The following is a 56,971-nucleotide window of genomic DNA, read 5'->3' as shown; positions in this document are numbered from 1 at the left end:
AAGCAGCGCGGTGAGCGCTCTCACCAAACAGACGCGCTGTACGTGTGAAGTTGGGAGACATCCATGGCCGAACGTTCTCTGCGAGGTACCAACCTCAGCACCCTCTCTCTCGAGACGGACGAGGGCATCGCCTTCAGCGAGCGTCAGATGGTCAGCTACCGTTGCGAGCAGGGGCACGTCGTGGAACTGCCCTTCTCCGTCGAGGCCGACGTGCCGGCGCTCTGGGAGTGCCGTTGCGGCCTCGAGGCCAAGCTCATCGACGGCCCCGAGCCGGAGCGCAAGCCCGTCAAGCCGGCCCGTACGCACTGGGACATGCTCCTCGAGCGTCGTTCCGTTCCCGAGCTGGAGGAACTGCTCGACGAGCGTCTGACGCTCTTGCGCGAGTCGCGTGGCGAGAAGCCGCGCAAGAAGAAGTCCTGACGAGCCGCGCTCGTCCACCACGAAGGCCGGTCACCCCGAGAGGGTGACCGGCCTTCGTGTGTGGCGCGTGAGCGCGTCAGTCGATGATCTCGCCCTCGACGACGTCGTCGGACGCAGATCGAGTGCGCCGACGCGACGAGGTGTGCGTCGAGGAGGTCGACCCGTAACCGCCGAAGCTGTCCGAGGTGGGGTATGGCCGGCTCAGCGGATCTGGCCCGCCGAACCCGCGGGTGGCAGAGAAGCCGCCGGGGCCGAAGCTCGCCACCTGGACCGAGCCGAGGAGCTTGGCGGCCACGACCTTCTCGAGCAGCTTGCGCGTGAACGGACGCGTGAACGGCAGGAGGAAGAACAGGCCGAGGAAGTCGGTGAAGAAACCCGGTGCGAGCAGCAGCGTGCCGCCGACGAGGATGAGGGCAGCGTCCGAGAGTTCTCGCGCAGGCATCCGTCCGGAACCGAACGCCTGGCGCAGCGCCCCTAAGGCACGACCCGACTCACGCTTGACGATCCACGCACCCAGCGCGGACCACAGGACGAGGAGGCCGAACGTCGGCCATCCGCCGATCGTCTGCCCCATCTTGATGATGATGAACACCTCGATGACGGGGATGACGAGCAGCGCCAGCATCAGCCAACGCGCCCAGCCCTTGCGGCGAGGACGACTCGAGTAGGTAGTCACATCAGGTTCAACGAACGACGGCGCGCGAAGATTTCCGCCCGCGGCGCAGATTCAGCGCGAACGCGATGACGCAGGCCGCCGTCGCCACGATCTCGGGCGCGCGGCCGAGACGCTGAGCGAGCGTGGCTTGCGAGCGCAGTGGCAACTCCCCCGTCAGCACCGCCTGGGTGAACAGCGACGTGCGTTCGTGCGTCACGCCGTCCGGGGTGATGAGCGCGCTCACACCGACGGTGGAGACGTGCGCGATCGAGCGGCCGTACTCGAGCGCGCGCAGGCGCGAGATGGCGAGTTGCTGCGTCGACTCGGCGGTGTAGCCGAACGTCGCGTTGTTCGTCTGAACGAGGAAGAGCTGCGCGCCACGGTTCGCCGGCTTGCGCAGGAGGTCGTCGTAGGCCACCTCGAAGCAGATGATCGGTGCCGCCTTCACTGCGCCGGACTTCGTGGGCACGGAGAACACCCCGACCTTCTGTCCCTGGGTGAAGTCCGCGCGCACGAGATCGACCTGCTTGGAGAACGTGCGGAAGAACGAGCGGTACGGGATGTACTCGCCGAACGGCACCGGGTGCTGTTTGACGTAGGTGTCGCTCAGGCCCTTGCCCGGAAGGTAGAGCATCGAGGCGTTCGAGACCTTCGGCATCGGCTCGGACAGGACCGCTCCGACGACGAGCGGCGCGTCCAGTCGGCGCAGCGCGCCCGCGATCTCGTCACGGGTGTCGGCGTTGCGCTTGGGGTCGATGTCGGAGGCGTTCTCGGGCCACACGACGATGTCAGGTTTGGGTGTGGCGCCGGCCGCGACGGCGTCGGCGAGCTTCTCGCTGGCTCGCACGTGGTTGTCGAGCACGGCGCGGCGCTGAGCGTTGAAGTCGAGACCCGCGGTCGGCACGTTGCCCTGGATGCCGGCGATGTCGATGGTGCGCCCCTCCGTCGGGGGTGTGATGACGGAGCCCGCGAGAAGGGCCACGGCCCCGACAGCCACTGCGCCGACGGCGGAAGCGCTGGAAAAGCGGCTACCCGCATCGGCCTGTGTCGTCTCGCGGGAGGAGACGCCCCGCCATGAGGTGAACGCCCACACGCCCAGCCCGGCGAGTGCGCCACCGGCGAGGGCGAGCACGAACGTCAGGCCTGGTGAGCTCACCCACGCGACGAGGGGCGCCCACGGGGCGTCGGCCTGCGAGAAGGCGAGGCGGGCCCAGGGGAAGCCGCCGAACGGCGTGGTGCCGCGCAACCACTCCTGTGTCACCCACGCTGCCGCGCCCAGCACAGGCGCGAGGCGTCGACGCTGAAAGGACGCGATGAGCGCGCCCATGCCGGCGAAGTACAACGACTGCAGGACGGCGAGCGCCATCCACGGGAACGTGCCGACGTACACACCCGACCACGAGAGCACCGGCGCGAAGAACGCCATGCCGAAGACGAAACCGAGCAGAGCTCCCCAGCGGGCACGGACGTGCAGGACGCTGACGGCGAAGAGTGCCAGGGCGATCGGGACCGTCCACCACAGCCCGTGATCGGGAAATGCGAGCCACAGCGCGAGGCCGGCCACCATTGCGGCGGCCAGGCGAAGGAAGCGACGAGGGAGCACCGCACAAGCATAAGTCAGCGGGGAAAGTGTGACGGACGGGCTCACACCGTTGGGGCCGACCAGCCGGAGCCGGAAGTTTTCTACTAGGTGTGAGACCCGTCCATAGTCGCACGCGATCGCGTCACGTGCTTCAAGCAAAGATAGCCACGCACGGGCGGGCCTTCAACGTGATCGTCAGGATCGGATTCGGGCCCCTTGGGTCGGCGCTTCGGCCCTGCCGCAGAAACTCCCGAGAAGTGCGGCGTGTCGTCTTTCGGGGCGACTTCGAACTGCGCTATAGACAGTGATCATGGCGTCTCGAAACGTGAACACCGGCCCGACCACCCCCGCGACGCGCGCGCTCGACGCGGCAGGTGTCTCGTACGAAGGGCTGCCGTACGAGCACGATCCGTCGGTGACCTCCTACGGTGACGAAGCCGCGCAAGCTCTCGGTCTCGACCCCAGCCACGTGTTCAAAACCCTTGTCGTGTCGCTGGATTCGGGATCCTTCGGCGTCGCCGTCGTCCCGGTCTCGACGACGGCCGACCTCAAGGCCGTGGCCGCAGGGCTCGGCGCCAAGAAGTGTCGCCTCGCCGAACCGCGTGACGTGGAACGTCTCACCGGGTACGTGCTCGGAGGCGTCTCCCCCGTCGGCACGCGCACCGCCCTCGCCACGGTTGTCGACGCGAGCGCGGAAGCCCTGGCGACGGTGTACGTCTCGGGTGGGCGGCGCGGATTCGACATCGGGTTGGCGCCGGCCGACCTCGTTGAGAACGTTCACGGACGCTTCGCCCCGATCGCGCGCTGAGGCTCGACGCCTCGAGCGCTGTGGCACGATGACGCTCATGACGCCGCGTCGACTCATGCTGCTGGATTCCGCGAGCCTGTACTTCCGGGCCTTCTACGGTGTGCCCGAGCGGGAGGCACCGGATGGCACCCCCAACAACGCGCTGCGCGGCTTCACCGACATGATCGCGACGCTCGTCAGCACCTACGAGCCCACCGACCTCGTGGCGTGTTGGGACAACGACTGGCGCCCCGCGTTCCGCGTCGAGGCCATCCCGTCGTACAAGTCGCACCGCGTGCTCGAGGGCACCGACGGCTCCGAGGAGTCACCGGAGAAACTCACGCCGCAGGTGCCGCTCATCCGCGAGATGCTCGAGCTCGTCGGCATCACCCGCCTCGGCGTCGACGGCTACGAGGCGGACGACGTCATCGGCACGCTGACACACCGCTTCACCGGCCAGGGCCCGGTCGACGTGGTCACCGGCGATCGTGACCTCTTCCAACTCGTCGACGACGCCATGAGCGTTCGCGTGCTCTACACGGCCAAGGGCGGCGTGCGTGCCCCCGACCTCGTCGACGAGAGCTTCCTCATGACGAAGTACGGCGTGCCCGGCGGGCGCGCGTACGCCGATCTTGCCGTCATGCGCGGCGACACGAGCGACGGACTGCCTGGTGTCGCGGGCATCGGCGAGAAGACCGCGGCCGGGCTGCTCGCCGAGTTCGGCACCCTCGCCGCGATCCGTGGGGCCGTGGCGAACGGCGATCCCCGCATCAAGGGAGCGCGCCGAACGCGGCTGGAAGCCGCTCATGACTATCTCGATGTGGCGCCGAAGGTCGTCGATGTGGCGCTGGACGTCGAGGTGCCCGGCGACCTCGTCACGGCCCTGCCCGACGGCGTTGCACAGCCTGACAGGTTCGCCGACTTCGCAGCCCGCTACGACCTCGGTGGCAGCGCGGAGCGACTCTCCGCCGCGCTCACGCGCTGACGCAAGCTCCACCCGACGGGTTCAGTCGAGACGGTCGGCCGCCACGACGCCGCGTTGAATGCCGGCGATGGCAGCCTTGGCCGTCTTCGTCAAGCCCTCGTGGTGGGCGGCACCCGCGATCTGATCGAGCAGGTCGACGAGCTGACGGCAGCGTCGCACGAAGTCGCCCGCGGTGAGTTCCTCGTCGCGCAGAACGGCCTCGAGCCCCTGGCCCGCCGTCCAGCGGTGAACCGCCCACGCGAGGCCCGCGTCCGGAGCCGCCATTTCGGTGAGGCGGTGCTGCACGAGCGCGTCGTCGATGACCGACCACAGGTTGTGCGTCTCCTCGAGGGCGTCCGCGACGTCCCGGTTGGGCATGCGTGGCGCCTCCCCCACGACGTCGCGCCGCGACTCGTGCACGAGCGCCGAGACGGCGGCAGCCAACGAGGGGGCGTCGAGCTTCTCCCAGATGCCGGCGCGCAGGCACTCGGCCGTGAGCAGATCCTTGTCCGAGTACAGGCGCATGAGCGACGTTCCGCGCTCGGTGAGCGCGAGCCCGCCGTGCTTGGTGTCGTTCGGCTCGAGGTAGTCGAACTCGACGAGCACGTCGCAGATGCGGTCGAACTGCTTGGCGACGGTGTGCGTGCGGTTGTTGATCTTGGAGACGAGCGTGTCGGTCTCGCGGCGCAGTTTCCACCAGCGCTCGGCCCAGCGCGCGTGGTCCTCGCGGTACTCGCACGTGTGGCACGGGTGCGCCCGCAGGCGGCGCTGCAACTCCTCGATCTCGGCCGTGATCGCACGGTCGGGCTCGATGGCCGTGCGACGCATCGGCTTCGGCGGGTCGTGCGGCACCTTGGCCCGCAGTGTTGCGGCCAGGTCGCGGCGCGACTTGGGCGAGCGCGTCGTGAAGCCCTTGGGGATCTGCAGTCGCGCGAGCGGGTCGAGCGGAGCGTCGATGTCGCTCGACGTCACCTGGCGCAGCTGTCCGTCGGCCGTGATGACGCTCGGCGACGGCCCCTCGCGCTTGCCGCCACGGTTGGCCTTGACAACGATGGCGAGGCCCTCACGTCGACCGCTCGGGATGCGCACGACGTCGCCGGGGGCGAGTTCGCCGAGGGAGCGATCCGCGGCTGCCCGAACGGCGGCAGCGCGCTTCTTCGCGGCGTTCTTCTCCAGCTCGCTGATGCGCCGGCGCATGCCCGCGTACTCGGTGAAGTCACCGAGGTGGCACTGCATGGCCTCCGCGTAGCCCTCGAGGCCCTCCTCGTTCTGACGCAGCTTGCGCGACAGTCCCACGACGCTGCGGTCCGCCTGGAACTGCGCGAACGACGACTCCAGCACTTCGCGGGCACGTTCGCGCCCGACGGTGTGGACGAGGTTGACGGCCATGTTGAACGTCGGGCGGAAACTGGAGCGCAGCGGGTAGGTGCGCCGTGACGCGAGCCCGGCTACGGCCTCTGCTTCGACACCGCGGTTGTAGAGCACGACGGCGTGGCCCTCCACGTCGATGCCGCGACGGCCCGCACGTCCGGTGAGCTGCGTGAACTCGGCCGGCGTGATGTCGACGTGCGACTCGCCGTTGTACTTGACGAGGCGTTCGAGCACGACGCTGCGCGCCGGCATGTTGATGCCGAGGGCCAGCGTCTCCGTCGCGAAGACGGCCTTGATCCGACCCGTGACGAACAGCTCCTCGACGATCTCGCGGAACGTCGGCAGCATGCCGGCGTGATGGGCTGCGAAGCCGCGTGTGAGGCCCTCGACGAAGTCGTGGTAGCCGATGACGGCGAGATCCTGCGTCGGGATGTTCGCGACGCGCTCGGCGACGTACGCGCGGATCGACTCCCCCTCCTCGGGTGAGACGAGCTGCGTGCCGTACCCGAGGAGTTGGGCGACGGCCGCCTCACAGCCGTTGCGGCTGAAGATGAACGTGATGGCCGGGAGCAACCCGGCGCGATCGAGGGAGTCGATGACGTCGGCGCGGTGCGCGGGGCGGAATGACTCCCCCGGCTTGCTCTGCGGTGCCGGACGCCGACCGCGCCCGCGGCGACCGGACGGAGCCCCCGCGTCGAAGCGGCGTCCACCGCGCGATCCGCGTGTGATGAGACTGATGCGTTCCAGAAGCCGCGGGTTCACCTTGAGGCGCTTCTCGTCGTCCTGGACGAGCAGGTCGTACATCGAGTGCCCGACCATCATGTGTTGGTAGAGCGGCACCGGCCGGTGCTCGGTGATGACGACGTCGGTGTCGCCGCGCACCTGCTGCATCCAGTCGCCGAACTCCTCGGCGTTGCTCACCGTGGCCGACAGGGCGACGACCTGCACCGACTCGGGCAGGTGAATGAGCACTTCCTCCCAGACGGCGCCGCGGAAACGGTCGGCGAGGTAGTGCACCTCGTCCATGACGACGAAGCCGAGACCGGCGAGCGTCGAGGAGCCGGCGTACAGCATGTTGCGCAGCACCTCGGTCGTCATGACGACGATGGGTGCCTCACCGTTGTGCGAGGTGTCACCGGTGAGCAGGCCGACGTTCTTCTCGCCGTGCTGTTCGACGAGGTCGGCGTACTTCTGGTTGCTCAGGGCCTTGATCGGCGTCGTGTAGAACGCCTTGCGCCCGGTGTGGACGGCGAGGTAGCAGGCGAACTCTCCGACGACGCTCTTGCCCGCACCCGTGGGGGCCGCGACGAGGACGCTGTGCCCCTCCTGGACCGACTGTGCAGCCGCTCGCTGGAACTCGTCCAGCGGGTAGGGCAGCTGCTCGATGAAGTGGCCGAGGTGACTCGAGTCAAACTTCCGGCGTGACGCGGCCTGGGCGAACTTCTCGGCGGGAGACGACATGGTCACCAGGCTATGACACAGGCGGTCCACCGCTCGGTAGCCCGCCTGTGTCGAGTGTTCGTGCCGCGCCCGATCAGAGTGCGGAGGCCTTGTCGTCGCTGATCTCCATCCACTCCGGACGGGACTTCGCCTCCCGTCGGCCTCGAATCTTGTCGAGGACGAGGGCGAGTCCGGCAGAGCCGTAGAAGAGGACGAGCAGCGGTGCCGACAGCAGGAACATCGTCCACACGTCCGGGGTGGGCGTCATGATGGCCGCGAAGGTGGCGATGACGATGATGGCGAAGCGCCAACCCTTGAGCATCATGCGGCCCGAGAGGATGCCGAGCACGTTGAGTGCCATGAGGAGGATCGGCAGCATGAACGACAGCCCGAACGCGAGAATGAAACGCGTGACGAACGAGAAGTACTCGGTCGCGCTGGGCAGGTTCGAGGCGTTGTCCGGTGTGGCTCCCAGCAGCAACTCGACCGCGTTCGTGAACGTCTGAGTGCCCATGTAGACACCGCCGGCGAACAGGACGAGGGCGGCACCGATGAAGATGCGCCCCAGGCGCTTTTCCTTCTTCGTGAGGCCGGGCACGAGGAACGCCCAGATCTGCCAGAGCCAGACGGGGCTCGCCACGATGAAGCCGATCCACATCGACACCTTCAACTTGAGGTTGAAGGGGGCCGTGACGCCGTTGAAGTTGACGTCGATGTTCGAACCGGGGTGAAGTGCGGCGATGTCGGTGATCGGCTGCTTCAGGAAGTCGTAGACGTCCTGGTAGACAATCCAACCGACCACGCAGCCGACGAGGATCGCGATGACGGAGACGATCGCGCGGTTGCGAAACTCACGCAGATGCCCCCCGAGGGACATCCGCGCTTCGGGATTGTCTTTGCGTCGACCGAATCGAGCCACGATGTGCGTGCGGTGCCCGTGCTCAGTAGTCGCGGCGCTCGTCGGCGCGGGTGGCGCCGTCGTGCGGAGCGTTGTCGCGCGGAGCTGCGGCGTCGCGACGCGTGGCCTCGCCCTCGACGGTCTCCGAGGAAGCCTTCGACTGCTTCTCGGACTTCATCTCGTCGATCTCGCTCTTGAGGATGCGGGAGCTACGGCCGAGGCTGCGTGCCATGTCGGGCAGACGCTTCCAGCCGAGCAGCACAACGATCAGCACGATGAGTACGAGCAGGATCACGGGGTTGTCGAAGAGAGAGCGAAACATGAGCGTCCTTACGAAGAGTGCCACAGCGGCGCGGGGCCACCCGGTCTGATGGTCAGTCTAGAGGACGACGCCAACTGGCCCACACCTGCGTGTGGTCGTCGAGGCGCTCCTCCTTGCGCCGCTTACGGGCTCTGCGCAGTTGGTCGCGCCAATGGGAGGCGGGCTTGTCCCACGCCAATTCGTCGGCCCCGGAACGAACCACGAGCTCACCGCTCCCCCGTGTGACCACCGCGGCGCGAGCCTTGTCCGCCTCGTCGCGGGCGGTTTGGGTGCGATCCAGCGCGTCACTCACGGTGCGACCGAAGTCACGTGCGTGGGGCCACACCTTCCACACGCGTCTCGCGAGGTAGGCGAAGGCCACGGCCCAGAAGATCACCCAGAAGATGATCCACGACCACCAAGTCACAGCGCCCGCGCCGTCTGGGACGGGTCGACACCGTAGGCCTCGAGCGCGCGGCGAGCCTCGTCGGCGACGTCGTCCGTGAGCGAGGCGGGACGCAGCACGCGGGCGGCACCGCCGAGCTGCAGCAGCAGGCGGCGCAGCCATCGGCCGTCACCCACGTACAGCGTGACGTCGAGATACTCGCCGGAGCGCTCGACGTCGTGGCACGGGTAGTAGTCGGCCACCCAGGCCGCTTCGGGCGCGAGCCTGATGCGAGCGCTCGGGTCGGAGTCGTTGGGGGCGAAGAATCCACGCGAGAGGTCCGTCGTGGCGGCGTCGGTGGGCACCGTTGCGGCAGCGTCGAGCACCTCGACCGACTCCACCCGGTCGAGACGGAACATGCGAACGTCCTGCGCGCGGTGGCACCAGCCCTCGAGGTACCAATGACCCTCGGTGTTGAGCAGCCGCATCGGGTCGACGTCGCGCTCGGTCATCTCGTCACGGGACGGTACGACGTAGCGCAGGTGCACGCGTCGGGAGGCGTCGAGCGCCTCGCGCAGCAGGCGCAGCACCTCGTCGCCGTCGCGTTCGAGGCTGACGCGCACCCGGTTGCTCGGATCGCCGCTCTCCCCCGTCGCCTCGACGAGTTTGGCGAGTGCACGGTCCACGGCGTCGCGTTCGGTGAGGCCGGGAACATCGAGCAACGTGCGCAGACCGACGGTGAGAGCGAGTGCCTCGTCGCGCGTGAAGCGCAGCGGTTTGGCGATCGTGTCGGCGTTGCGCACGTAGACGTAGCCCTCCTCCCATTCGGCCTCGATGAGGTCGTCGGGCATGTGGCCCGGTGTGCCGCACACGAAGAGGAGGGCGAGGTCGGCCTCGATCTGCTTGCGGCTCACGCCGAGGGTGCGTGCCGCCTGCTCGATGTCGATGCCCTGACGGCCCATGAGCCACGGCACCATGGTCAGCAGGCGCGCGAGACGGGTGGTCGCGGCCTCGCCGGAGATCGGCATGGGGGTGGTGGACTCGCTCATACCCGCTCCTCCTGGTGATCCGCAGCGGCGAATGTTGCCTCGCTCGACGTCGCGTCGCTCGTCATCGCCTGCAGCGCGCCCGTCAGGCGGCGGATCACGGCGTCGCGCAGCTCGAGTGGCTGCTCGACGAGCACGTCAGCGCCGAAGGAAGCCACCTCGTCGGCCAGCACACCGAGGTCGGCGTACTCGATGTCGACGAGCTGCCACTCGTCGTCGACGACGCCGACGGTGCGGGCGCGACGCACGAGCGAGTGACCGCGTTCGATGCGCACCCGCAGCACGGCGGGCGCCCAGTCGGCCACGCGCTCGGTGCCGGCGATCATCGAGTGCGCGTCGTGATCGGTGGGCACCTCGTAGCTACCGGGCTTGCCGACCTTGCGCACGGCGCCGTCGATCCGGGAGAGCCGGAAGACGCGGGGTGCGTCACGTTCGGTGTCGAAACCCGTGACGTACCAGTGGCCCCTGCGGTTGGTGACGGTCCAGGGCTGCAGCGAGCGGCGCGTCGACTCTCCCCCACCCTTGCGGTAGTCGAAGGTGATGGCGCACCGCTCCATGACGGCGTCCTTGACGGCCTCGAAGGCGGGCTCGGCCGTGCGGATGCGCGGCTCCAGCCCGACCACGGAAGCGGCGTCGTGCTCGATGTCGAGCGCTTCGAGCTTGCGCAGGGCCGCCGCGGCGGGGCCGGCGAGGCTCGCCTGCTGCCACGCGCGTGAGGCGAGACCGAGGACGGCGAGCTCGTCGGCGTCGAAGTGCAGGTCGGGCAGTTCGTACTCGCGCCGATCGATGCGGTAGCCCGTCTCGTCCTCGAAGAACGTGTCGATGTGCTCGGTGCGCAGCGGGATGCCGAGATCGCGCAACTCGTCCTTGTCGCGCTCGAACATGCGGTCGAAGGCCTCGTCGTTGGGCGCGTCGGCGTACTGACGCACCGCCTGCCGGATGGCCGATTTCGTCAGCGCGCGGCGCGTGTAGAGCAACGCGATGACGAGGTTGAGCAGGCGTTCGGTCTTGGCTTCGGGCGTCGAGCGTGAGGCCACCGCGTGCCACCTTTCTGCCGAGGTCTCGTGACGGCTGCAGGCGCGTCACACCGAGTGAGGATACTCGTTCTTTCGCACACATGTGCGACGAGGCCCCGTTTCCGCGCGTGGCGGAAACGGGGCCTCGTCATGAGTGCTTCGCTCAGCGAATGCCGAACGAGCGACCGGCGCCCGGCTTGTTCGTCGAGACGAGGTCGACGACGAAGATGAGCGTCTCGTTGGGCTTGATCGCGGCGCCCGCGCCGCGCTCGCCGTAACCGAGGTGCGGCGGGATTGTGATCTTGCGGCGACCGCCGACCTTCATGCCGAGCAGGCCCTGGTCCCAGCCCTGGATGACCTGGCCGACGCCGACCTGGAACTCGAGCGGCTCACCGCGGTTCCACGAGGCGTCGAACTCCTCGCCCGTGGACCACGAGACGCCGACGTAGTGTGCCTTGATGATGTTGCCGGGCTCTGCGGTGGCGCCGTCGCCCTCCCAGATGTCCTCGAGGACGAGCTCGCTCGGCGGGTTGTCACCCGGGAAGTCGATCTCCGGCTTTTCGGTGTTCGGGTCGAAGCCCATGTGAATCTCCTTGAGTCCGTTCGTGATGATGCGTCAGTTGGCCGCGAGGATGTCGACGACGAAGACGAGGGTGTCGGTGGGCTGGATGCCCGCCTGCGGGTTGCCCTGAGCGCCGTAGCCGTCGGCCGGCGGCACGACCACGAGCACTCGACTGCCGACCTTCTTGCCGACCAGGGCCTTGTCCCAGCCCGTGATGACCTGCTTCTTGCCGATGACGAAGACCGACGGGTTGGGCGCGTCGGGGTGCTTGGCCGTGGCGTCGAAGACGGTGTTCTTGCCCCAGATCTGGCCCGTGTAGGTGACCGCGATGGAGTCGCCCGACTTGACGGTGTCACCCTCACCTTCGACAAGCGTCGAGGTCTTGAGTGACGTGGGTGCCTTGGCGCCCTTCGGCATCGTGATGGCCGCCTGCTTGCCCGCACCGGCGGGAACCTTGACGGTCGGCATCCCGGATTCTGCGGGCTTGCTCGTGCCCTTGGCCTCGGTCAGGGGCGTGTCGACACCCTTGATGTCCATGTAGAGCACGAGGTTGTCGTTGGAACCGATGCCGAGGTTCTGGTTACCGGCCTTGCCGAACGCCTGCCCGGACGGCAGGGAGATGACGACCTTCGAGCCTTCCTTCTTCCCCTTCAGCTGGGTGAGGAGGCCCGGGAGGTTGTTGTTGTCGGCCATGTTGAAGCTCGGCACCGTCTCCCCGAACGTCGAACCGAGCGTCTTGCCGGTGGTGCCGTTGACCATGACGAAGTCGGCCTTGACGAGGTCCTTGTCTCCGATGGCCTTGCCCTTGCCCTCGGAGAGCACCTTGGTCGTCGCGGACTTCGTGCCGAAGGGCAACTTGTCCTCCGCAATGGAGACGGTGGGCTTCTTGGCGTTCTTCGTGTCGACCTTGACGTCGGAGACGTTGCCCTTCGTCGCGGGCGAGGCGAGGCCGGACGACGAGGAGGACGAGGGCGACGACGATGCCGACGAGCTACCGGAGCCCGAACCCGACGAGGAAGCCTTGGACGAGTCGTCGCCGCAACCTGCGAGGAAGACGACCGGGAGGACGGCGAGGGCGAACAGACGCTTGGGGGAAGACACGCAGAAAAGTCCTAGCAGTGGGAAGTGAGTCCGGCCCACGATAACGCGTGGACCTCGGGACGACCTGTGCGTGGGCCGTCACAGAGGCGTGGAGAGGCTGTCGATGAGGCGCTCGACGCGGGCGTCCTCGGCGAGGAACGGGTCCTTGCACATGATGGTGCGCCCGGCCTGGTCGTTGAGCTTGAGGTGCACCCAGTCGACGGTGAAGTCGCGCCCGGCCGCACGGGCCTCGCGCACGAAGTCGCCGCGCAGCTTGGCGCGCGTCGTCTGGGGCGGCGTCGTCACGGCGGCGGCGATGCGCTCGTCATCGACGAGGCGACGCGCGCGCCCGGCCTTCTCGAGCATGCCGAACAGGCCGCGGCCCCGACGGATGTCGTGGAAGGTGAGGTCGAGTTGGGCCATGCGCGGGTCGTCGAGTTCGAGGCCGTGGCGCGTGGCGTAGTCGGTGAGCAGCCGACGCTTGATGACCCACTCGATCTCGGTCTCTACGCTCGAGAAGTCCTGGCTCTCAACGGCGTCGAGAGCGCGCTCCCACAGGTCGAGCACGAGCTCGACGGACGGGTCAGGGTCGCCTTCGCGCTCGACGAACGCCTTGGAGCGTTCGAGGAACAGCCGCTGCATCGCGAGCGCCGTCATCGAGGTGCCGCCTTGGAGGTCGATGAGGGCCTGGCCGGTCGGGTCGGCCGAGACGTCACGGATGGCCTTGACCTGGTTGGCCAGGTGCATGCGCGGGAACGACTCCCCTGCCTCGATGAGGCGCAGGACGAGGTGCGCGGCGCCGACCTTGAGCAGCGTCGTCGTCTCGCTCATCGTCGAGTCGCCGACGATGACGTGGAGGCGGCGGAAGCGTGCCGAGTCGGCGTGCGGTTCGTCGCGGCTGTTGATGATGGGCCGTGATCGGGTCGTGGCGCTCGAGAAGCCGTCCCAGATGTGTTCGGCGCGTTGGGTGAGGTTGAAGACGGTGCGTCCGTCGCGCTGCAGGAGCTTGCCCGCGCCGGTGATGAGCTGGCGCGAGACGAGGAACGCGACGAGCACCTCCGAGATGCGGTTCATGTCGGTGCTGCGCTCGAGCAGGAGGTTCTCGTGGCAGCCGTAGGAGTTGCCCGCGGAGTCGGTGTTGTTCTTGAAGACGTAGATCGAGCCCTCGACGCCGTCCTCGGCGAGGCGCTCCTGCGCCTCACTCGTCATGTCGTCGAGGATGCGCTCACCCGCGCGGTCGTGGGCGACGAGGTCGAGCAGCGTGTCGCACTCGGCCGTCGCGTACTCGGGGTGGGCACCGACATCGAGGTAGAGGCGTGAGCCGTTGTCGAGGAAGACGTTGCTCGAACGCCCCCAGGCCACGACCTTGCGGAACAGGGCGCGGCTCACTTCGTCAGGGGTGAGCCGAAGCTGGCCGTTCGTGGTCGCGGTGACCCCGAACTCGGTCTCGAGGCCGTAGATGCGGCGTTCCATGGGTGCTCCCGGGGTGCGTGCGAGGTGGAGGTGAGGGGGCTCAGCGAGCCGTCACTCGCCGCCCTTCTGGACGAAGCCGGAGACGAACTCGCTCGCGTTCGACTCGAGGACGCCGTCGATCTCGTCGAGCATCGAGTCGATGTCGCTCGTGTTCGACTCCCGTGTCACCTGGGCCTGACCGGCCTCCCCGGCGCCGTCGAAGTCGTCGCCGCTGCCGCCGCGCTTGCCGAACTGCTGCTGGTCGCTCATCGTGTACTCCTTCGTCGCCGGCCGCGCTCACGCCGTGTGGCCGTGGCGCGCCTGTGGTCGCTTCGCCACCACCCTAGTTCGCCGCAGGGGCGCGGGCAGGGGTATCCCTCAGCGCACCACCTTGTCGTCGCCGACCCGCTCGAGCAGCTCGGCGACGCCCCCGTCGAACCAACCGTCGGTCGAGCCCGCGTCACCGGCGAAGGGCTCGGGCATCGTGACGCGGGTGTAGCTCGACGGCTGCGCGGTGCGGTAGACCATCGCGTCCCAGGACGCCGACGCGACGTCGTCACCAAAGGCCTCGATGCTCTTGCCGCGCAACCACGCTCGCGTGTCGCGGGGCGGTTCGACGACGGCCTGGGCGAGTTCGTCGTCGGAGAACAGGCGGGTGAAACGCCCGCCGCGTTCGAGGGTGTGGAACACGCCCTTGTCGGCGCGAACGTCGGACCACTGGATATCGAGAGCGCGCAGGCGCGGATCGTCCCAGCCTGTGCCGTGGCGCGCGATGAAGCCCTCCATGACGCTCCTCTTGGCGACCCAGTCGAGATCCTTCGTGAGCGTCATCGGGTCGGCGCGCAGGGCGTCGAGCACGCGCGTCCAGTGCTCGAAGACCTCGCTCGTGGCGTCGGCGATCGGGTCGTTGCCGCGGCGGGTCCACCATGCGTGGGTTGCGTCGCGGTACATCTCGAGCAGGTCGAGGGCCGTGACCGTGCGCCCGTCGACGAGTTCGTACTCCTGCGCGAGCGACACGTCGTGGCTGACGGCGCGCAGGGTCGCCACCGGCTGTTTGACGATGACGCCCGGCAGCGCCTCGTCCTCTAGGGCGCCGATGACGAGGCTCGTCATGCCCATCTTGAGCAGGTTCGCGACGTCGGCGTGGTTGGCGTCGCCGACGATGACGTGCAAGCGCCGGTACTTCGTGTGGTCGGCGTGCGGTTCGTCGCGCGAGTTGACGATCGGGCGGCGCAGCGTGGTCTCGAGGGCGACCTCGGTCTCGAAGTAGTCGGCGCGCTGCGTCAACTGGAAACCGGCACGCTCCGACTCCTGGCCGATACCGACACGACCGCTTCCGGTGATCACCTGCCGGGCAATGAAGAACGGCGTCATGCCGGCGACGACGCGCGCCCACGGCACCTCGCGGCGCAGGAGGTAGTTCTCGTGGGTGCCGTACGAGGCGCCTTGGCCGTCGACGTTGTTCTTGTAGAGCTGCGTTGCGCCGTCCGGGTGCTCCGCGAGGAGTTCGGCCGCGCGACGCATGACGAGTTCGCCCGCTCGGTCGTAGCGCACGGCGTCACGCGGGTTCGAGACCTCCGGCGAGCTGTACTCGGGGTGCGCGTGGTCGACGTAGAGCCGGGCGCCGTTGGCGAGCACGACGTTGGCGAAGCTGGGGTCGGCCTCGTCGGTCAGCTGGCTCTCGTGCGCCACCTCGCGGGCGATGTCGTAGCCGCGCTGGTCGCGCAGCGGCGACTCGTCGCTGTAGTCCCAGCGGCTCTGCGCGGCGTTGAGCCCGACGGCGTCGGCGTAGGCACGCACGACCTGCCCGGACAGCACCATCGGCGTCGTGCGCGTGTCCCCCGGACGCAGGACGCCGTACTCGGTTTCGATGCCCATGATGCGCTGAACGGTCATGGGATCAACCCTAGTGCCGGCCCCATCTCGCGGCGGGGGCCGGCGTGAAACGTCAGGCAGGCGCGTTGACGTTCAGGCGGTGGCTACTCGCGAGCTCGAGTTCGATGTCCTGAGGCTGTGTCAGGACGGTGAGGCCACGCGCCGCCGACTCCCCTCGCTCCTCGCAGAGCGCGGTGACGACGTATCGACCGCTCGGCGGCAGCGACATCTCGAAACGGCCTTCGGCGTCAGTGCGCGTGGCCGCCTGATACTCGCCCGAGTGCTTGAGCAGCGTCACGGGCAGGTCGGCGGTCGGCCCGCCGCTGGAGACGACGGTGCCCGTGAGCAGCAGTGGCCGCGACAGCGTGAACTGCGGCAGCTCCGGTCCCGTGACGTCGACGAACTGCGAGCGCGTGGCCCACCCGTCGGCCGACGCCACGAGGACGTAGTGACCGGCCCCCGGGAGGGCGAGTCGGTAGCGGCCGTCCTCGTCGACGCGGCCCCAGTCGAGGTGGGCGCCGTCGGGGGCGAGGGCTGTGACGACGCCGCGACGCAGGGGACGCCCGCCCAGGTCGGTGAGCACGCCGGAGGCGACGACGTCGCGGTTGTCGCCCGCACGGACATCGCTGCTCGTGGCGCGCGTGGGCGCCTCGGCGCTCGCGGCCCCCTCCTCGCGCGCGGGCACGGCCCGCGGCGCAACGGCTGCCTTGGGCACGAAGCCGGCCACGAGCGCCGACGCCAGCGAGGCGAGTGCAGCCATGACGAAGACCGTCTTGAAGCCGTCGAGTTTCGGCACCTCGTGGCCGGCCAGCGAGAACGACATGCTCGTGAGCACCGCGGCAACGGCGGCCGACGACGTCGAGGTGCCGATCGAGCGCAGCAGCGTGTTGAGACCGTTCGCGGCGGCCGTCTCGGTGATCGGCACCGAGCGCATGATGAGCGTCGGCATCGCCGCATAGGCGATGGCGGTGGCGGCGCTGCACAGCGTCGCACCGAGCACGATCTGCCACACGGAGCCGGTGAGGAACACGCGCATGCCGTAGGCGAGCGCCAGCGTCGTGGCACCGACGATGAGCGTCGTCCGGGCCCCGAAGCGCTTCGTGATGCCGGCGCTCACGGGCGACAGGAAGACCATGGCGAGACCGCCCGGCAGCATCGCGATGCCCGCGGCGATGAGTGAGAGGCCGAAGCCGTAACCGGTGGCTTCCGGCATCTGCAACTGCTGCGTCGTCGTCATCATGTTGGCGTACATGGCGAAGCCGATGAGCAGGGACGCCGCGTTGGTCAGGAGTACGGGGCGTCGGGCCGAGGTGCGAAGGTCGACCATCGGTGAGCGGTGACGCAGCTCCCAGGGCGCCCACGCCGCGAGGATGGCGACGCTTGCGGCGAGCCCGAGGATCACCTTCTCGCTCGTCCATCCCCAGTGTCCGCCCTTCGTGATGGGCACGAGGAGGCACAGCAACGCAGCCGACAGGAGCAGCGCACCGACGAGGTCGAACGAGCCCGATGACTTCACCTTGGATTCGGGCACGACGAGCACGACGCCGAGGAACATGAGGGCGGCCGACGCACCGGAGACCCAGAAAACCATGTGCCAGCTGAAGTGCTCGACGAGGACGCCGGCCAGCGGCAGACCGATGGCGGAGCCGATGCCGAGGGTGGCGCTCATCGTGGCGACCGCTCCCCCGACGCGTTCGCGGGGCAGTTCGTCGCGCAGGATGCTGATGCCGATGGGAATCATCGCGGCGCCCACACCCTGGAGGGCGCGAGCTGTGATGAGGGCGGCGAGACCGTCACCCAGGGCGCCGAGAAGCGATCCGGCGATGACGAACCCGAGCGAGACGAGCATGATGCGCCGCTTGCCGACCATGTCGGCCAGGCGCGCGAGGATCGGCGTTGCCACGGCTCCTGCGAGCAGCGTTGCGGTGACGAGCCAGGCCGCGTTCTCCGCGCTCGTGTCGAGCAACGTCGGCCACTCCGGGATGAGCGGTACGACGAGCGTCTGCTGGAGCGCCACGACCGTGCCGGCCACACACAACACGGCGACGACGAGACTTTGGCGGGTGGATCTCGCCGTTGCGGCGTGGCGGGCGGTCACAGGGCTCCTCATCGGTGGTGGCGTATTGATAATCAATATAAAAGGGTGGGGAGCCCGTGTCATCTCGGCGGGACGGAACGAGGCTCAGCTCACGCTCGGACAGGCCGAAGGCGGCACGAGCGGTCGCGATAGCGTGAGGCCATGCCTGCCGCCCTCGCTCCGGTTCTCGACCTCGTCATCGTTCTCGTCTTCTCGGCCACCGGCCGACGTAACCACGGCGAAACGGGTGCGCTCGAGGGCGTACTGACGACAGCATGGCCCTTCCTCGTGGGCGCCTGCGTGGGGTGGGCCATCGTGCTCGTCGCCCGACGTTCGTTGCTCGCGGGCAAGGCCCTGACGGGCGGCGTCGTCGTGTGGCTCTCGACGATCGTCGTCGGCATGCTGCTGCGTCAGCTCAGCGACCAGGGCACCGCGATCTCGTTCGTCATCGTCTCGCTCGTCTTCAACGGGTTCTTCATGCTCGGCTGGCGTGCCCCCGTCGCTTTCCTCGAGCGTCGCCGCGCCCACGCCTGAGCCGCTCGACAACAGTGAACCTCCCCGACCACGGACGGTCGGGGAGGTTCACTGCGTTCCGGGAAGGCGCCGGTCAGTTCTTGTCGGCGAGGGTGCGGATGTCGACGATCCGCTCGCCGCGACGGCCGGAGATGCGCGCCCAGTCGTCGGGGTTGCTCGTGCCCGGCAGGTCCTCGTTCTCTCGGAACTCGTCGTGGCACGCGGCGAGGACGAACTCGCGCGTGATGCCGCGCTCGCCGTTCGTGATGAGCGCCTTGATGGCGAACTTCTTCGCGCGGTCGACGATGTTTTGGATCATCGCGCCGCTGGCGAAGTCCGCGAAGTAGAGCGTCTCGCGGCTGCCGTCGGCGTACGTGGCCTCGAGATAGGCGTGGGCGTCGTCGCGGGCGTACAACTCCCCCACCGCGGCGTCGATGAGCGCCTCGGCCGTCGCGCCCGCGTCACCGTCGTGCTTGGCGAGTTCGCTCTCGTGGAACGGCAACGCGGCCGTGAGGTACTTGCCGAAGATGTCGCGGCCCGCATCGGCGTCGGGACGCTCGATGCGGATCTTCACGTCGAGACGGCCCGGGCGAAGGATGGCCGGGTCGATCATGTCCTCACGGTTGCTCGCACCGATGACGATGACGTTCTCCAAGCTCTCCACACCGTCGATCTCCGCGAGCAACTGCGGCACGATCGTCGTCTCGACGTCGGAACTCACGCCTGCGCCGCGGATGCGGAACAGCGACTCCATCTCGTCGAAGAAGACGACGACCGGAGTACCCGAGCTCGCCACCTCGCGGGCGCGCTGGAACAGCACGCGGATGTGACGCTCGGTCTCACCGACGTACTTGTTGAGCAGCTCCGGGCCCTTGATGTTGAGGAAGTAGCTCGCCTGGTCGCTCGTGCCCTGGCGCTGCGCCACCTGCTTGGCCAGGGACGCGGCCACGGCCTTCGCGATGAGCGTCTTGCCGCATCCGGGCGGGCCGTAGAGCAGGACGCCCTTGGGCGGGCGCAGGTGGTGTTCGGTGTAGAGGTCGGAGTGCAGGAACGGCAGCTCGACGGAGTCGCGGATCGTCTCGATCTGTCCCGCGAGGCCACCGATGTCGGTGTAGCCGATGTCCGGCACCTCTTCGAGTGCGAGGTCGGCCACCTCGGCCTTCGTCACGCGTTCGAGCACGAAACCGCTCTTCGGTTCGAACAGAAGGGCATCGCCGGGGCGCACCGTGAGCTCGGCCAGCGGGCCGGCGGTGCGCACGACGCGCTCCTCGTCGTTCGACGTGGAGATGAGTAGACGCCCGTCCTCGAGCGTCTCCTTGAGCGTGACGATCTCGCCGGCCTTCTCGAATCCGAGCACCTTCACGATGTTCATGGCCTCGTTGACCATGACTTCCTGGCCGGGGCGAAGGTCCTCGGCCTTGAGGGTCGGCGAGTACGAGACGAGCATCTTGCGGCCCATGTAGAAGATGTCGGCGCTGCCGTCCCCGTGGGCGGCGATGACCGTCGCGTAGTTGTTCGGCGGCTGCGCGAGCCGGTCGATCTCGCTCTTCATCGAGGAGATCTGCTCGCGGGCGTCCTTGAGCGTGCGCACGAGGCGCTCGTTCTGCGCAGAGATGGTCGACAGGTTGGAGCGCAACTGACGCACGTCGGCGTCGGTGGGCTTTGACGTGTCGCTCGGGTCGAACTGCGGGACGCTCATCGCCGCTCGTCCTCCTTCGAAGCCGGGGTGGCGCGTCGAGCGCGCCTTTTCGCCCACCCTATCGAGCAGGGCTCGCCGGGTAGAGCGAACCCCGGCGCCGACGTGCGGCATCCGGGGGTTTCGCTGGGGTCAGCCGACGAACCTCGGCGGGGACGCGTCAGTCCTGGTCGGTGACGACGCCGTCCGTCGCGTCGGCCTCGTCACGCGGCTCGTCGTCGATGGACGCGCCCGACTCGGCTGCGAGCGCCTGCGCGGTCGGGGTGTTCTCGAAGGAGCGCACGAGCTTGCGCATCTTCTTGTCGGAGACGGGGCGCTCGCCGACGGCGTCCGGGGTCCACGCGTCGTCCGGCGTCTGCGGCGGGTTGCCGTTGTCCGTGGCGCCGCCTCCGGCAGAGTCCTCGCCGTAGGCGCCCTTGGCCGGGCGACGCTTGCGCAGCGGGGCCTCGACGCCGTCCGCGAGACGGCGCGTGGAGATGAGGAAGCCGGTGTGGGCGTGCATACGGTGTTCGGGGCGCACCGCGAGACCTTCGAGGTGCCAGCCGCGCACGAGGCTCTCCCATGCCTGCGGTTCGGTGAAGCCACCGTGCTCGCGGGTGGCCTCCGCGACGCGCGACAACTGGGTCGCCGTGGCCACGTAACAGATGAGGACGCCGCCGGGGGCGAGCGCGTCGTAGGCCACCTCGAGGCACTCCCACGGCGCGAGCATGTCGAGCACGACGCGGTCGATCGTGCCGGCCTCCACGGTCTGCGGGAGCATGTCGACGAGGTCACCGATCGTGATGCTCCAGGCCGGGTGGTCGGTGCCGAAGAACTCGCGCGCGTTGCCGGCGGCGATGGCGGCGAAGTCCTCACGACGCTCGAACGAGTAGACACGGCCGTGCTCGCCGACCGAACGCAGCAGCGACATCGACAGGGCGCCCGAACCGACACCGGCCTCGACGACGCGAGCGCCGGGGAAGACATCGGCCATGGTGACGATCTGGCCGGCGTCCTTGGGGTAGACGACGGCGGCGCCGCGCGGCATCGACATGACGTAGTCGGACAGCAGAGGACGCAGGGCGAGGTACTCGACGCCGGCGGTGTTCGTGATGGTGACGCCGTCGGGCGAGCCGATGAGGTCGTCGTGGCGCACGAAGCCGCGGTGGGTGTGGAACTGCTTGCCCGGCGTCAGCGTGATCGTGTGCATGCGGCCCTTGGGGTCGCTGAGCTGGATGCGCTCACCCTCGCGGAAGGGGCCGCGGCGGTACTCGGCTCCCGTGGGTGCGGCGGGAAGGTCGGACGGGCGATCGGCGTCGGTCATGCCGAGAAGTTTAGGTGGTACGCAGGTCGCGGCCTTGCGCTCCCGCGTGCGCCTGCAGGGCGCGCTCGAGATCGCTGAGCAGGACGACGCCGATGACCTGCTCGCCGTGCGGCGGCGCGGCGGCCGGCGCGGGCTGCGTGACGACGACGAGCTGCGGCGTCGTGTCGCCCTCGAAACCCGGCAGGACGGCGGTGATGTCAGCCTGGGTGTCGGCGACGATGGCGGTGGCGCCGGAAACGATGGCTTCGGCGATCGCACTGGCCGGCACGCGGTCACGCTGTTCCAGCGGAACCCGCACGTGAGCGCCGGGCGGGACGACGGCGACGGGTTCGTTGGAAGCTCCGAGCAGGACGACGGGGTCCGGCCCCTCGGGGAGTGCCGAGACGGGCGTGTCGGCGGCGGCTGACACTGCCGGGCGCATCACCTGGGCCACTCGGATGCCGGAGAGGAATTCCCGGTTCGTGCCCACGGTGACGGCGGTGCTGGCACCTCGCCACAGGAACATGGCGATGAGCGCGAACCACATGAGGTTCCACGTCGAGCCCTCGCCGCGAAGCACCGGCACGAGGGCCCAGAGCACGACGGCGACAGCGACGATTCGGCCGCACCAGCCCGCGGCCTTCATGCCCTTGGCCCGGCTACCGGTGACCTTCCACACGAGGGCGTCGACGATGAACCCGCCGTCGAGAGGCAGCCCGGGCAGGAGGTTGAACAACCCGACGAAGCCGTTGCTGAAGGTGAACGCGAGCAACAGCAGATGGCCCGCGCCGTCACCGCTCGACTGGGTGAGGGCGAACCATCCGGCGCCGGCGAGGACGAGGTTCGTCAGGGGCCCGACGACGGCGACGAGCGCCGAGTGCCCGGGTGTCGCGTCGGGTGAGTCGTAGGCCGTGTGGCCGCCCCACAGGTCGGCGACGATGCGGTTGACGCGGTAACCACAGGCCTGGCCGACGACGGCGTGAGCAGCCTCGTGCGCGAGCACGCTGACGAGCAGGAGCACGGCGTACGCGGCCGCGAGCAGGTAGGCGCCGGCTCCCCATTCGGGGTGCAGTCGGGCGACCTGCGGGCCGAAGAGCGCGACGATGACGAGGGCGATGATCGGCCAGGATCGGCCGATGTAGACGGGCACGCCGCGCAGCGTGGCGATCTTGAGACCCGGGGACGTCGACGGCATGAGGAAAGCCTAGGCGGCGTGGCTCGGCGTCGCTCGGGCGGTGTGAGTTACGCGCGATAGGCTCGCCGAATGGTCGCCGCGCTGTCCCCCTCACGAGCGTCCGATTTCATGCAGTGCCCGCTGCTCTACCGCTTCCGCGTCATCGACAAGCTACCCGAGCCGCCGAGCCCGGCCGCGGCGCGCGGCACGCTCGTCCATTCGGTGCTCGAGCGCATCTTCGACGTCGAGGCGCCGCAGCGAACACTCGAGCACGCGCTCTCCCTCGTCCCGCACGCGTGGGAGGACATGCTCGCCGAAGAACCCGAACTCGCCGAACTCGCGGGCGGCACGCCCCACGACCTCGCGACGTGGTTGCGCGACGCCGAGAAGCTCGTCGAGAAGTGGTTCGACCTGGAGAACCCGCAGCACCTCGAACCCGCCGAACGCGAGCTCTACGTCGAAGCCGACCTCGACGGCCTCACCCTGCGTGGGTACATCGACCGGCTCGACGTAGCACCCGGCGGGCAAATCCGCGTCGTCGACTACAAGACGGGGCGCTCACCGTCGGAGCTCTTCGAGGGCAAGGCCCTGTTCCAGATGAAGTTCTACGCGCTCGTCATCTGGCGAACTCGAGGCGTCATGCCGCTCATGCTCCAGCTCGTCTACCTCGGCAACAGCCAATTCGTGCGCTACCAACCCGACGAGGACGACCTGCGGGCTCTCGAGCGCAAAATCACGGCTCTGTGGCGAGCCATCGAGCGCGCCGCGCAGACGGGTGACTGGCGTCCACGCAAGTCGTTCCTCTGCGGCTGGTGCGACCACAAGGCGCTGTGTCCCGCCTGGGGCGGCACTCCCCCGCCGCTGCCCGACAATGCCGGCGTGCTCGCCCTCGACCCGCACTCGAGCGCCGACCTGGGAGATGTCGACGGCGACTTACGGCCAGCCCTTCAGCGTGTGATGGAGTCGTGCGGACTTGCTCCGCCGGACGTCGTACGCGGTCGGAAGGTTCGTGGCTCGGTGGTGGACGCCCGCGGACGACAAGGGCGCGCCCCCCGTCCGCGTTGTCGCTCCGGGGAATAGAACTCGACCGGGCGCCGTTCCTGGAGTAGTTTCACTTTCAACTACTTCGGATGGTCGTCATGCAGTTCGGAATCTTCACGGTCGGCGACGTCACGACGGACCCGACGACGGGTCGCACGGTCAGCGAGCACCGGCGCATCAAGAACACCGTCGAGATGGCCAAGGTCGCCGACGAGGTCGGTCTCGACGTCTTCGCCACCGGTCAGCACCACAACCCGCCCTTCGTGGCCCCCGCCGGCCCGCCCGTCCTCATGGGCAACCTCGCCGCGGTGACGAAGAACATCATCCTGTCGACCGCGACGACGCTCATCACGACGACGGACCCGGTGCACATCGCCGAGGACTACGCCTACGCGCAGCACCTCGCCGACGGCCGCGTCGACCTCATGCTCGGACGCGGCAACACCGGACCGGTCTACCCCTGGTTCGGCAAGGACATCCGTGAGGGCATCCCGCTGGCCATCGAGAACTACGCGCTGCTGCGCAAGCTGTGGAGCGAGGAGAACGTGACGTGGGAGGGCAAGTTCCGCACGCCGCTGCAGGGCTTCACCTCGACCCCGCGTCCGATGGACGGCGTCGCGCCGTTCGTCTGGCACGGTTCGATCCGCAGCCCCGAGATCGCCGAGCAGGCCGCCTACTACGGTGACGGCTTCTTCCACAACCACATCTTCTGGCCGCCGGAGCATGCGGCTCAGATGGTGCGCTTCTACCGTGAGCGCTTCGAGCACTACGGTCACGGTCGCGCGGAGGACGCCATCGTCGGTCTGGGTGGTCAGGTGTTCATGGCCGACTCGAAGTCGAAGGCGATGGAGACCTACCGTCCGTACTTCAACAACGCCCCGGTCTACGGCGGCGCCGCCTCCCTCGAGGACTTCACGACGCAGACGCCGCTGACGGTGGGTCCGCCCGACGAGGTCATCGAGCGTACGCTCGGCTTCCGCGAGTACGTCGGCGACTACCAGCGCCAGCTGTTCCTCGTCGACCACGGCGGCATCCCTCACCAGGAGGTGCTCAATCAGATCGAGCTGCTCGGCACGAAGGTCGTCCCGGTGCTGCGCGAGGAGTTCGCCAAGCGCCGCGCCGCCGGTGTGCCGGACGCCCCGACGCACGCCTCACTCGTCGCCGCCGCCGGTGGCGCGAAGGTCGAGGACGAGACGCGCGTCTCCCGTGACGAGGTCACCGGCTCGCGCGCCGAGGACCGCTGAGCGAGATTCACGACCCGAGAAAGGCAGTGGACATGAGCGAGAACAAGACGCTCGTCGTCGTCAGCGGCGGCCTGAGCGAGGAGTCGACGACGCACCGTCTGGCCGACGGTCTGACGAAGGCCGTCGTCACCCGGGCCGATCAGGCCGGTCTGACGACGGATGTCGTGCGTATCGACGTGCGTGACCTCTCGCAGGAGATCGCGTCGGCGTCGCTGACCGGCTTCGCCACGGGCCACCTCGACGAGGCGTACGAGGCCCTGGGTCGTGCGGATGCCGTCATCGCGGTGACGCCGACGTACAAGGCGAGTTACACGGGTCTGTTCAAGGGCTTCTGGGACGTGACGCCGGACGGCGTGATGGCGGGCGTGCCCGTCGTCGTCGCCGCCACCGGCGGCACGGCCCGGCACTCGCTCGTCACGGACTTCGCGTTGCGCCCGCTGTTCGCGTACATGAAGGCGCTCGTCATGCCGACGGCCGTCTACGCCTCGCCCGACGACTGGGCCGGGCGAGGCCTGGAAGCGCGTGCGAGCGAGGCTGCCGATGAGTTGACGCAGCAGCTAGAGCGCGGGCTCGGCGGAGCGGACGTGGCGGTGAACGGCAGTTCTGAGGCGCGCTCGTCCAAGGTTGAAGAAGCGCCGAGAACATCGTCGAAATCGTTTCGTACGCTTGCCGATACGCGCAATCGGGCGCGCGATCCGTTCGTCGCGGTGCCGACGATGGAAGAGATGTTGCGCGGCTGAGCACGACTCGTGACCGGAAGGGGTCCGTCAGGTTCGTCATGAACCTGACGGACCCCTTCGTCACGTTCGTCTGCCGGGATGTGCCATAGTCGGAAGCGTCCTTCGTGGGAGTCCTGAGAACAGGGCTGAGAGGGAGCTGATACTGCTCCGACCGCTACCCGACCTGACCCGGATCATGCCGGCGCAGGCAGCCAAGGAGACCTCGTGGTCGCTCATCCTCCGTTCGGTGCCGACGTTCGTCGACATCTGTTGCGTGGGGTCTTGCCGTGCCTTCGCCCGATCCGAAGGAGGCACCATCATGACGACGTTCAACTCCCGCGAGCTCGCGGCCACCACCGACCGAGCAGCCACGTCGCCGACGTCGGCCCCCGTTCAGACGCGCGCAACCACCCCCGCTGACGGATCGGACGCTCGCCGGAAGCAGTACCGCGACGCGGACGGCCTGCGCGTGCCCTACACCGAGGTCATCCTCGACAACTCCCCCGGCACCGGCGCGGCCAACGCTCCCGTCGAGCTGTACGACACCTCCGGCCCGGGCAGTGACCCCGAGGTCGGGCTGCCGCCGCTGCGCGCCGAGTGGATCGCCGAGCGCGACGACGTCGAGACCTACGCCGGTCGGGAACGCACCCTGCTCGACGACGGCCGCTCGGCCGTCCGACGCGGTGAGGCGAGCCGCGAGTGGCGCGGCGAACGTCGCGCACCGCTGCGCTCCAAGGGCGGTGCCGTCGTCACCCAGATGCACTACGCCCGCAGGGGATTGATCACCCCCGAGATGCGATTCGTCGCCGCCCGCGAGAACTGCGCCGTCGAACTGGTGCGCAACGAGGTCGCCGCCGGGCGCGCGATCATCCCGGCCAACGTCAATCACCCGGAGAGCGAGCCGATGATCATCGGGCGCCGCTTCCTCGTCAAGGTGAACGCGAACATAGGCAACTCGGCCGTGACGTCGTCGATCGCCGAGGAGGTCGACAAGCTGACGTGGGCTACGACGTGGGGCGCCGACACCGTCATGGACCTGTCGACCGGTGACGACATCCACACGACGCGTGAGTGGATCATCCGCAACTCCCCCGTCCCGATCGGCACTGTGCCGATCTACCAGGCCCTCGAGAAGGTCAACGGTGAGGCCGACAAGCTGACGTGGGAGATCTTCCGCGACACCGTCATCGAGCAGTGCGAGCAGGGCGTCGACTACATGACGATCCACGCCGGCGTGCTGCTGCGCTACGTGCCGATGACGGCCGAGCGCATCACGGGCATCGTCAGCCGCGGCGGCTCGATCATGGCCGGCTGGTGTCTCGCGCACCACGAGGAGAACTTCCTCTACACCCACTTCGACGAGCTGTGCGAGATCTTCGCCCGCTACGACGTCGCTTTCTCCCTCGGTGACGGACTGCGCCCCGGCTGCACCGCCGACGCCAACGACGAGGCGCAGCTTTCCGAGCTGCGCACCCTCGCCGAGCTGACGAAGCGGGCATGGCAGTTCGACGTTCAGGTCATGGTCGAGGGCCCCGGGCACGTGCCGCTCGACCTCGTCGAGGAGAACGTGCGCCTGCAGCAGGAGTGGTGTGACGGCGCGCCGTTCTACACGCTCGGCCCGCTCGTCACCGACGTCGCACCCGGCTACGACCACATCACCTCCGCAATCGGCGCGACGACGATCGCGATGGGTGGCACCGCGATGCTGTGCTACGTCACGCCGAAGGAGCACCTCGGGCTGCCGAACCGTGATGACGTCAAGACCGGCGTCATCACGTACAAGCTCGCGGCGCACGCCGCCGACGTCGCGAAGCGCCACCCCGGCGCGCGGGCGTGGGATGACGCGTTGAGCAAGGCGCGCTTCGAGTTCCGTTGGAACGACCAGTTCAACCTGTCGCTCGACCCCGACACCGCGCGCGAGTTCCACGACGAATCGCTGCCCGCCGAGGCGGCGAAGACGGCACACTTCTGCTCGATGTGCGGGCCGAAGTTCTGCTCGATGCGCATCAGCCAGGACGTGCGCCACCGCTTCGGTGACGCCGGCGCCCAGCAGCGCGTCGTCAGCGAGAGCGAGGCCCGTGAGGGCATGCAGCAGATGTCGAAGACGTTCGTCGAGCTCGGACGCAGCGTCTACGTCGAACCCGACACCGCCCACGCCTTGGCAACCCCCACGCCCCAGGACTGACGGGTTCGCAACGGTGGGGGGTGAAGCAACTCGACTCCGCCCCTCACCGACTCTTGTCTCCGCCCCATCTGCGATCTACGTCCACATTCGCGAACGGCGTACCCATCTGCGCTTTTCGGTCACATTCGCCTGTGCCACGGCCTGCCGGGCCGGCTCGAGCGTCAGCCCGTCGCGCGAGCTTGCTCCGCCAGACGCGGCAGGTCGTCGAGGCTGACGGCGGCGAGGTCGGGGACGACGACGAGGCCGTCGAGCTGCGGGATCTCGACGAGGTGCGGCACGGCGAGCGTCGGCACCCCGGCCGCGACGGCGGAGCGCACGCCGGTGGCGGAGTCCTCGATCGCGACGCACTGCTCGGGCGCGAGCGCGAGGTCGTGTGCGGCCCGCAGGTACGGCTCCGGGTGCGGCTTGCCGTGTTCGACCATGTCGCCGGTGACGACGACTTCGAACGTCCCCGCAGGCAGGGAATCGACGAGAACCCGGGCGAACGACTCGTACGACATCGTGACGAGGGCGCACGGTAGACCCGCGTCGCGCGCCGCGAGCAGGAGCTCGCGGGCCCCCGGTCGCCACGGCACGTGCTCACGCAGCTTGACGACGACACGTTCGAGCAGGGCGTCGACGATCTCCTCCGGCGTGAGGGGAATGCCGGTCTGTTCCTTGATGATGCGCCCCGAGACGATGAGCGCGTTGCCGACCAGTTGGAACGCCTGGGCGTCGCTCCACGTGCCGCCGTGCGACTCGATGAGGTCGTTCTCGGCCTCCATCCAGTACGGCTCGGTGTCGATGAGTGTTCCGTCCATGTCCCACAGCACGCCGTGAGGCCTCGTCGGGGCGTGCGTGACACGCTGCTCGAGGCGCGTGAGGTGGGGCGTCGGGTTCACGGTCAGTCTTCCGGGTCGTAGCTGAGGTTGGGGGCGAGATGACGCTCCGCGTCCTTCACCGACCAGCCCTTTCGCCCAGCGTAGTCCTCCACCTGATCGCGCCCGATCCGTCCGACGACGAAGTAGCGCGATTCGGGGTGGGCGAAGTACCACCCGGACACCGACGCTCCCGGCCACATCGCACGCGACTCGGTGAGTTCGACACCGATCTCACGCGTGACATCGAGCAACTCGAAGAGGGTGTCCTTCTCCGTGTGCTCGGGGCACGCCGGGTAGCCCGGCGCGGGGCGAATGCCGGTGTAGCGCTCGGCGATGAGGTCCTCGTTGGAGAGGTTCTCCCCTGCCTCGTGACCCCAGAACTCGGTGCGAACGCGCTCGTGCATGCGCTCGGCGAGCGCCTCGGCCAATCGGTCGGCCAGGGCCTCGAGCAGGATCGCGGAGTAGTCGTCGAGTTCCTCCTTGAACGCGGCGATCCGAGCCGGAAGCTCGGTACCGGCGGTCACGGCGAAGGCGCCGACCCAGTCGTCCACGCCGGAGCCCTGCGGCGCGACGAAGTCGGCCAGGGAACGGTTCGGCACGCCCTCGCGGTGCTGACCCTGCTGGCGCAGGTGATGCAAACGAGCACGCTCGTCGGAACGCTCGGCGTCCGTAAACAGGACGGTGTCGTCGCCGTCGCCCGCGGCGGGCCAGAAGCCGATGACAGCGGCCGGGTGGAGCCAGCCCTCGGCCTCGACGCGGTCGAGCATCTCCTGCGCATCGTCGTAGAGCTTGCGTGCTGCCTCACCCTGGGCGGGGTTGCTCAGAATGTCCGGGAAGCGGCCCTTCATCTCCCACGCGGCGAAGAAAGGCTGCCAGTCGATGTACTCGCGCAGCTCGCTCACGGGGTAGTCGGCGAACGTGCGTGTCACCGGAGCACCGTCCGCGGCGAGTGTCGGCGCGGCGGGCACAGCACCGAGGTCGAGCATCGGGCGGTTCTCCCGAGCCGCATCGAGGGTGAGCAGCGGGCGGTCGTCACGCTTGGCCGCGTGGCGCGCACGCAGGGAGTCGTAGTCGGCCGTCACGTCCGCGAGGAGCGCCTCGCGACGGGCGCCCTTCGACAGGAGCGCGGCAACGACCGGTACGGAGCGCGAGGCGTCCTTGACCCACACGACGGGCTGGTCGTAGCGCTGATCGATCTTGACGGCGGTGTGTGCGCGCGACGTCGTGGCGCCCCCGACGAGCAGGGGCAGGTCGAAGCCCTGTCGCTGCATCTCCCCCGCGACGTTCACCATCTCCTCGAGCGAGGGCGTGATGAGGCCCGACAGGCCGATGATGTCGGCCTCGTGCTCACGGGCAGCGTCGAGGATCTTCTGCCCGGCCACCATGACGCCGAGGTCGATGACCTCGTAGTTGTTGCACTGCAACACCACGCCGACGATGTTCTTGCCGATGTCGTGGACGTCGCCCTTGACCGTCGCGAGCACGACCGTGCCGTTCGTCTGCTTGCCCGTCGTGCCGCTCTTCACCTTCTCCGCCTCGATGAAGGGGATGAGGTACGCGACGGCCTTCTTCATGACCCGGGCCGACTTCACGACCTGGGGCAGGAACATCTTGCCGGCACCGAAGAGGTCGCCGACGACGCCCATGCCGTCCATGAGCGGGCCCTCGATCACCTCGAGCGGGCGCTTGCCCTCGGCCTCGAGCTCCGCGCGCATTTCCTCGGTGTCGTCCTCGATGAAGTCGTCGATGCCCTTGACGAGGGCGTGCGTGATGCGGTCGCGCACCGGCTCCTCGCGCCACCTCTCGGACTTCGTCTCGGCGACGGCGTCGACGGTGTTGAAGCGCTCGGCGGCCTCGAGGAGGCGCTCCGTGGCGTCGGGTCGACGGTTGAGCACGACGTCCTCGACGAGGTCGCGCAGTTCGGGGTCGATCTCGTCGTACACGACGAGCGCGCCCGCGTTGACGATGCCCATGTCCATCCCCGCGGAGACGGCGTGGAAGAGGAAGACAGCGTGGATCGCCTCGCGCACGGGGTTGTTGCCGCGGAAGCTGAACGAGACGTTGGAGACGCCGCCGGAGACGAGGGCACCCGGCAGGTTCTCCTTGATCCAGCGCGTGGCCTCGATGAAGTCCACGCCGTAGTTGGCGTGTTCCTCGATACCCGTACCGATGGCGAAGATGTTGGGGTCGAAGATGATGTCCTCGGCCGGCAGGCCCACCTCGGGGCCGGTGAGGATGTCGTAGGCGCGTCGGCAGATGTCCTTGCGCCGCTCGAGAGTGTCGGCCTGGCCGTCCTCGTCGAAGGCCATGACGACGGCCGCAGCGCCGTAGCGCTTGACGAGTCGCGCCTGCTCGACGAACGGCTCGACGCCCTCCTTCATCGAGATGGAGTTGACGATCGACTTGCCCTGGATGCACTTGAGTCCGGCTTCGATGACGTCCCACTTCGAGGAGTCGACCATGACCGGAACGCGGCTGATGTCGGGTTCGGACGCGATGAGCTTGCAGAAGCGGTCCATCGCCTCGATGCCGTCGATCATCCCCTCGTCCATGTTGATGTCGATGATCTGAGCGCCGTTCTCGACCTGCTGACGAGCCACAGACAAGGCGGTGGGGTAATCGCCGTCCTTGATGAGCTTGCGGAATCGAGCCGAACCGGTGATGTTCGTGCGCTCACCGACGTTGACGAAGAGCGAGTCGTCGTCGACGGTGAAGGGCTCGAGGCCGGAAAGCCTTAGAGCAGAACCGATCTCGGGCACCGGGCGTGGCGGCAGCTTCTCGATCTTTTCCGCGATGGCCGCGATGTGGTCCGGGGTCGTGCCGCAGCATCCACCGACGATGTTGACGAGTCGGTCGGTGGCGAACGTCGTGACGACCCCCGCCATTGCGTCGGGCGTCTCGTCGTACTCACCGAAGGCGTTCGGCAACCCCGCGTTCGGGTAGCAGGAAACGAAACAGTCTGCGATGCGGGAGATCTCGGCGACGTACGGTCGCATCTCGTCCGCGCCGAGTGCACAGTTGAGGCCGACGGCCAGCGGCTTGCTGTGACGCACCGAGTTCCAGAACGCCTCGCTCGTCTGGCCCGACAGCGTACGTCCCGAGGCGTCGGTGATCGTGCCCGAGATGACGATCGGCCAACGGCGGCCGCGCTGCTCGAACAGGACGTCGAGTGCGAACAGAGCCGCCTTGGCGTTGAGGGTGTCGAAGATCGTCTCGACGAGCATGATGTCGACGCCGCCGTCGGCCAGGCCTTCGGCCTGCTCGAGATAGGCCGAGACGAGCTCGTCGAAGGAGATGTTGCGCTTGCCCGGGTCGTTGACGTCCGGCGAGATAGACGCGGTGCGGTTCGTCGGGCCGATGGCGCCGGCCACGAAGCGGGGACGCTCGTCGGTGGCGACGGCATCGGCGGCGTTGCGCGCGAGTTTCGCCGAGGCGACGTTGAGCTCGTACGCGAGGTCGCTCATGTCGTAGTCGGCGAGCGAGATGCGCTGGGCGTTGAAGGTGTTCGTCTCGACGATGTCGGCGCCGGCTTCGAGGTACTCGCGGTGGATTCCCTCGATGACGTCGGGCGCGGTGAGCGAGAGCAGGTCGTTGTTGCCCCGCAGGTCGCTCGGGTAGTCGGCGAAACGCTCGCCTCGGTAGTCGGCTTCGGTGAGGCCGGCGCGCTGGATCATCGTTCCCATGGCGCCGTCCATGATGAGGAGGCGATCGCTCAGGAGGCGCCTGAGTTCGTCCGTGCGATCCGTGCTGGTCGTGACGAACTCGTCCTGGTCGGTCGTTGTCTTGGAGCGGCTGCTCACGTGACGTCCCTTCACCGAAGATGGTCTGAACGCCACATGCTAAGCGGGAGCGAGGTACCGGCCTTGGTGCGCGCAGCCTCGTGGCCGCATACTGGAACGCTTGCCGATCTTTCGACCCGAAGGGGTGCCCGCAGTGCGTCGTCACTTCGAACTCGTCACCGAGACCGCGCCCACCGTCATCGTCGCGTTCCAGGGGTGGAACGACGTGTCCGGTGCGGCCCTGGACGCCGTCGACCACCTCGTCACCCAGACGAAGGCTCGGCTGTGGGCCGACATCGATCCTCAGGACTACTACGACTTCCAGGTCAACCAGCCGCGCGTCGACGTCGTCGACGGCGAGCGTCGCATCATCTGGCGCACGACCGAGGTCCACCACGCGGTGATGGCCGGGGTGGGCGATGTGCTGCTCGTCAAGGGCATCGAACCGTCGTTCCGCTGGAAGGCGTTCCTCGACGAACTGCTCACGATGCTCGACGACGTGAACCCCCGTCGCGTGGTCCTGTGCGGCGTGCTCGACGGCGAAGTGGCCCACACGCGTCCGTTCCCCGTCGCCTTCACGTCCCCTCAGCCGGTGACCCGGGCGGCCCACGACGCACGGACACCCACCTACATCGGACCGACGGGCATCGTCGGGGTGCTCGTCGATGCCCTCGGTCGCACTGCGTACGAGACGCTCTCGATGTGGGTGACCGTTCCTCGATACGCGCTCGGTGGGCCCCAGCCGAAGGTCTCCCTGACCGTCGTCAGCGCGCTGGAACGCCTTCTCGAGACGCCGCTCCCCCTGGCCGATCTCGAGGAGCAGGCGCGCGCGTGGGAACGGGGTGTGAGCGACCTCGTGGCGGAGGACGGTGAGATGGCGTCCTACGTCGACACGCTCGAGAACACCGTCGACGTCACCGAACTGCCCGAGGCGTCGGGAGACGCCATCGCGCAGGAGTTCGAGCAGTTCCTCCGCCGCCGCGACGACGACCAGCTCTGAGCGCACGAACAAGGACCGGCCCGCCCCCACGTGGGGACGGGCCGATCCTCGCGAGAGTCGGAGTGTGACTCAGAGGCGGACGCCGAGCAGGGCCTCGACCGCTTCGCGGACCTGGCCACCGGAACCGATGGCCTCGTTCTCCGCGGTCTCACACCAAGCGTCCACGGCGGCGAGCGCCGATGCGGTGTCGAGGTCGTTGCGCAGGGCCCGGCGCAGATCCGCGACGACGGCCTCGGCGTCCCCACGATCGTTGGACGTGGCGGCACGCCAGCGTGCCAGTCGCTCCTTGGCCGCCTCGAGCATGGCGTCGGTGTACTCCCAGTCGCTGCGGTAGTGCTGCGCGAGCATGACGAGACGAATGGCCATCGGGTCGACGCCCTCACGGCGCAACACGGAGACCTTGACGAGGTTGCCCTTGCTCTTGCTCATCTTCTCGCCCTCGTACCCGACCATGCCCTGGTGGGCATAGTGACGGGCGAAGGGCACCTGGCCGGAGAGCGCGACGGCCTGGACCGCGCTCATCTCGTGGTGCGGGAAGACGAGGTCGGTGCCGCCGCCCTGCAGAGTGAAACCGGAACCGAGGTGCTCGAGCGCGATCGAGGTGCACTCGATGTGCCATCCGGGGCGACCGCGTCCGATGACCGAACCGCCGTTCCAGGCGGGCTCCCCCGCGCGCTCGGCGCGCCACAGGAGCGGGTCGAGCGCGTCGCGCTTACCAGGGCGCTCGGGGTCACCGCCACGGTCGGCGTAGACGTCGAGCATCTCCTCGCGACTCCAGTGCGACAGGTCGCCGAACGTGGGCTGCTGCGCGAGGTCGAGGTAGATGTCCGCCGCGCCGTCGGCGACGTCCTCACCCTCGGGCACCGGCGAGGCGTAGGCCGCGCCGGACTCGACGAGCTTCGTCACATTGGCGGCGTGTGAGCCCATGGACTCGACGACGCCGATGTAGTGCTGCGGCGGCAGAACGGCAAGGGCTTCCATGTCGCCGTGGAAGAGCTCGATCTCGCTCGTGGCGAGGTCGCGCCAGTCGACACCGTCACGGGTGGCACGCTCGAGCAGCGGGTCGTCGACGTCCGTGACGTTCTGGACGTAGGTGACCTTCATGCCCATGTCGCGCATGACGCGGTGGGCCAGGTCGAAGGTGACGTAGGTGGCCGCATGACCGAGGTGCGTCGCGTCGTACGGAGTGATGCCGCAGACGTACATGCCGGCTGCTTCAGCGGGCTCGATCGGAAGGGGTTTCCCGGCGGCCGTGTCGAAGAGGGCGAACGGCGTGTCCGCTCCTGCGGTGGTCGAGACGGCGGGCAGGGAGGGCGCGGACCACGATTTCACGCCGCCCAGCCTAACGCGCTCACAGCGGCGGCCAGGGCAGGCCGTAGCGCTCCTCGGGTGGGTCCGGGAAGGTGCCGGCTTCGAGCAGTGCGTCGGTGCGCGCGTGCAGCGCCTCGATCTCGGCCGGTGTGAGGAGCGAGGCCAGCTCCTGCGTGAGCTGCCCTCGCGCCGCGACAAGGCGGCGGAGGGCGTTCTCGATGGGCTCCTCCAGTGGGTCACCGGCGAAGCCCCACAGGACGGTGCGCAGCTTGTCGTCGGTGTGGAAGGTGAGGCCGTTGTCGATGGCGAACAGTGCCTCGGGTGTCTCGATGAGGTGGGAGCCCTTGCGGTCTGCGTTGTTCGTCACGACGTCGAACACGGCGATTCGCCGCAGGGCGGGCGTGTCGGTGTGGACGAGGACGAGTGGCCCCTCCTCACCCTCGAACGCGGCGATCGGGTGGACCGACCCCTGCTGGGAGACGAACTCCTCCTCGTCGAGCAGCGCGACGTGTGCCTGCTCCGTCGGGACGAGGGGACCCACCCAGCGCTGCAGTGAGCCTTCGCCCAGGTCGTCTTCGAACCACCGGGTCTCGGGAACGTGATCCCAGCCGAGCGCGGCGCACACGAGGGACGCCGCAACCTCCCGGTGCGCGAGGGTGCCTCGGGGGAAGTCGGCCAGCGGACGCTCGCCCGCCACGGGCTTGAACACGGCGCGGGCTGCGTCGTCCGGGAGCTCGCTCGGGTCGTCCGGCACCGCGGCGAGTGAACTCACGTCGGCCATGCGCAGGACGACGTTGGACGCCTCGACGAGTCGCCCTTCGAGCGTCCACCGCGCGTGCTCAGGGAGCGAACCTCCTGATTCCTTGGATTCGCTCAACGGCGGCGGTACCCGTTGGCTCGAGGGCAGACATGACCGCTGGGATCGAGCGGCTCGTTGCACAGCGGGCACGGACGTCGGCCCTGCGCGACGAGGGCGATCGAGCGGCGGGAGAACTCTCGCGCCACGCTGGGGGTCATGACGACGCGCAGAGTCGTCTGCTCGCCGTCGGTCTCGTCGCTGGCGCCCACCTCGTGCTCGAGGTCGTGGCATTCGATGCTCAGCAAGTGCGTCGTCGGATTCCACGCGGCGCTCATACTGCCGACCCGGAAGATCGGGTCGACAGGCAGCTCGAGGGGGTCGTTGTCCTGCGGCGCAGCAGGAACGTCCCGGTCGGCTCCCACCTCGTCGAGCAGTTCGGCAACACGCTCGGCGAGGAGTTCCACCTGCTGCTTCTCGATGGCGACGCCCTCGACGCGGCGCGGGTCGCGCACCTGAAGGTAGAACTCACGGGCCCCCGGCTCGCCGACCGTACCGGCGACGAAGCGCTGAGGATGAACGAACTCGAGCACTGGCATGGCTCCAGCCTAATTGCGCTGTCCAGACGCGGTGTCCGTGACGCCCCTCGATCCGCCGACGGTGGCGTCCGAGCCGCTCGTCGCCTGGTGGGTGAGCACGTCACGCAGCCCGCCGTGGGTGTGGTTCATGAGGAGGACGAACGGCCGTGACGACGTGTAGCGCACGATGCTGACCGAGGCGGGCGAGGCGACGATCCGCTGGAAGTCGTCGAGCGGTGTGCCCAGAGCGTCGGCGAGCACCGCCTTGATGACGTCGCCGTGGCTCACGGCAACCCACGTGGCACTCGCGCCGTGGGCCTGCTCGACCCCGGCGTCGATCCCGCGGACGGTCTCGACGGCCCTACGCTGCATGTCGCGCATCGACTCGTGCTTGAACGCGTCGCTCGCCGGAAAAGTGACGGCGGAGGGGGCCTCCTGGACGTCCTTCCACAGCGGTTCCTTCGCCAACTCGACGAGTGGGCGCCCCGTCCACGCTCCGTAGTGGCACTCGCCGATGCCGTCATGTTCCTCGGGCGCCAAGCCGGTGCGCTCCGCGAGCGGGGCTGCCGTCTCGCGACAGCGCACAAGCGGCGACGTCACGAGGCGTACGGGAGTCGTCGCCGCGGAGATCGATTCGGCCATGGCGGAGGCTTGCGTTCGGCCGGTGTCGTCGAGGTGGGTTTCGGGCGTCCAGCCGGCCAGAACACCTGAAGCGTTGGCCGTCGTACGTCCGTGTCGGAGCAGGATGAGGGTCGCCACGCCGCCAGCCTAATGACAGCGCCGGGCGGGATGGTCGAGGACAATGAGCCCGTGATCATCGACCAGGCCGTCTACCGCCGGGGCGAACGCCTGCCCTGTGGTGACATCAGCGACGAACTCGCTGAACTCCAGGCCCGAGGGGACGACGAGTCCAGCTTCCTGTGGATCGGCCTCAAGGATCCGACGGCCGACGAGTTCGAACACTTCGCCCGTGAACTCGAGCTGCACCCCCTCGCTGTCGAGGATGCCCTCAAGGGTGGCCAACGACCCAAGTTCGAGATCTACGGCCACATGGCGTTCGTCGTCATGCGCACCCTGCGCTACATCGACGAGAGTTCCGACGTCGAAACCGGTGAACTCATGGCGTTCGTCGGCCCCCACTTCGTCGTCACGGTGCGACGGGGTGAACCCGCGCCCCTCGAGCAGGTGCGATCTGCGCTCGAACACGACCCCACGATGCTCGAGAAGGGGCCGATGGCTGTGCTCTACAGCGTCATGGACGCGGTGGTCGACCGCTACCGCACCATCGACGAGGAGTTGAGTGACGACGTCGTCGCCATCGAGCACCGCGTGTTCACCCCCGGCCTGACGACGGACGTCGGTGAGATCTACGCGCTCAAGCGCGAACTGCTCGAAGCGCGCTGGGCCGTGCAGCCCCTCATCGAGCCCGCTCGGCGGTTGCTCGCGGCACGCTTCGTGCCCGACGAGTTCTCGCCCTTCTTCCGTGACATCCAGGATCACCTCCTCATCGTCCACGAGCACATCGAGACCTACGACCGGCTCCTGTCGGATGTCCTGTCGGCCCACCTCGCGCAGGTCTCGGTTCGCCAGAACGACGACATGCGCAAGATCTCGGCCTGGGTCGCGATCGCGTCCGTCCCGACGATGTTGGCGGGCATCTACGGCATGAACTTCCACTCGATGCCGGAGCTGGAAGCATCGGTGAATGTCGGCGGCAGCGAGTTCTACTACGGCTACTACGTCGTGCTCGCCGTCCTCGTCACCGCGTGTGTGCTCCTGTGGCGCACCTTCAAGAGAACAGGATGGCTGTGAGCTCACTGACGCACCTGCACGACGACCGACCGCACGTGGACGTCGCGACCCTCGGCGCGAGCGGCGCCCGGGTGAGTCGTGTCGTCCTCGGTGTCTCCGGGTGGGGCGGCAGCGTCGACGCCGAACGGGGCGCCGAGGTCGTCGACACCTACCGTGACGCCGGTGGCTTCACCCTCGAGGTCGGTGACACGGACGGCGGCGTGGCCGAGGAACTTCTCGGTGAGATCGTCGGCGGCCGCCATGCGCGTGACGAAGTGTTTCTCATCGGACGTTCCGGGCGCGGCTCGCACAGTGTGCCGGTGCCCGGTCGTAGCGGCGACACGTCGCGTCGGGCGCTCATGGCGGGCCTCGACGCGTCGCTGGCCCGCCTCGGCACTGAGCACCTCGACCTGTGGCTGGTCGACGGCTTCGACGGCGTGACGCCGAGCGCCGAGGTGGCCGAGACGATGGAGTGGGCGTTGACCTCAGGGCGCGCCACCTACGTCGGTGTCGGCGATGTACCGGCCTGGCGCGCAGTGGATCTCAGCCACGAACTGGCCACGCGGCGCATCCGTCTCGCGGCGCACGCCACCGAGTACAGCCTGCTCGAGCGTTCGGCGGACACCGACGTGGTCGACGCAGCTCGGACTCGGGGCCACGGTGTGCTCGGCGGAAGCGCTCTCGCGGGTGGGGCCTTGACCGGCAAGTACCGCCACGGAACCCCGGCGGACTCGCGCAGGGCCGCCGGTGTCGTCCCGCTCCAGCCCCGTCACTTCGGTGCCTCGGCGCGTTCCGTCGTCGAGTCGCTCGCCACGGCCGCCGAGGGGCTGGGCGTGCACCCGAGCGAACTGGCCCTCGCCTGGCAGTTGCGGCAGGAGGGGCTCGACGCCCTCATGGTCGGTGCGCGAACACCAGCGCAGATGCGCGTGCTCCTGCGTGCGGGCCAACTCGTCGTCCCCGACGAGATCCTTGCCGTCCTCGACGAGGTCTCGCGCACCCGCTGAGTCGCCTCGCGACACTAGACATGACGAAGGCCCGCCGTTGCCGGCGGGCCTTCCTCATGTTCGGAGCCTCATTGCACCATGACGCGCGCGACGCTCAGTGCTCGTCGTCCTCGTCTTCGTCGTCGAGGTCTTCCTCGTCGTACTCGTCGTCGTCATCTTCGTCGAAGTCCTCCTCCGAGTACACCTCGAGCGGTGTGACTTCGTTGAAGGCGTCCATGAGGGCGTCGTCGTAGTCCTCGAAGGCATCGGCCAACGCCTGGTAGGCGGCGACGACCGCGGGGTCGTTCTCTCCCCGTCGTCCGGAACATGCTTCGAGGTGACGTTCGAAGGCGCTCGTGAGTGTTTCCAGAGCTGCGCGCGGGTCTGCGGTCATGTGGAAAACGCTACCGCGAACGCGGCAGAATGTGCAGATGCCCGAGTACGAATACCGCACGCTCACCTTCGAGCGCGGCACCAGCCGCGGAGACATCCGACAGGCCCTCACCGATGAGGCGGAGTACGGGCACTGGGAACTCGCGCGCACGCGCCTCTACCTCGGCGGAATGCGTCGGGTCTGGCTGCGCCGGCGCATCATTCGCATGCGCCGCGAGTCCCCCGGCGGCCTGCTCTGACTCCTGTCGTGTCGGGCGGAGCCGCGAGCCGCTCAGCAGTCGGTGAGGAAGCGCGCCAGGACGCGCTGACCGAATTCCAGGCTCTCGACCGGCACGCGCTCGTCGATGCCGTGGAACATCGGGGCGAAGTCGAGGTTGGCCGGCAGACGCAGGGGTGCGAACCCGTAGCCGGTGATGCCGAGTTCCTTGAGCGCCTTGTTGTCCGTGCCGCCCGAGAGGCAGTAGGGCAGCACTTCACATCCCGGGTCCTCGGCGCGCAGAGCCGACTTCATCCGCTCGACGAGGTCCGTCTCGAACGGTGCGTCGAGCGCAATGTCCCGATGCAACGTCTCGACCGTCACGTGCTCACCGGCGAGTTCCTCGATGACCGCCATGAGCTCGTCCTCGTGGCCGGGCAGGAAGCGACAGTCGACGTTGACCGATGCCGTCTGAGGAATGACGTTCTGCTTGTACCCCGCCGCAAGCATCGTCACGTTCGACGTGTTCGCCAGGGTGCCTTCGACGAAGCCGCGAGCCCCGCCGATCGTGGACAGCAGGGCGGTGTTGTCGTCGTCGGCGTACGTGATGCCCGTGGTGGTCGACAGACCGTCGAGGAGGGCGCGCACACTCGCGATGTACTGGCGCGGCCACACGTGGGCGTCGATGCGCGTGATGGCCTGCGCGAGTCGGACGATGGCGTTCTCGTCGTTCGGCACGCTGCCGTGTCCGGCGCGTCCGTGGGCGGTGAGGCGCAGCCACCGGATGCCCTTTTCCGCGGTCTGGAGCAGGTAGGCCCGCTGGTCACCACCGGAGGCTGCCGGCACGGTGACGGAGTAGCCGCCCACCTCGCTGATAGCTTCGGTGGCGCCGTCGAACAACTCGGGGCGGTTGTCGACGGCCCAGTGTGAGCCGAGCACTCCCCCGGCTTCCTCGTCGGCGAAGAAGGCGACGACGAGGTCACGCGACGGCTTGACGCCGCGGCGGGCGAAGTCACGCACCGTCGCGAGGATCATGGCGTCCATGTCCTTCATGTCGATGGCGCCGCGACCCCAGACGCACCCGTCTGCCAGATCCGCCGCGAAGGGGTCGTGAGTCCAGTCGGCCGCTTCAGCCGGAACGACGTCGAGGTGCCCGTGGACGACGAGGGCGCCGCGCTCGGAGTCCTCGCCGGGGATGCGAACGACGACGTTAGCGCGGCCCTTCTCGCTCTCGAACAACTCGGGCTCGAGGCCGACCTCCTGCAGCTGACCGACGACGTACTCGGCCGCCTCGCGCTCCCCCGGCCCCTCGACCCCGGGGCCGTAGTTGCTCGTGTCGATGCGAATGAGGTCACGGCAGATACGAAGGACGTCACTTTCGGCGGCTGCAGAAGTCATGCTCCTACTCTGCCACCCGTTTCCGGGCACGAAAAAGCGGCCCGATGATCTCTCTCATCGAGCCGCTTAGCGGTGTGTCCGAGGGGGGACTTGAACCCCCACGTCCGATAAAGGACACTAGCACCTCAAGCTAGCGCGTCTGCCATTCCGCCACCCGGACAGGTGGTGTTTTTCCGGCCGCTTCCGCGTCCTTCCAACGAGGGAAAACACTACCAGGCGATTCCGGCGAATGCACATCGAGATCCTGGGGGTGCGCCACGGCCCGCCGACACGGTGATGTCGGCGGGCCGTTCGCGTGCTGACGACGTCGAAACGTCATACGTCAGGCGTTGGGATTCCCCTGCTCGTCGCGGTTCACGCCTGGCAGCGGCGCGCGCACGGGACGCTCCTCGCGCACCTCCTGCGGTGCCGGCTCCGGCGAGCCTTCAGCCTCGTCGAACGTGGGAGCAGCCACGTGCGGCGACGGCGCGATCTGCTGGCGCTCGACTTCGCTCGGGGCATCTTCGGCGGCTGACGGAGCAGCAGCTCGCACGGGGCGAGCGGCCGTCTGCGTGTTGCGCTCCGCCTCGGTCGTGGCCTGGTTGGCCTCACCGCGGGCGTTCGCCAGAGCGACCTCCGGGTCCTCGAGCGTGGTGTCGGCGAACGCGTTGGTGTCGTTCGTGCCGGGGTCGACCCATTCCTCGTCGTCGTTGTCCCCCGGGCGACCGGCGTCGCCGCCGAGGGCGCTCGAGATGCCGCGCAGAGCGTCCGTGACCTCGGACGGGATGACCCACATCTTGTTCGAGTCGCCCTGAGCGAGTTGCGGCAGTGTCTGCAGGTACTGGTAGGCGAGCAGACGCTGCGTCGGCTTGCCTCGGTGGATGGCGTCGAAGACCTGCTGGATGGCGCGGGCCTCACCCTGTGCCTTGAGGATGGCCGCCTGGGCCTCACCCTCGGCCTTGAGGATCGAGGACTGCTTCTCACCCTCGGCCGTGAGGATCTGCGACTGCTTGAAACCCTCGGCGTTGAGGATGGCGGCGCGGCGGTCACGCTCGGCGCGCATCTGCTTCTCCATCGAGTCCTGCACCGAAGCCGGCGGGTCGATGGCCTTGAGCTCCACGCGGTTGACGCGGATGCCCCAGCGCCCGGTCGCCTCGTCGAGCACGCCGCGCAGCTGGCCGTTGATCTGGTCGCGCGAGGTCAGCGTCTGCTCGAGGTCGAGCGAACCGATGACGTTACGCAGCGTCGTGACCGTGAGCTGCTCGATGCCCTGGATGAAGTTCTCGATCTCGTACACGGCCGACTTCGGGTCGGTCACCGAGTAGTAGATGACGGTGTCGATGCTCACGACGAGGTTGTCGCTCGTGATGACCGGCTGCGGCGGGAAGGTGACGACCTGCTCGCGCAGGTCGATGTTCGCGCGGACGCGGTCGATGAACGGCACGAGGATGTGCAGACCGTCGGTCAGGGTGCGGTTGTACGAACCGAGGCGCTCGATGATCTGCGCCGTCTGCTGCGGCACGATGCGCACCGTCCGCATGAGGACGACGACGACGAACAGGACGAGCAGCAGGACGGCGATGAGTCCTGGTGACATGGTGTTCCCTCCCCCGCCGGTTCGGGTGTCCGGCAGTGTGTGTGCTTCGGACTGTGGTGGCGCGCGATCAGTAGTGGGCGCCGGGACTGGCCGGGTCGACGAGCAGGGTGGCGCCCTGCAGTTCGACGACCTGAACGGACGAGCCGAGCGGCAGCGTCGTGCGAACGTCGGTACGCGCGGTCCACAGGTCACCGTGGACCTTGACCAGGCCGGCCGTGTCGGACACAGGCTCGACGACATAGCCGGTGAGGCCGACGACGGACGTCGGGCCGATGTCCCTGTTGTCACGCTTGGGGCGCAGACGCTTGCGCAGGGCCGGGCGCAGCGTGAACAGGAGGCCCACTGCGACAGCGACCGCGACGACCGCGCTGAGGACGAACCCTGCGCCGAGGAAGGAGGCCAGGGCGCCGGCGAGAGCGCCGATCGCGAGCATGATGAACACGAAGTCCACCGTGACGGCCTCCACGGCCGCCATCGCGAGCGCGACGCCGAGCCACATCAGCCATGCACTGCCGTTCATCGTGTTCCGCTCCCAAGGGTTGGCCGTCAATGCGCTTGCGGCCCACCGTACGTGGTCCGACTGGGGTCGGGAATGCGGAAACCCTAACGATTGTCTTACATCTCAGAACATCGACCAATCGGTAGGAGGCCTTCGATGACGAATTACCCGTGGAGCGACTTCACCCCCGTGCGCACCGACGCCCGCGTCGAGTACGAGGGTGCCCTGCGTGACTTCGAACGCCGCCGTTACGTCGATGCCGCCGGGCGGCTCGAATGGATCCTGGGCCAGCCGGTCGACCACCGCCACGGTCTCGGCGACGTGCGTGAACTGCTTGCTCGCTCCTACTACCACTCCGCCCGGCTGGACCTCGCCGAGAGCACTGCTCGTGCCGTGTTGAGCGATCAGCCGACGAACGGCTACGCCGCCATGCTTCTCGCGCGAACGCTGCAGCGGCAGGGGCGCGCGGAGGAGGCGAAGGCTCCGGCTGCTCTGGCGGCGGCCCTGGGCGTGAGCGCCGACTGACGGCCCGAGAATCCGCCGGCGAAGCGCCGAGCTGAGACGTGATCTACGTCCAGCTCGGCGCTTCTGCTGGTGAGAGGGCCTCGTCGTCCACGGCGAAGGTGTGCACCGGTCCCGGCGGGGTGCTCGGCCCCTCGAAGCGAACCGTGACGCGAGAGCGCCCGGAGCCCCAGACCCAGCCGTTGCCGTGATCGGGGTGGTGGACGTCCATTCCGGTACGCCAGCGGCGCTCTGGCGACGGGCTGAAGCGCGTCGAGAGATCGATGGCGTCACTGCCGGGGGCGGGCTCGTCCTGCGGTGACGGCGCGAAGACCTCCGGGTACTCGGTCTCGTCGCCGGCCGCGGTCTCGAGATCGAACAGTCCCGTCTGGGCGTGCGCCACGAACCCGCTGAGACCAACCCCGAGCAGACGCACCCCCTGAGGCAGATCGAGCCCGTCGAGCAAGCGTGTGGCGGTTCGCGCGATGACGTCGGCGTCCCGTGTCGGTGAGGTGGTCGTGAAGCTGCGCGTCAGGGCCGTGAAGTCGGGAAGCCTCACCTTGAGGTGGACGGTTCGGCCGAAAACACCGGCCTTCTCGGCGCGCGCCCCGACCGATTCGGCGATGCGCTCGATCTCGCGGTGCAGGACGTGACGCTCGTGCACGTCACGTTCGAAGGTCTCCTCGTTCGAGATGCTCTTGGCCTCGCGCGAGAGCGTGAGCTCGCGGTCGTCCCGGGCCCGCGCCAGCGCGAAGAGGGAGCGCCCGTGCCGTTCGCCGAACACGCTGACGAGGTCGGTGTCGGTCATGCGCCGCAGGTCGCCGACCGTCTCTACCCCGAACGTGCGCAGCCGGGCCGCCGTGGCCGGCCCCACGCCGCTCATCGCCCGCACACTCATCGGTTCGAGGACGCTCTCCTCCTCCCCCGGCGCGACGATCGTGATGCCGTTCGGTTTGTCGAGGTCCGAGCCGATCTTCGCGAGCATCTTCGAGGTGGCCGCACCGGCACTGGCCGTGAGGCCGCCGGTTGCCTCCCGGATGTCGGCGTCGAGGCGCTCGAGTCGCTTCCGGACGGTGTCGACCTCCAGATCCTCCAGGTCGGCGCCCCGCAGATCGACGTACGCCTCGTCGATGGAGACCTGCTCCACGAGCGGCGACAGCTCACGCAGCAGATCCATGACGACGAGGGACGACTTGCGGTACGCCTCGAAGCGCGGCGAGAGGAACGCCGTTCCGGCGGGGCAGATAGCACGCGCCTCCGCCGTGCTCATCGCGCTGCGGGCACCGTAAACCCTGGCCTCGTACGACGCCGTCGAGACGACCCCACGCATCCCGGTGCCGCCGACGACGACTGGTCGCCCACGCAGACTGGGCTTGTCCCGCTGTTCGACCGACGCGAAGAAGGCGTCGAGGTCGACGTGCAGGATGCTGGGGTCGCTTCTCACGTGAGGTCGAGAACCACCTTGACGTCGCCGTCCTGACGCTCGAAGGCCTGCGCGAAGTCCTCCAGCGGCACCCGGCGCGTGATGAGACGCTCGAGCCACGCGTTGTCCGCACGGTCGAGCACTGCGGCGGCCTCTTCGTAGTGGCGGCGGTTGGCGTTGACGGAACCGACGACGACGCCGTTGTCGAGCACGAGGTCACGGTTGATGAACCCGAGGTCGACCTCGGACTCGTGCGGAGCCGAGATTCCGGTGAGGCACACAATGCCGTAGGGCACGTTGTTGGCCAGCACAGCCGAGATGACCGGCACGGCACCGGTGGCTTCGATGACGACGTCGGGAGCGATGGTCGTCATCTGCTCGACGGCATCGCCCGTGACGTAGTGAGCGCCGAGCGCTTCGACGAGTTCGGGTTTGATGCCCTCGGTGGCGCGGTCGAGGACGTAGACCTCGAGGCCCTTCTGAACGCCGATGAGGGCGCCGAGGAGACCGATGGGGCCGGCGCCGGTGACGAGAACCCTCTTGGGGTCGAAGTAGGCGCGCGAGCCGATGCGCTCGACCTGCTCCCACGCCTTGGCGACCACGGTGGTCGGTTCGAGAAGCACACCGACCTTCTCGAGGTTGGGTGCGAGCTTCACGGCGTGTTCGGCGGGAATGCTCCAGCGCCTCGAACCGAAGCCGTGGATCTGCTTGATGCCGTGCTCGGTGTACTCGCCGTTGCGGCACATGTCCCACTCGTCGTGGGCGCACGCGACGCAGGGCTCGGGGTCGGGCATACGCACGATGCCGACGACGAGGTCACCCGGTGCGAACTCGCTGCCTTCGGGAGCTTCGAGGACGCGCCCGAGGGACTCGTGGCCGAGGATGAGGCGCTCGGCACCGTCGGGGGCCCAGCCGTAGGCGCCCTCGGAGATTTCGTGATCGGTGCCGCACACGCCGAGCGCGAGGCCTTCGACGAGGAGCTCGTCGTCACCGCGGCTCGGGTCCGGCATGTCGGTGACGGCGAGGGAGTCGGCCTTCAGGGGTACGACGGTGAGTGCACGCATGAACGTCACCTTAGAACCGAGGCCGGGCGACCGGCGATTCGACGCACGCCACGTCAACCGACCGCGCGGTGGATGACGAGCGGAAGGACGACATCGGCACCGGCTTCGCGCAGGCTCGCCGCGGCGACGGTGGGCTCCCACGTCGTGTTTGTCGTGTCGACGACGAGGAGAACGCTCGCGCCGGCCACGTCGGGGAAACCCGTCGTGGCCAAGGCGTCACGCCACGCCGCAGCAACCTGTGCTCCGGAGAGCCCCTGGGTGTCCGGCGGGACGCCGTTCCACGTCGCCACGGGCAGATTGCCTACCTCGCCCAGGTGCTCGGCGAGGCCCTCGACGCGCGCCGTGGCGACGGCGGCCGATGCGGTGCGTGTGGGAAGCGCGATGACGCAGCTCGGGCGGCGGCGCCAGGTGGACGCCCAGGCCGCGAGGACACGCACCGCCGAGTCTCGCAGCGCCTGCGAGGGTGGCTCGCTTCCACCGGCGCGGGCATCCTCGCGGCGTTCGTCCTCCCACTCGGCAGCGTCGGCGTGAATGATGACCCGCCCCGGATCTGCTCCCAGCTCCGCCGGAATGCGCCCGCGCGCCCCGAAGGGACCGCCTGGCCACATCTTGCGCGGTTCGAGCGTGATGGTCTCCGCGCGCAACACGGCGGCGATGCGCTCGACCGTGGCGGCGTCGACGTCGGCGCTCAGCGGTTCGGGCAGACGCCCGAGGCAGACGGAGCATCGGCCGCAGTTCTCGGCCTCCGGGTCGTCGAGGGCCGTACGCAGCAGCTTCATGAGGCATTCGCGGCCTGCGATGTAGCTGCGCATGATGTCGGCCTCACGCTCACGCGTGGCGATGACGCCCTTGTAGTGCTCCTCGTCGAACGTCCACTGGACGCCGGTGGCGCTCCAGCCGTCCGCGCTGCGCTCGACCACACCGTCGACCGCGAGTTGTTTGAGCAGCAGTTCGACGCGGGTACGGCGAATGCCTGTTTCGGCGTCGAGGGCCGGAACGCTCATCGGCCCGTCGGAGACACGCAGTGCGGTGAGGAGGGACTCGACCTGGTCCTTGCGCGGGATGGTGGCCGTGGCGAAGTAATCCCAGATGTGTTCGTCACCGGCCGCGGGCAACAGCGCGACGACGGCGTGCTCGATGGCTCGCCCGGCTCGCCCGATGTGCTGGTAGTAGGAGACCGGAGACGCCGGTGCGCCGAGGTGGACGACGAAGCCGAGGTCGGGCTTGTCATAGCCCATCCCGAGGGCCGACGTGGCCACGAGGGCCTTGACCTCGTTGCGCCGCAGAGCGTCCTCGAGGTGCTCGCGTTGACCGGCTTCCAGCTGACCTGTGTAGGCCTCGACGGGAAGGGAATCGCCGTGGGCCGCCTTGATGGCGGCCGTCAGGCGCTCGGCGTCCGCGACGGTGAGGGTGTAGACGATGCCGCTGCCCGGCAGTGACGCGAGGTGATCGACGACCCACGCGTAGCGCTGGAGCGCCGTCATCTCCGGAAGCACCGCGAGGTGGAGGGACGATCGGGCGAGCGGACCGCGCAGCACGAGGGACGACTCCCCCAGCTGGGCCGCCAGGTCCTCGGTGACACGCTCGTTCGCCGTGGCCGTGGTGGCGAGCACGGGCGTGCGGGGGTTGAGTTCGCGCAGGACGTCGGCGACGCGGCGGTAGTCGGGCCGGAAGTCGTGGCCCCAGTCGGAGACGGCGTGGGCTTCGTCGATGACGAGGAGACCGAGGCGCCCCGCGAGGCCGCTCATGACGCGCTTGCCGAAGGTCGGGTTCGCGAGGCGTTCGGGTGAGACGAGGAGAACGTCGAGTTCGTCGGCGGCCACGGCTGCCTCGATCTCGCTCCACGAGTCGAGGTTGCCCGAGTGGATGGCCGCGGCGCGCAGGCCCGCACGGGAGGCGGCGGCGACCTGGTCGCGCATGAGGCTGAGCAGCGGCGAGACGACGAGGGTGGGACCGTCACCTCGTTCGCGGGAGGCTGCCGTGGCGACCCAGTAGACGGCGGACTTGCCCCAGCCGGTGGCCTGCACGACGACGACGCGGGCACCCGGACGGGACAGCGCTTCGACCGCGGTGCGCTGATCGTCGCGGAGGGTGGCCCCTGGGCCGGCGAGCGCTTCGAGGACGCGAGTGGCGACGTGGTCGATCGACATGTCCTCACCCTAGGACGAGGCGCTGACAACCCCGGAAATCCGGGGCTGTCAGCGCCTCGCTCGGCACCTGCCCGAGATCAGTCGCGCTTCTCGCGCTGCTTCTCGACGAACTTGCGGCGACGCTCGGCGGCGACGCGGGCGTCCTCGGCCTCGGCCTCCTCGAGCGTCGGGGCGGTTCCGCCCATGGACGCGGGCAGGAACTCGAGGTCGCTGCCGCTGAGCTTCGGGTAGGCCGCGCGGATCTCGTCGAGCATGGTCTTCATGACGGCCTTGACGCGCTCGGTGTTCTCCTCGGGGCTGAGCGCCTCGTCGTAGTGCATCGGCTCACCGACGGCGACCGTGATGGGCGTGTTCGTGCGGCCCATGCGCTTGGGCTTGCCCTTGGTCCACACGCGCTGAGAGCCCCAGATGATCATGGGAAGGATCGGAACGCCGGCCTCCTTGGCCATGCGGACGCCACCGGACTTGAAGGACTTCAGTTCGAAGGAGCGCGAGATCGTCTCCTCGGGGAAGATGCCGACGATCTCTCCCGCCTTGAGAGCGTCGACCGCTGCCCGGTAGCTCGCCGCTCCGTTGCCGCGCTCGACGGCGATGTGCTTCATGGCGCGCATGAGCGGACCGGAGATCTTGTTATCGAAGACCTCCTTCTTCGCCATGAAGCGGATGAGGCGCTTGTGCTTGCGCGCGGGGAAGCCGGCGTATGTGAAGTCCATGTACGACAGGTGGTTCATCATGACGACCGCGCCGCCGGTGCGCGGCACGTTGTCCTCGCCGAGGAGGGTGAACTTCAGGCCCTGGCCGGCGAAGAGAGTGCGAGCCAGGCCGATGACGGAGGTGTAGACCGGTTCCATGCGGTCAGCCTAGTGGCCCGGCTACCCTGTTGCGGTGCTCGAGACCATCACCGCGACGCGGTACGTCGTCCCCCTCAAGGAGGGCGGTTCGCTGCCCGGCGTCGTCGAGGGAAGTGACGACGGCACGTGGGTCGTCAAGTTCCGCGGAGCCGGTCAGGGGCTCAAGGTTCTCGTCGCCGAGGTGGTCGTCGGTGAACTCGCACGAGCCCTCGGCCTGCGGGTTCCTGCGCTGAAGCTCGTCGAGCTCCCCGAACCCATCGCGAAGTACGAGGCGGACGAGGAGGTACAGGACCTGCTCACGGCAAGCCTCGGGCTCAACCTCGGGGTGGACCTGCTGCCCGGCGCGTTCGCCTACGACGGTTCGCAGCCGCCGCCCGCCGACGAAGCCGCCACCATCCTCTGGCTCGATGCGTTCACGGCGAACATCGACCGCACGCCGCACAACCCGAATCTCGTGCGCTGGCACGGCAAAACGTGGTGCATCGATCACGGCGCAGCGCTCTACTTCCACTACTCGTGGCCGTCGAAGGGCTCCAACCCGGAGCGGTTCGCCGCGCAACGCTTCGAGGCCACCTCGCACATCATGTGGGGCGTGGCCACCGAAGCCGCCGCGACGCACGAACGGCTCAGCGCCCAGGTCGATGCACAGCTCCTCGAGCGCATCCTCGGCCTCGTACCGGACGAGTGGCTCGAAGCCACGGATGCCATGCCGACGCCGACCGACGTCCGCGGGGCCTACGTCGAGAACCTTCTCGCGCGGCTGGCCTCACCGCAGGCCTGGTCGCCCGCCCACGCGGAGGGTGCGCGATGAGCGGCATTGGCTACCAGTACGTCCTCCTGCGTCTCGTGCCGTCGATCGAGCGCGAGGAGTTCCTCAACGTCGGCGTCGTCGTCTATGCGCAGATGGCCGATTTCCTCGACGCCCGCTTCGATCTCGCGCCGCAGCGCCTCGAAGCTTTCGCACCGCACCTCGACCCGGCTGATGTCGAAGCCGCGCTCGAGGGTATGTGTGCCGCTGTGCGTGGCGAGGCCTGCGCCGGCCGACCGGCGATGCCGAAGTTGGGGCAGCGCTTCGGATGGATCACCGCCCCTCGTTCGACGATCCTTCAGCCCGGCCCCCTGCACGGCGGTGTGACGGACGATCCGGCGCTCACGCTCGATCGGCTCGTGACGCGACTCGTCACCCCGTCGGGCGGCTGACAACGCCCGAGGTCGCGGCATAGGGTCGAAACATGACTCTCGAACGACCCGTCGCACCCGATCCCTACTCCCTCCTGCCCGAGGTTCCGTCGTTCAGCGTGACGAGCGAGAACTTCGCCGACGGCGATACGCTCGCCGACGCGCACGTCTTCGACGACTGGGGCTTCACCGGTGGCAACCGCTCCCCTCAGCTGAGCTGGAGCGGCGCCCCGGAGTCGACGACCTCCTACGTCGTCACGTGCTTCGACCCCGACGCCCCCACACCGTCCGGCTTCTGGCACTGGGCTGTGGCCGGTATTCCCGCCGACGTCACTGAACTGCCCGAAGGCGCCGGTGACGGCACGAACCTGCCCGAAGGTGCTTTCCAGCTGACGAACGACACGGGTTCGCGCGGCTACGCCGGCGCCGCTCCGCCCGAGGGCGATCGTCCCCACCGCTACATCTTCGCGGTGCACGCCGTCGAGGGCGACCCGCTCGCCATCGACGACAGCGTCACCCCCGCGGTCCTCAGCTTCAACGCGGTCTTCCAGACCGCGGCGCGCGCAACGATCACGGCCACCTACGGTCACTGATCCGGCTCACAACGACGCCCCACTCGAGCTTGGGCTGATTCTCGTGGTCCTCGCAACACCTGATTGATCACGTGGTTTGAAGTAGATCACGCAGGCGCTCGGCTGGGTTGTCCCAGTTGAGCGTTTTGCGTGGGCGCCCGTTGAGCTCGGCAGCGACGAGTTCCAGTTCGGCGGGCCCGTGCACGCTCAGGTCAGTGCCCTTTGGGAATTACTGACGCAGCAATCCGTTCGTGTTCTCGTTGCTGCCGCGTTGCCACGGTGAATGCGGGTCACAGAAGTACACGTTGGTGCCGGTCGCGATGCTGAACTGCTTGTGCAACGCCATCTCCGCGCCCTGATCCCACGTCAACGACGCCCGCAAATGCTGTGGCAACCCACCGATCGTCGCGATGAGCGCGTCCCTGACGGTCAACGCGTCATGCGCGCCACCAGGTAAATGAGCGAGCATCACATACCGGGTGTGACGCTCCACCAGTGTCGCGATCGCTGACGCGCCATCCTTTCCGATGATCAAGTCGCCCTCCCAATGCCCGGGCACCGCACGATCAGCGACCTCGGGTGGCCGGTCGCCGATCATGACCATCGGATCAACGAACCGGCTCGCGCGCTGATCCGGGCTGCGGTGCGGGCGGCGGCGGGCGCGGCCCGTGCGCAACGCCGCTGTGACTTCACGCTTCAATCCGCCGCGGGCTTGCACGTAGATCGCTTGTTAGATCGTCTCGGTGCTCACCCGCATGTCCTCATCGTCAGGAAATTCCTTGATCAAGACATTGTGGATCTGCTCGGGCGACCACTTCACACCCAACTTCGCGATCACGTAGTCACGCAGCCGGCCCGGCTGGGCGAGTTTCGCTTCCTTCGCACGGGCCCGCGACTGCGTCCACGCCCGGTGCGCGGCATACGGGCGATAGCGGCCCGCCTCATCGGTGTAGGTGTCGATCTCACGTTTGATCGTGGACGCAGGCCGTCCCAGTGCGCGCCCGATCGTGCGCAATGATGCTCCCTCCCGGCGCATGTCCGCGATCTTCTCCCGCTCTTCGAGCGTCACGTATCGCGGGTGTAGGGGCCGTGATAACGCCGCCAACGTCGGCGTCAAGGTGTCCATGCCGACCATCGTCGTCGTACCAGTGCGATAGTCGACCAGGCGCCCATCGGAGTGCAGGCGGCTATGACCGATCTGACGAATCCCCCGATCCCAGTCATGAGCTGTGCGCGCATGCACGCCGACCAGGGCGGCAGCCTCCCGGCGCGAGACTCCACGAGCACGTAACAAGTCGTACTCACCACGGCGCGGGTGCGGACCGGCCCCGGTTTTCCCACGCCCGCGAAGGCCCGCTTGGCGCGCCCACGCGTACGCCGAGTTCCGATTCGCACCGACCGCGCGAGCAGCAGCCGACACGTTCCCATCATGGGCATCCATCGCAGCCAAGAACGCTGCCTTCACCCCGTCAACCGACACAGTCCTCGCAACTCCCAAAAAGTCTGGGTGTTGCGAGGACTGCTAGAACCCGCCAAGCTCGAGTGGGGCGTCGTCGATGCTGTCCAGTGAAGTGCTGGGCCGGGGGGCCGTGGTGCGGCGCGGGTTCGACGTCAGGCGCGCAACGTGTACATGGCGACGGCGGACGCCGCGGCGACGTTGAGCGAGTCGACGCCGCCGGCCATGGGAATCCGCACCGTGAGGTCGCAGCCGGCCACCGTTCGTTTGCCGAGGCCGTCGCCCTCCGTACCCATGACGAGGGCCAGCCGCTCCGGCGCGCGGGCCGCCAACTCGTCGAGCGTTACCGAGTCGTCGCCGAGAGCCATCGCGGCGAAGGCCCAACCCTGCTCGCGCAACGCGTCCATGCCGCCCGGCCACGGTTCGATGCGGGTCCACGGCACCTGGAACACCGTGCCCATTGAGACGCGGATCGAGCGCCGGTAGAGCGGGTCGGCGCACCGGGGCGTCACTAGCACGGCATCGACGCCGAGTGCCGCAGCGGAACGGAAGATGGCACCGACATTGGTCGGGTGTTCTAAAATACGCGCTCTGCCGACGGAGGAGGGCTCGCTATTCGGAGGGACCGATATGACGTGCGAATTTTGACGACTTGTTCACCTTGCATACCACTATCGTCGCAGGCTGCTCGCTCCCGAACCAACCTCGAAGCGCACTTCGGAGATCTTCTCTGCCCAGGCCGGGAGGAGCAGCGATGACCTGCGCCGCGCCGGTAAGGCGCGCGGCCCCGATGCTTCAGTTCACCTGGTAGGCGATCGTCGTCATCATACCGGCTTCCCCGTGGTAGACGTTGTGGCAGTGCGAGAGCCACCGTCCGGGATTGTCGGCATCGAACTCGACCCGCAACGTTGTGCCGGGAACAACGATCGAGGTGTCCTTGCGCGGCCCTCCCCCGGAATGCTGGTAGGTGTGTCCGTGCAGATGCATCGGGTGCCACATCTCAGTCGAGTTCTTGAACTCGAGGGCGACCCGCTCCCCTTCGACGATACCGAGGGCGTCGCGCATCGGCTTGTCCATGTTCATGCGCTTGCCATTGATCGCCCAGTCATACTTCTCCATGCCACCGGTCAGCTCAAGTGAGAGGGTGCGGTCGACAGCGCGGTTCGGCAGAGCGACTGAACTGGTTGCTTTGAGGCTGTCCGCGGTGGCGGGGGTCTTCTGCTGGGGCAGCTTCACGTCCATCGCGGGCGCGCTTCCCGACCCAGTGCGCAGAATAGCAAGGGCCTGGTTCTGCTTCCCAAGGGCTTCGGCGATGACTGCGAATGCGCCGTCGCCGGCAGTGACGACTGCGTCGTAGCGCTCCCCCATTCCAAGAACGAGGCTCTCTGCCTTGAGGGGTTTGACGGGGAATCCGTCGGAGTGCGTGATCGTCATCTCGTGCTCGGTGACGCCGAAGCGGAAGGCGGTGTCGCCGCCAGCATTGATGATCCTCAGCCTGATCCGCTCTCCAGGCTTGGCGGCAAAGGTTTGCGGGTCGTTGGCGGGCTTGCCGTTGATCAAGTAGAGGGGGTAGTAGACGTCGCCTGCGTCGCCGCCGAGCAGAGGCGAGGTCGCGCCCATGAGGGTGTTGCCCATTCGCATCGGGCCCATGTCCATGTCACCGTGTCCCCCACTATCGTGGTCCATCATTCCCTGGCCGAGCTCCTTCATCACCTCGTCCGGTGTTGCGGTGATGCCGTCGAGCCAGTCGTCGACGACGATGACCCATTCCTTGTCGTAGTCGCCCTTCTCGTTCGGGTCATCGATGATCAGCGGCGCGTACAGACCACGGTCTTGCTGCGTGCCGACGTGGGGATGGAACCAGAATGTGCCTGATTCGGGCAGTGTGAACTCGTAATCAAACGACCCGCCGGGCTTCACGGCATCCTGGGTGAGACTCGGCACGCCGTCCATGTCGTTGCGCAGCGCCAGCCCGTGCCAGTGGACGCTGGTTGGATCAGGGAGATCGTTGGTGAAGGCGACCTTCAGGGTGTCGCCGACGTTGCCGCGCAGCGGCTGGGTCGCCGAGGCTCCCCGGTAGGCCCAGGTCTTCGCGGTCTTCCCGCCGAGGTCGAGGGTGACCGGCTCGGCGGTCAGCGCGCGGTGCACGACAGCACCGGTGCTGCGGCGCTTCGCCTCCGCGGCGGTGACCGCGGTGCTGCTGGGTCTCACGAATGAGGTTGTTTTGGTGGCAGTGGTGCTGCATCCGGCGAGGCCGGCGGCGGTGAGGGTCAGTGCGCCGACGGACAGGAACTGTCGACGGTTCAGGGTGGAATGCATGGGTGATGTCCTTGTGTGTCGGTAGTGAGCGGAGCCACGGCATCGCGCTTGCGCGCTCGACGATCACGGATGGTCGGAGGCGCAGGTCAGCATGAGCCCAGAAGGGGGGCCATCGTTGTGGGACACGATGTCGTGGCAGGCACGGCAGGGTAGTGGACCCGCCGAGGTGGCTGACTGAGGAGCGCAGCATCGGCGCTCCCGTCTGCTCACGTTCGGTAGATCGACAGTTCCAGATGCGTCAGCGCAAACCTGCGAGGCGTCTCCGATAGCGGCGTCGGCAGGGGCGCAGAGACGGGCGTGAGGACATCCGCGACGGACGGAACGGGAAGGGCCGGAATACTCTCGGCCGTGGGCGCGGAGACACAGGTAGAGTCGCCGCTGTTCATGGCGTCTGCGCAGCCGCCGGAGCCGTGCACCAGGCCCTGCGCTCCGGCCGCGGCCGACATGGAGGCGGTAGGCGACATGCCCGTCATGCCGGGCGAGGACGGGGATGCGTGAGCCGGCGACGCCATCGAGGCCGTCGCCGCTGCCGGGCCGCCGACCAGCGCGTGCATGCCGAGAAGACCCGTGATCAGCAGCACCGTAAGAACGACCAGCTGCAACCATTGCCGGCCGCGGCAGGGTTCAGGAGTCGCGCACTTCACAGCCACAGCATACCCCGGTGGCGTATCACTTCGAAACGACGGGTCCGTTCAGAAGCGATCCCGGCCGACCTTGCGGGAATACCCTGTGCGGGTATACGGTTCTCAAAAGAGTACCCACCGGGGGTATCCAAGTAGAGGAGGCTATCCGATGACTGCAAACGAGTACCAAGTGACGGGCATGACCTGCGGGCACTGCGAGGCGTCAGTCCGCGAGGAGGTCGGCGAGATCGCCGGTGTCACCGCCATCGAGGTCAGCGCCCAGACGGGAAGGCTCGTGATCACCACCTCCGGCGAGATCGACGACGCACAGGTCCTGGCCGCCGTCGAAGAGGCCGGCTATTCGGCCGTGCGCGCCTGATGAAAGCCCCGGCCAGCCTCGCGGCCCACTGCACTGCACTGCCGCGGCAGAGCAGAGAGAAGGAAACAGCATGAGCGCACCAGCGCCACTGAGCGCGGACTCGGGCATCGAGCTGGAAGTCGGAGGGATGACCTGCGCCTCCTGCGCGAACAGGATCGAGCGCAAGCTGAACAAGCTTGACGGCGTCACCGCGAGCGTCAACTACGCCACCGAAAAGGCCAAGGTCACCGTGCCCGCCGGCTATGACCCGGCTCTTCTGGTCGCCGAGGTCGAGAAGACCGGCTACACCGCGGCATTGCCCCGGCCCGAAGCCGCGACGACGGACTCCGAAGGCAACGATCAGGACCCAGCCGATGACCCCGAACTGACCTCGCTCAAGCAGAGGCTGATCGGGTCGATCGTGCTCACCGTGCCGGTAATCGCGATGGCCATGATTCCGGTCCTGCAGTTCACCTACTGGCAGTGGGCCTCGCTGGCTCTGGCCGCGCCGGTAATCGTCTGGGCGGGCTGGCCGTTCCACAAGGCCGCATGGACCAACCTCAAGCACGGCACAGCCACGATGGACACGCTCGTCTCGATGGGCACGAGCGCGGCGTTCCTGTGGTCGCTCTATGCATTGTTCCTCGGCCATGCCGGCATGCCGGGGATGACGCATCCCTTCGAGTTCACCATCGCGCCGTCTGACGGCGCGGGCAACATCTACCTCGAGGCTGCCGCGGGTGTGACGATGTTCATCCTCGCCGGACGCTACTTCGAGAAGCGCTCCAAGCGACAGGCCGGTGCCGCGCTGCGCGCCCTGCTCGACCTCGGGGCGAAAGAGGTCGCCGTCCTGCGTGACGGCGTCGAGACCAAGATCCCGACCGGAGAGTTGGCCGTCGGCGACGAGTTCGTCGTCCGTCCCGGCGAGAAGATCGCCACCGACGGTACCGTCGTCTCCGGCACCTCGGCCGTGGACGCCTCCATGCTCACCGGCGAGTCCGTTCCCGTCGAGGTCGTCGCAGGCGACGCGGTGACTGGGGCCACGGTCAACGCTGGCGGGCGTCTTGTTGTCCGGGCGACACGGGTCGGTTCGGACACCCAGCTGGCGCAGATGGCCAAACTGGTAGAGGACGCCCAGTCCGGCAAGGCCGCCGTCCAGCGCCTGGCCGACCGGATCTCGGGCATCTTCGTGCCGATCGTCATCGTCATCGCCCTCGGCACGCTCGGCGCGTGGCTGATCTTCGGACCCGGCGTCTCCGCCGCCTTCACCGCAGCGGTCGCGGTCCTCGTCATCGCCTGCCCCTGCGCCCTCGGCCTGGCCACCCCGACAGCACTGCTGGTCGGGACAGGCCGCGGCGCGCAGATGGGCGTCCTCATCAAGGGCCCCGAAGTCCTCGAATCCACACGCAAGGTCGACACCGTCGTCCTCGACAAGACCGGCACCGTCACCACCGGCAAGATGACCCTGGTCGACGCAATCACCGAGCCGGGCACTGACCGCACCGAGCTGCTTCGCCTGGCCGGCGCTTTGGAGAACGCCTCCGAGCACC

At 68.3% G+C, this 56,971-nt stretch carries 50 protein-coding genes, 1 tRNA gene, 3 pseudogenes and 1 riboswitch (1 of these 55 running past the window's edge); of the genes and pseudogenes, 18 read left to right on the top strand and 36 right to left on the bottom strand.

All coding sequences use genetic code 11. The features are described 5' to 3' along the window. Positions 1-63: 63 nt before the first annotated feature. A complete protein-coding gene (locus AA983_RS13845; protein WP_047312847.1) occupies positions 64-420 on the top strand; it encodes an RNA polymerase-binding protein RbpA in 357 nt (118 codons plus the stop codon). A gap of 76 nt (positions 421-496) precedes the next feature. On the opposite strand, the gene AA983_RS13840 is transcribed toward AA983_RS13845, so the two are convergent. Next, the gene (locus AA983_RS13840) at positions 497-1,096 is read right to left on the bottom strand and encodes an FxsA family protein (protein WP_231579619.1); all 600 of its coding nucleotides are present in this window, start codon (positions 1,094-1,096) and stop codon (positions 497-499) included. Between the two features lie 7 nt (positions 1,097-1,103). After that, a complete protein-coding gene (gene lnt / locus AA983_RS13835; RefSeq protein WP_231579618.1) occupies positions 1,104-2,678 on the bottom strand; it encodes an apolipoprotein N-acyltransferase in 1,575 nt (524 codons plus the stop codon). A 289-nt stretch (positions 2,679-2,967) separates the two neighbouring features. Between lnt and ybaK the strand changes: the two genes are divergently transcribed. Then, positions 2,968-3,465 (top strand): Cys-tRNA(Pro) deacylase, encoded by a 498-nt coding sequence (gene ybaK / locus AA983_RS13830; RefSeq protein ID WP_047312912.1) that lies wholly within the window; start codon positions 2,968-2,970, stop codon positions 3,463-3,465. Positions 3,466-3,502: 37 nt separating this feature from the next. Further along, the gene (locus tag AA983_RS13825; RefSeq protein WP_047312911.1) at positions 3,503-4,429 is read left to right on the top strand and encodes a 5'-3' exonuclease; all 927 of its coding nucleotides are present in this window, start codon (positions 3,503-3,505) and stop codon (positions 4,427-4,429) included. A 21-nt stretch (positions 4,430-4,450) separates the two neighbouring features. Here the strand turns inward: AA983_RS13825 and AA983_RS13820 are convergent, their stop codons facing one another. The 12 genes from AA983_RS13820 to AA983_RS13765 form a co-directional block, all read right to left on the bottom strand. Beyond that, positions 4,451-7,240, bottom strand: a complete 2,790-nt coding sequence (locus tag AA983_RS13820; RefSeq protein ID WP_047312910.1) for an RNA helicase — start codon at positions 7,238-7,240, stop codon at positions 4,451-4,453. 73 nt (positions 7,241-7,313) lie between these two features. Continuing rightward, positions 7,314-8,096 (bottom strand): twin-arginine translocase subunit TatC, encoded by a 783-nt coding sequence (gene tatC, locus AA983_RS13815; protein ID WP_047312844.1) that lies wholly within the window; start codon positions 8,094-8,096, stop codon positions 7,314-7,316. Between the two features lie 64 nt (positions 8,097-8,160). Beyond that, a complete protein-coding gene (tatA, locus tag AA983_RS13810; protein ID WP_047312843.1) occupies positions 8,161-8,439 on the bottom strand; it encodes a Sec-independent protein translocase subunit TatA in 279 nt (92 codons plus the stop codon). 52 nt (positions 8,440-8,491) lie between these two features. Beyond that, positions 8,492-8,845, bottom strand: a complete 354-nt coding sequence (locus AA983_RS13805; protein WP_047312842.1) for a hypothetical protein — start codon at positions 8,843-8,845, stop codon at positions 8,492-8,494. After that, positions 8,842-9,852 (bottom strand): YafY family protein, encoded by a 1,011-nt coding sequence (locus AA983_RS13800; RefSeq protein ID WP_047312841.1) that lies wholly within the window; start codon positions 9,850-9,852, stop codon positions 8,842-8,844. The genes AA983_RS13805 and AA983_RS13800 overlap by 4 nt, the downstream gene beginning before the upstream one ends. Then, a complete protein-coding gene (locus AA983_RS13795; protein WP_047312840.1) occupies positions 9,849-10,886 on the bottom strand; it encodes a YafY family protein in 1,038 nt (345 codons plus the stop codon). The genes AA983_RS13800 and AA983_RS13795 overlap by 4 nt, the downstream gene beginning before the upstream one ends. A gap of 142 nt (positions 10,887-11,028) precedes the next feature. After that, on the bottom strand, positions 11,029-11,448 hold the full coding sequence (locus AA983_RS13790) for an FKBP-type peptidyl-prolyl cis-trans isomerase (RefSeq protein WP_047312839.1): 420 nt from the start codon (positions 11,446-11,448) through the stop codon (positions 11,029-11,031). A gap of 33 nt (positions 11,449-11,481) precedes the next feature. Continuing rightward, a complete protein-coding gene (locus AA983_RS13785) occupies positions 11,482-12,528 on the bottom strand; it encodes an FKBP-type peptidyl-prolyl cis-trans isomerase (RefSeq protein WP_052947154.1) in 1,047 nt (348 codons plus the stop codon). Positions 12,529-12,606: 78 nt separating this feature from the next. Next, positions 12,607-13,980 carry a Pup--protein ligase gene (gene pafA / locus AA983_RS13780; RefSeq protein WP_047312838.1) on the bottom strand — a complete coding sequence of 458 codons (1,374 nt, stop codon included), beginning with the start codon at positions 13,978-13,980 and terminating at the stop codon, positions 12,607-12,609. A 51-nt stretch (positions 13,981-14,031) separates the two neighbouring features. Continuing rightward, on the bottom strand, positions 14,032-14,229 hold the full coding sequence (locus AA983_RS13775; protein ID WP_047312837.1) for a ubiquitin-like protein Pup: 198 nt from the start codon (positions 14,227-14,229) through the stop codon (positions 14,032-14,034). 108 nt (positions 14,230-14,337) lie between these two features. After that, entirely contained in the window at positions 14,338-15,855 is a 1,518-nt protein-coding gene (dop, locus tag AA983_RS13770; protein ID WP_047312836.1) for a depupylase/deamidase Dop, read from the bottom strand. Between the two features lie 52 nt (positions 15,856-15,907). Next, the gene (locus AA983_RS13765; RefSeq protein WP_231579617.1) at positions 15,908-17,932 is read right to left on the bottom strand and encodes an MFS transporter; all 2,025 of its coding nucleotides are present in this window, start codon (positions 17,930-17,932) and stop codon (positions 15,908-15,910) included. A gap of 141 nt (positions 17,933-18,073) precedes the next feature. Here AA983_RS13765 and AA983_RS13760 point away from each other — a divergent pair, with 141 nt between their 5' ends. Further along, positions 18,074-18,445 carry a DUF3054 domain-containing protein gene (locus tag AA983_RS13760; protein WP_047312834.1) on the top strand — a complete coding sequence of 124 codons (372 nt, stop codon included), beginning with the start codon at positions 18,074-18,076 and terminating at the stop codon, positions 18,443-18,445. A gap of 73 nt (positions 18,446-18,518) precedes the next feature. Here AA983_RS13760 and arc read toward each other — a convergent pair whose 3' ends face one another. The 3 genes from arc to AA983_RS13745 all read right to left on the bottom strand — a co-directional run bounded on the left by arc (position 18,519) and on the right by AA983_RS13745 (position 22,597). Further along, the gene (gene arc / locus AA983_RS13755) at positions 18,519-20,123 is read right to left on the bottom strand and encodes a proteasome ATPase (RefSeq protein WP_047312833.1); all 1,605 of its coding nucleotides are present in this window, start codon (positions 20,121-20,123) and stop codon (positions 18,519-18,521) included. A gap of 157 nt (positions 20,124-20,280) precedes the next feature. Beyond that, on the bottom strand, positions 20,281-21,423 hold the full coding sequence (locus AA983_RS13750) for a tRNA (adenine-N1)-methyltransferase (protein ID WP_047312832.1): 1,143 nt from the start codon (positions 21,421-21,423) through the stop codon (positions 20,281-20,283). 10 nt (positions 21,424-21,433) lie between these two features. Beyond that, complete coding sequence (locus AA983_RS13745; RefSeq protein ID WP_052947153.1) at positions 21,434-22,597, bottom strand: site-2 protease family protein; 1,164 nt, start codon at positions 22,595-22,597, stop codon at positions 21,434-21,436. A 69-nt stretch (positions 22,598-22,666) separates the two neighbouring features. Between AA983_RS13745 and AA983_RS13740 the strand changes: the two are divergent. The 4 genes and pseudogenes from AA983_RS13740 to thiC all read left to right on the top strand — a co-directional run. After that, a pseudogene (locus AA983_RS13740) lies at positions 22,667-23,485 on the top strand (RecB family exonuclease); the annotation flags it as partial. Positions 23,486-23,715: 230 nt separating this feature from the next. Beyond that, positions 23,716-24,861 (top strand): CE1758 family FMN-dependent luciferase-like monooxygenase, encoded by a 1,146-nt coding sequence (locus AA983_RS13735; protein WP_047312906.1) that lies wholly within the window; start codon positions 23,716-23,718, stop codon positions 24,859-24,861. A 32-nt stretch (positions 24,862-24,893) separates the two neighbouring features. Continuing rightward, a complete protein-coding gene (locus tag AA983_RS13730; RefSeq protein WP_047312905.1) occupies positions 24,894-25,601 on the top strand; it encodes a CE1759 family FMN reductase in 708 nt (235 codons plus the stop codon). Positions 25,602-25,695: 94 nt separating this feature from the next. Beyond that, a riboswitch (TPP riboswitch) is annotated at positions 25,696-25,810 on the top strand. Between the two features lie 89 nt (positions 25,811-25,899). Next, entirely contained in the window at positions 25,900-27,765 is a 1,866-nt protein-coding gene (thiC, locus tag AA983_RS13725) for a phosphomethylpyrimidine synthase ThiC (RefSeq protein ID WP_047312904.1), read from the top strand. 161 nt (positions 27,766-27,926) lie between these two features. Here the strand turns inward: thiC and AA983_RS13720 are convergent, their stop codons facing one another. Both AA983_RS13720 and metH read right to left on the bottom strand, forming a co-directional pair. After that, positions 27,927-28,646 (bottom strand): HAD family hydrolase, encoded by a 720-nt coding sequence (locus AA983_RS13720; protein ID WP_369798823.1) that lies wholly within the window; start codon positions 28,644-28,646, stop codon positions 27,927-27,929. Positions 28,647-28,648: 2 nt separating this feature from the next. Further along, entirely contained in the window at positions 28,649-32,425 is a 3,777-nt protein-coding gene (metH, locus tag AA983_RS13715; protein WP_047312831.1) for a methionine synthase, read from the bottom strand. Positions 32,426-32,525: 100 nt separating this feature from the next. Between metH and AA983_RS13710 the strand changes: the two genes are divergently transcribed. Beyond that, complete coding sequence (locus AA983_RS13710; RefSeq protein WP_225910760.1) at positions 32,526-33,404, top strand: PAC2 family protein; 879 nt, start codon at positions 32,526-32,528, stop codon at positions 33,402-33,404. 69 nt (positions 33,405-33,473) lie between these two features. On the opposite strand, the gene mshC is transcribed toward AA983_RS13710, so the two are convergent. Genes mshC through AA983_RS13690 form a run of 4 tightly spaced genes read right to left on the bottom strand, consistent with a single transcriptional unit; the run spans position 33,474 to position 36,848 of the window. After that, entirely contained in the window at positions 33,474-34,736 is a 1,263-nt protein-coding gene (gene mshC / locus AA983_RS13705; RefSeq protein WP_047312830.1) for a cysteine--1-D-myo-inosityl 2-amino-2-deoxy-alpha-D-glucopyranoside ligase, read from the bottom strand. 19 nt (positions 34,737-34,755) lie between these two features. Beyond that, positions 34,756-35,592 carry an SCO1664 family protein gene (locus AA983_RS13700; RefSeq protein ID WP_047312829.1) on the bottom strand — a complete coding sequence of 279 codons (837 nt, stop codon included), beginning with the start codon at positions 35,590-35,592 and terminating at the stop codon, positions 34,756-34,758. Beyond that, on the bottom strand, positions 35,589-36,110 hold the full coding sequence (locus tag AA983_RS13695) for a DUF3090 domain-containing protein (protein ID WP_047312828.1): 522 nt from the start codon (positions 36,108-36,110) through the stop codon (positions 35,589-35,591). Before AA983_RS13695 ends, AA983_RS13700 begins: the two co-directional genes overlap by 4 nt. A gap of 9 nt (positions 36,111-36,119) precedes the next feature. After that, complete coding sequence (locus AA983_RS13690) at positions 36,120-36,848, bottom strand: MSMEG_4193 family putative phosphomutase (protein WP_047312827.1); 729 nt, start codon at positions 36,846-36,848, stop codon at positions 36,120-36,122. Positions 36,849-36,899: 51 nt separating this feature from the next. Here AA983_RS13690 and AA983_RS13685 point away from each other — a divergent pair, with 51 nt between their 5' ends. Together AA983_RS13685 and AA983_RS13680 are read left to right on the top strand one after the other, a co-directional pair. After that, a complete protein-coding gene (locus tag AA983_RS13685) occupies positions 36,900-37,901 on the top strand; it encodes a magnesium and cobalt transport protein CorA (RefSeq protein ID WP_047312901.1) in 1,002 nt (333 codons plus the stop codon). After that, positions 37,898-38,884 carry an aldo/keto reductase gene (locus AA983_RS13680; RefSeq protein WP_052947151.1) on the top strand — a complete coding sequence of 329 codons (987 nt, stop codon included), beginning with the start codon at positions 37,898-37,900 and terminating at the stop codon, positions 38,882-38,884. Before AA983_RS13685 ends, AA983_RS13680 begins: the two co-directional genes overlap by 4 nt. Before the next feature lie 94 nt (positions 38,885-38,978). On the opposite strand, the gene AA983_RS15555 is transcribed toward AA983_RS13680, so the two are convergent. After that, positions 38,979-39,257: a hypothetical protein gene (locus AA983_RS15555; protein ID WP_047312825.1), complete on the bottom strand. Its 279-nt coding sequence runs from the start codon at positions 39,255-39,257 to the stop codon at positions 38,979-38,981. 37 nt (positions 39,258-39,294) lie between these two features. On the opposite strand from AA983_RS15555, the gene AA983_RS13670 reads away from it, so the two are divergent. Next, a complete protein-coding gene (locus tag AA983_RS13670; protein WP_047312900.1) occupies positions 39,295-39,495 on the top strand; it encodes a DUF5703 family protein in 201 nt (66 codons plus the stop codon). Positions 39,496-39,527: 32 nt separating this feature from the next. Here AA983_RS13670 and AA983_RS13665 read toward each other — a convergent pair whose 3' ends face one another. The 4 genes from AA983_RS13665 to AA983_RS13650 form a co-directional block, all read right to left on the bottom strand. Beyond that, positions 39,528-40,850 (bottom strand): M20/M25/M40 family metallo-hydrolase, encoded by a 1,323-nt coding sequence (locus tag AA983_RS13665; RefSeq protein ID WP_047312824.1) that lies wholly within the window; start codon positions 40,848-40,850, stop codon positions 39,528-39,530. Between the two features lie 75 nt (positions 40,851-40,925). Then, positions 40,926-41,010: transfer RNA gene (locus AA983_RS13660), tRNA-Leu, on the bottom strand. Between the two features lie 162 nt (positions 41,011-41,172). Beyond that, the gene (locus AA983_RS13655; RefSeq protein WP_047312823.1) at positions 41,173-42,426 is read right to left on the bottom strand and encodes an SPFH domain-containing protein; all 1,254 of its coding nucleotides are present in this window, start codon (positions 42,424-42,426) and stop codon (positions 41,173-41,175) included. Positions 42,427-42,493: 67 nt separating this feature from the next. Beyond that, a complete protein-coding gene (locus AA983_RS13650) occupies positions 42,494-42,946 on the bottom strand; it encodes an NfeD family protein (RefSeq protein WP_047312822.1) in 453 nt (150 codons plus the stop codon). 135 nt (positions 42,947-43,081) lie between these two features. On the opposite strand from AA983_RS13650, the gene AA983_RS13645 reads away from it, so the two are divergent. Beyond that, positions 43,082-43,450, top strand: a complete 369-nt coding sequence (locus tag AA983_RS13645; RefSeq protein WP_047312821.1) for a hypothetical protein — start codon at positions 43,082-43,084, stop codon at positions 43,448-43,450. 43 nt (positions 43,451-43,493) lie between these two features. On the opposite strand, the gene AA983_RS13640 is transcribed toward AA983_RS13645, so the two are convergent. From AA983_RS13640 to AA983_RS13625, 4 genes are all read right to left on the bottom strand, one after another. Next, on the bottom strand, positions 43,494-44,870 hold the full coding sequence (locus AA983_RS13640; protein ID WP_047312820.1) for a DNA polymerase IV: 1,377 nt from the start codon (positions 44,868-44,870) through the stop codon (positions 43,494-43,496). Next, positions 44,867-45,913 carry a glucose 1-dehydrogenase gene (locus AA983_RS13635; RefSeq protein ID WP_047312899.1) on the bottom strand — a complete coding sequence of 349 codons (1,047 nt, stop codon included), beginning with the start codon at positions 45,911-45,913 and terminating at the stop codon, positions 44,867-44,869. Before AA983_RS13635 ends, AA983_RS13640 begins: the two co-directional genes overlap by 4 nt. Before the next feature lie 53 nt (positions 45,914-45,966). After that, positions 45,967-48,063: an ATP-dependent DNA helicase RecQ gene (locus tag AA983_RS13630; protein ID WP_047312819.1), complete on the bottom strand. Its 2,097-nt coding sequence runs from the start codon at positions 48,061-48,063 to the stop codon at positions 45,967-45,969. A 77-nt stretch (positions 48,064-48,140) separates the two neighbouring features. Beyond that, positions 48,141-48,914 (bottom strand): 1-acyl-sn-glycerol-3-phosphate acyltransferase, encoded by a 774-nt coding sequence (locus tag AA983_RS13625; RefSeq protein ID WP_047312818.1) that lies wholly within the window; start codon positions 48,912-48,914, stop codon positions 48,141-48,143. A 34-nt stretch (positions 48,915-48,948) separates the two neighbouring features. Here AA983_RS13625 and AA983_RS13620 point away from each other — a divergent pair, with 34 nt between their 5' ends. Genes AA983_RS13620 through AA983_RS13610 form a run of 3 tightly spaced genes read left to right on the top strand, consistent with a single transcriptional unit; the run spans position 48,949 to position 50,686 of the window. Beyond that, positions 48,949-49,725 carry a HipA family kinase gene (locus AA983_RS13620; RefSeq protein ID WP_047312817.1) on the top strand — a complete coding sequence of 259 codons (777 nt, stop codon included), beginning with the start codon at positions 48,949-48,951 and terminating at the stop codon, positions 49,723-49,725. Beyond that, positions 49,722-50,114: a DUF3037 domain-containing protein gene (locus AA983_RS13615; RefSeq protein ID WP_047312816.1), complete on the top strand. Its 393-nt coding sequence runs from the start codon at positions 49,722-49,724 to the stop codon at positions 50,112-50,114. The genes AA983_RS13620 and AA983_RS13615 overlap by 4 nt, the downstream gene beginning before the upstream one ends. A 32-nt stretch (positions 50,115-50,146) precedes the next feature. Continuing rightward, positions 50,147-50,686 (top strand): YbhB/YbcL family Raf kinase inhibitor-like protein, encoded by a 540-nt coding sequence (locus tag AA983_RS13610; RefSeq protein WP_047312815.1) that lies wholly within the window; start codon positions 50,147-50,149, stop codon positions 50,684-50,686. Positions 50,687-50,753: 67 nt separating this feature from the next. Here AA983_RS13610 and AA983_RS13605 read toward each other — a convergent pair. The 4 genes and pseudogenes from AA983_RS13605 to AA983_RS13590 form a co-directional block, all read right to left on the bottom strand. Continuing rightward, a pseudogene (locus AA983_RS13605) lies at positions 50,754-51,800 on the bottom strand (IS30 family transposase). A gap of 476 nt (positions 51,801-52,276) precedes the next feature. Then, positions 52,277-52,705: pseudogene (locus AA983_RS13600) on the bottom strand (TrmH family RNA methyltransferase); the annotation flags it as partial. Positions 52,706-52,916: 211 nt separating this feature from the next. Next, positions 52,917-54,440 carry a multicopper oxidase family protein gene (locus tag AA983_RS13595; RefSeq protein WP_047312814.1) on the bottom strand — a complete coding sequence of 508 codons (1,524 nt, stop codon included), beginning with the start codon at positions 54,438-54,440 and terminating at the stop codon, positions 52,917-52,919. Between the two features lie 206 nt (positions 54,441-54,646). Beyond that, positions 54,647-55,084 carry a DUF6153 family protein gene (locus tag AA983_RS13590; RefSeq protein WP_047312813.1) on the bottom strand — a complete coding sequence of 146 codons (438 nt, stop codon included), beginning with the start codon at positions 55,082-55,084 and terminating at the stop codon, positions 54,647-54,649. A 148-nt stretch (positions 55,085-55,232) separates the two neighbouring features. Between AA983_RS13590 and AA983_RS13585 the strand changes: the two genes are divergently transcribed. Both AA983_RS13585 and AA983_RS13580 read left to right on the top strand, forming a co-directional pair. Next, a complete protein-coding gene (locus AA983_RS13585) occupies positions 55,233-55,442 on the top strand; it encodes a heavy-metal-associated domain-containing protein (RefSeq protein WP_047312812.1) in 210 nt (69 codons plus the stop codon). A gap of 70 nt (positions 55,443-55,512) precedes the next feature. Continuing rightward, positions 55,513-56,971: the 5' portion of a cation-translocating P-type ATPase gene (locus AA983_RS13580; RefSeq protein WP_047312811.1), read on the top strand. 812 nt of this gene lie beyond the right edge of the window; the window shows 1,459 of its 2,271 coding nt (coding positions 1-1,459); the start codon lies at positions 55,513-55,515; its stop codon lies off the right edge, out of view.

The organism is Dermacoccus sp. PE3, assembly GCF_001021715.1.
Taxonomy (GTDB): Bacteria; Actinomycetota; Actinomycetes; order Actinomycetales; family Dermatophilaceae; genus Dermacoccus; species Dermacoccus abyssi.
The sequence above is the reverse complement of the archived record's forward strand: the minus strand, read 5'-3'. Positions and strand labels throughout refer to the sequence as shown.

What these genes read in the sequence shown, in the direction of transcription:
- AA983_RS13820 (WP_047312910.1), bottom strand. Translation starts at nt 7,240, where the DNA reads ATGTCGTCTCCCGCCGAGAAGTTCGCCCAGGCCGCGTCACGCCGGAAG.
- AA983_RS13745 (WP_052947153.1), bottom strand. Translation starts at nt 22,597, where the DNA reads ATGCCGTCGACGTCCCCGGGTCTCAAGATCGCCACGCTGCGCGGCGTG.
- AA983_RS15555 (WP_047312825.1), bottom strand. Translation starts at nt 39,257, where the DNA reads ATGACCGCAGACCCGCGCGCAGCTCTGGAAACACTCACGAGCGCCTTC.
- AA983_RS13825 (WP_047312911.1), top strand. Translation starts at nt 3,503, where the DNA reads ATGACGCCGCGTCGACTCATGCTGCTGGATTCCGCGAGCCTGTACTTC.
- AA983_RS13800 (WP_047312841.1), bottom strand. Translation starts at nt 9,852, where the DNA reads ATGAGCGAGTCCACCACCCCCATGCCGATCTCCGGCGAGGCCGCGACC.
- arc (WP_047312833.1), bottom strand. Translation starts at nt 20,123, where the DNA reads ATGAGCGTCCCGCAGTTCGACCCGAGCGACACGTCAAAGCCCACCGAC.
- AA983_RS13790 (WP_047312839.1), bottom strand. Translation starts at nt 11,448, where the DNA reads ATGGGCTTCGACCCGAACACCGAAAAGCCGGAGATCGACTTCCCGGGT.
- thiC (WP_047312904.1), top strand. Translation starts at nt 25,900, where the DNA reads ATGACGACGTTCAACTCCCGCGAGCTCGCGGCCACCACCGACCGAGCA.
- AA983_RS13630 (WP_047312819.1), bottom strand. Translation starts at nt 48,063, where the DNA reads ATGTCGATCGACCACGTCGCCACTCGCGTCCTCGAAGCGCTCGCCGGC.
- AA983_RS13625 (WP_047312818.1), bottom strand. Translation starts at nt 48,914, where the DNA reads ATGGAACCGGTCTACACCTCCGTCATCGGCCTGGCTCGCACTCTCTTC.
- AA983_RS13635 (WP_047312899.1), bottom strand. Translation starts at nt 45,913, where the DNA reads ATGCGTGCACTCACCGTCGTACCCCTGAAGGCCGACTCCCTCGCCGTC.
- AA983_RS13585 (WP_047312812.1), top strand. Translation starts at nt 55,233, where the DNA reads ATGACTGCAAACGAGTACCAAGTGACGGGCATGACCTGCGGGCACTGC.
- tatA (WP_047312843.1), bottom strand. Translation starts at nt 8,439, where the DNA reads ATGTTTCGCTCTCTCTTCGACAACCCCGTGATCCTGCTCGTACTCATC.
- AA983_RS13730 (WP_047312905.1), top strand. Translation starts at nt 24,894, where the DNA reads ATGAGCGAGAACAAGACGCTCGTCGTCGTCAGCGGCGGCCTGAGCGAG.
- ybaK (WP_047312912.1), top strand. Translation starts at nt 2,968, where the DNA reads ATGGCGTCTCGAAACGTGAACACCGGCCCGACCACCCCCGCGACGCGC.
- AA983_RS13655 (WP_047312823.1), bottom strand. Translation starts at nt 42,426, where the DNA reads ATGTCACCAGGACTCATCGCCGTCCTGCTGCTCGTCCTGTTCGTCGTC.
- AA983_RS13615 (WP_047312816.1), top strand. Translation starts at nt 49,722, where the DNA reads ATGAGCGGCATTGGCTACCAGTACGTCCTCCTGCGTCTCGTGCCGTCG.
- AA983_RS13760 (WP_047312834.1), top strand. Translation starts at nt 18,074, where the DNA reads ATGCCTGCCGCCCTCGCTCCGGTTCTCGACCTCGTCATCGTTCTCGTC.
- AA983_RS13650 (WP_047312822.1), bottom strand. Translation starts at nt 42,946, where the DNA reads ATGAACGGCAGTGCATGGCTGATGTGGCTCGGCGTCGCGCTCGCGATG.
- AA983_RS13610 (WP_047312815.1), top strand. Translation starts at nt 50,147, where the DNA reads ATGACTCTCGAACGACCCGTCGCACCCGATCCCTACTCCCTCCTGCCC.
- AA983_RS13695 (WP_047312828.1), bottom strand. Translation starts at nt 36,110, where the DNA reads ATGCCAGTGCTCGAGTTCGTTCATCCTCAGCGCTTCGTCGCCGGTACG.
- AA983_RS13595 (WP_047312814.1), bottom strand. Translation starts at nt 54,440, where the DNA reads ATGCATTCCACCCTGAACCGTCGACAGTTCCTGTCCGTCGGCGCACTG.
- AA983_RS13670 (WP_047312900.1), top strand. Translation starts at nt 39,295, where the DNA reads ATGCCCGAGTACGAATACCGCACGCTCACCTTCGAGCGCGGCACCAGC.
- tatC (WP_047312844.1), bottom strand. Translation starts at nt 8,096, where the DNA reads ATGTCCCTCGGGGGGCATCTGCGTGAGTTTCGCAACCGCGCGATCGTC.
- AA983_RS13845 (WP_047312847.1), top strand. Translation starts at nt 64, where the DNA reads ATGGCCGAACGTTCTCTGCGAGGTACCAACCTCAGCACCCTCTCTCTC.
- AA983_RS13735 (WP_047312906.1), top strand. Translation starts at nt 23,716, where the DNA reads ATGCAGTTCGGAATCTTCACGGTCGGCGACGTCACGACGGACCCGACG.
- AA983_RS13775 (WP_047312837.1), bottom strand. Translation starts at nt 14,229, where the DNA reads ATGAGCGACCAGCAGCAGTTCGGCAAGCGCGGCGGCAGCGGCGACGAC.
- AA983_RS13645 (WP_047312821.1), top strand. Translation starts at nt 43,082, where the DNA reads ATGACGAATTACCCGTGGAGCGACTTCACCCCCGTGCGCACCGACGCC.
- pafA (WP_047312838.1), bottom strand. Translation starts at nt 13,980, where the DNA reads ATGGAACGCCGCATCTACGGCCTCGAGACCGAGTTCGGGGTCACCGCG.
- dop (WP_047312836.1), bottom strand. Translation starts at nt 15,855, where the DNA reads ATGACCGTTCAGCGCATCATGGGCATCGAAACCGAGTACGGCGTCCTG.
- AA983_RS13665 (WP_047312824.1), bottom strand. Translation starts at nt 40,850, where the DNA reads ATGACTTCTGCAGCCGCCGAAAGTGACGTCCTTCGTATCTGCCGTGAC.
- AA983_RS13750 (WP_047312832.1), bottom strand. Translation starts at nt 21,423, where the DNA reads ATGACCGACGCCGATCGCCCGTCCGACCTTCCCGCCGCACCCACGGGA.